Annotated in this window: 45 protein-coding genes and 1 pseudogene (2 of these 46 only partly in view); 21 read left to right on the top strand and 25 right to left on the bottom strand. The window is 60.8% G+C overall.

Annotation, left to right across the window (positions count from 1 at the left end):
- Positions 1-396: the 3' end of an IS66 family transposase gene (locus PLD_RS22925; protein ID WP_159896812.1), read on the top strand. The gene continues 1,137 nt to the left of window position 1, outside the view; 396 of the gene's 1,533 nt are visible here — the last part of the coding sequence; its start codon lies off the left edge, out of view; it ends in the stop codon at positions 394-396.
- A 15-nt stretch (positions 397-411) separates the two neighbouring features.
- Positions 412-675 carry a SymE family type I addiction module toxin gene (locus tag PLD_RS31280; RefSeq protein ID WP_371929080.1) on the top strand — a complete coding sequence of 88 codons (264 nt, stop codon included), beginning with the start codon at positions 412-414 and terminating at the stop codon, positions 673-675.
- A gap of 27 nt (positions 676-702) precedes the next feature.
- Here the strand turns inward: PLD_RS31280 and PLD_RS22915 are convergent, their stop codons facing one another.
- The 5 genes from PLD_RS22915 to PLD_RS22895 all read right to left on the bottom strand — a co-directional run bounded on the left by PLD_RS22915 (position 703) and on the right by PLD_RS22895 (position 12,065).
- Complete coding sequence (locus PLD_RS22915) at positions 703-1,074, bottom strand: hypothetical protein (RefSeq protein ID WP_159896808.1); 372 nt, start codon at positions 1,072-1,074, stop codon at positions 703-705.
- Position 1,075: 1 nt separating this feature from the next.
- A complete protein-coding gene (locus PLD_RS22910; protein ID WP_256674726.1) occupies positions 1,076-1,429 on the bottom strand; it encodes a deaminase domain-containing protein in 354 nt (117 codons plus the stop codon).
- 181 nt (positions 1,430-1,610) lie between these two features.
- Complete coding sequence (locus tag PLD_RS22905) at positions 1,611-2,063, bottom strand: hypothetical protein (RefSeq protein ID WP_159896804.1); 453 nt, start codon at positions 2,061-2,063, stop codon at positions 1,611-1,613.
- 3 nt (positions 2,064-2,066) lie between these two features.
- The gene (locus PLD_RS22900) at positions 2,067-10,292 is read right to left on the bottom strand and encodes a DUF637 domain-containing protein (RefSeq protein WP_256674724.1); all 8,226 of its coding nucleotides are present in this window, start codon (positions 10,290-10,292) and stop codon (positions 2,067-2,069) included.
- Positions 10,293-10,319: 27 nt separating this feature from the next.
- Positions 10,320-12,065, bottom strand: a complete 1,746-nt coding sequence (locus PLD_RS22895; protein ID WP_159896802.1) for a ShlB/FhaC/HecB family hemolysin secretion/activation protein — start codon at positions 12,063-12,065, stop codon at positions 10,320-10,322.
- Positions 12,066-12,385: 320 nt separating this feature from the next.
- Between PLD_RS22895 and PLD_RS22890 the strand changes: the two are divergent.
- Both PLD_RS22890 and PLD_RS22885 read left to right on the top strand, forming a co-directional pair.
- Positions 12,386-12,684 (top strand): annotated as a pseudogene (locus PLD_RS22890) (type II toxin-antitoxin system RelE/ParE family toxin).
- Positions 12,681-12,989, top strand: coding sequence for an addiction module antidote protein (locus PLD_RS22885; protein ID WP_103741196.1), 309 nt, complete (start codon positions 12,681-12,683; stop codon positions 12,987-12,989). Before PLD_RS22890 ends, PLD_RS22885 begins: the two are co-directional and overlap by 4 nt.
- An 86-nt stretch (positions 12,990-13,075) precedes the next feature.
- Here the strand turns inward: PLD_RS22885 and PLD_RS22880 are convergent, their stop codons facing one another.
- Positions 13,076-14,416 carry a DEAD/DEAH box helicase gene (locus PLD_RS22880; RefSeq protein ID WP_159896800.1) on the bottom strand — a complete coding sequence of 447 codons (1,341 nt, stop codon included), beginning with the start codon at positions 14,414-14,416 and terminating at the stop codon, positions 13,076-13,078.
- Between the two features lie 193 nt (positions 14,417-14,609).
- Here PLD_RS22880 and PLD_RS22875 point away from each other — a divergent pair, with 193 nt between their 5' ends.
- On the top strand, positions 14,610-15,908 hold the full coding sequence (locus PLD_RS22875; protein ID WP_159896797.1) for a mechanosensitive ion channel family protein: 1,299 nt from the start codon (positions 14,610-14,612) through the stop codon (positions 15,906-15,908).
- Positions 15,909-16,099: 191 nt separating this feature from the next.
- Here PLD_RS22875 and PLD_RS22870 read toward each other — a convergent pair whose 3' ends face one another.
- The 3 genes from PLD_RS22870 to PLD_RS22860 form a co-directional block, all read right to left on the bottom strand.
- Positions 16,100-16,963 carry a carboxylate/amino acid/amine transporter gene (locus PLD_RS22870; RefSeq protein ID WP_159896795.1) on the bottom strand — a complete coding sequence of 288 codons (864 nt, stop codon included), beginning with the start codon at positions 16,961-16,963 and terminating at the stop codon, positions 16,100-16,102.
- A 271-nt stretch (positions 16,964-17,234) separates the two neighbouring features.
- Positions 17,235-17,834, bottom strand: a complete 600-nt coding sequence (locus tag PLD_RS22865; protein WP_159896793.1) for an FMN-dependent NADH-azoreductase — start codon at positions 17,832-17,834, stop codon at positions 17,235-17,237.
- A gap of 159 nt (positions 17,835-17,993) precedes the next feature.
- A complete protein-coding gene (locus tag PLD_RS22860) occupies positions 17,994-18,308 on the bottom strand; it encodes a 3-phosphoglycerate kinase (protein ID WP_159896791.1) in 315 nt (104 codons plus the stop codon).
- Positions 18,309-18,357: 49 nt separating this feature from the next.
- Here PLD_RS22860 and PLD_RS22855 point away from each other — a divergent pair, with 49 nt between their 5' ends.
- The 5 genes from PLD_RS22855 (at position 18,358) to aqpZ (ending at position 23,908) form a co-directional block, all read left to right on the top strand.
- Entirely contained in the window at positions 18,358-19,281 is a 924-nt protein-coding gene (locus PLD_RS22855) for a LysR family transcriptional regulator (RefSeq protein ID WP_159896789.1), read from the top strand.
- A gap of 30 nt (positions 19,282-19,311) precedes the next feature.
- On the top strand, positions 19,312-20,115 hold the full coding sequence (locus tag PLD_RS22850) for an alpha/beta fold hydrolase (RefSeq protein ID WP_159896787.1): 804 nt from the start codon (positions 19,312-19,314) through the stop codon (positions 20,113-20,115).
- 3 nt (positions 20,116-20,118) lie between these two features.
- Complete coding sequence (locus PLD_RS22845) at positions 20,119-20,682, top strand: peptidylprolyl isomerase (protein ID WP_159896785.1); 564 nt, start codon at positions 20,119-20,121, stop codon at positions 20,680-20,682.
- A gap of 91 nt (positions 20,683-20,773) precedes the next feature.
- On the top strand, positions 20,774-22,606 hold the full coding sequence (locus PLD_RS22840; RefSeq protein ID WP_159896783.1) for an ABC transporter ATP-binding protein: 1,833 nt from the start codon (positions 20,774-20,776) through the stop codon (positions 22,604-22,606).
- Between the two features lie 603 nt (positions 22,607-23,209).
- Positions 23,210-23,908, top strand: a complete 699-nt coding sequence (aqpZ, locus tag PLD_RS22835) for an aquaporin Z (RefSeq protein WP_159896781.1) — start codon at positions 23,210-23,212, stop codon at positions 23,906-23,908.
- A gap of 16 nt (positions 23,909-23,924) precedes the next feature.
- Here aqpZ and PLD_RS22830 read toward each other — a convergent pair whose 3' ends face one another.
- Positions 23,925-25,049 carry a GNAT family N-acetyltransferase gene (locus PLD_RS22830; protein ID WP_159896779.1) on the bottom strand — a complete coding sequence of 375 codons (1,125 nt, stop codon included), beginning with the start codon at positions 25,047-25,049 and terminating at the stop codon, positions 23,925-23,927.
- 84 nt (positions 25,050-25,133) lie between these two features.
- Positions 25,134-26,039 (bottom strand): LysR family transcriptional regulator, encoded by a 906-nt coding sequence (locus PLD_RS22825; RefSeq protein ID WP_159896777.1) that lies wholly within the window; start codon positions 26,037-26,039, stop codon positions 25,134-25,136.
- Between the two features lie 83 nt (positions 26,040-26,122).
- Here PLD_RS22825 and PLD_RS22820 point away from each other — a divergent pair, with 83 nt between their 5' ends.
- From PLD_RS22820 to PLD_RS22810, 3 genes are all read left to right on the top strand, one after another.
- A complete protein-coding gene (locus PLD_RS22820; RefSeq protein WP_159896775.1) occupies positions 26,123-27,490 on the top strand; it encodes an MFS transporter in 1,368 nt (455 codons plus the stop codon).
- Positions 27,471-27,872: a hypothetical protein gene (locus tag PLD_RS22815; protein WP_159896773.1), complete on the top strand. Its 402-nt coding sequence runs from the start codon at positions 27,471-27,473 to the stop codon at positions 27,870-27,872. The genes PLD_RS22820 and PLD_RS22815 overlap by 20 nt, the downstream gene beginning before the upstream one ends.
- Before the next feature lie 360 nt (positions 27,873-28,232).
- Positions 28,233-29,555: a putative porin gene (locus tag PLD_RS22810; protein ID WP_159896771.1), complete on the top strand. Its 1,323-nt coding sequence runs from the start codon at positions 28,233-28,235 to the stop codon at positions 29,553-29,555.
- A 130-nt stretch (positions 29,556-29,685) separates the two neighbouring features.
- Here PLD_RS22810 and PLD_RS22805 read toward each other — a convergent pair whose 3' ends face one another.
- The 5 genes from PLD_RS22805 to aceK all read right to left on the bottom strand — a co-directional run bounded on the left by PLD_RS22805 (position 29,686) and on the right by aceK (position 37,795).
- Complete coding sequence (locus tag PLD_RS22805) at positions 29,686-29,922, bottom strand: anti-sigma factor (RefSeq protein WP_159896769.1); 237 nt, start codon at positions 29,920-29,922, stop codon at positions 29,686-29,688.
- Positions 29,916-30,530 carry an RNA polymerase sigma factor gene (locus tag PLD_RS22800; protein ID WP_159896767.1) on the bottom strand — a complete coding sequence of 205 codons (615 nt, stop codon included), beginning with the start codon at positions 30,528-30,530 and terminating at the stop codon, positions 29,916-29,918. Before PLD_RS22800 ends, PLD_RS22805 begins: the two co-directional genes overlap by 7 nt.
- Positions 30,531-30,610: 80 nt before the next feature.
- Positions 30,611-31,732 carry a beta-ketoacyl-ACP synthase III gene (locus PLD_RS22795; RefSeq protein WP_159896765.1) on the bottom strand — a complete coding sequence of 374 codons (1,122 nt, stop codon included), beginning with the start codon at positions 31,730-31,732 and terminating at the stop codon, positions 30,611-30,613.
- 297 nt (positions 31,733-32,029) lie between these two features.
- Positions 32,030-35,941: an ATP-dependent RNA helicase HrpA gene (gene hrpA, locus PLD_RS22790; protein ID WP_159896763.1), complete on the bottom strand. Its 3,912-nt coding sequence runs from the start codon at positions 35,939-35,941 to the stop codon at positions 32,030-32,032.
- A gap of 132 nt (positions 35,942-36,073) precedes the next feature.
- Positions 36,074-37,795, bottom strand: coding sequence for a bifunctional isocitrate dehydrogenase kinase/phosphatase (gene aceK / locus PLD_RS22785; RefSeq protein ID WP_159896761.1), 1,722 nt, complete (start codon positions 37,793-37,795; stop codon positions 36,074-36,076).
- Positions 37,796-38,209: 414 nt separating this feature from the next.
- On the opposite strand from aceK, the gene PLD_RS22780 reads away from it, so the two are divergent.
- Both PLD_RS22780 and PLD_RS22775 read left to right on the top strand, forming a co-directional pair.
- On the top strand, positions 38,210-39,835 hold the full coding sequence (locus PLD_RS22780; RefSeq protein WP_159896759.1) for a methyl-accepting chemotaxis protein: 1,626 nt from the start codon (positions 38,210-38,212) through the stop codon (positions 39,833-39,835).
- 71 nt (positions 39,836-39,906) lie between these two features.
- Positions 39,907-40,803 (top strand): DMT family transporter, encoded by an 897-nt coding sequence (locus PLD_RS22775; protein WP_159896757.1) that lies wholly within the window; start codon positions 39,907-39,909, stop codon positions 40,801-40,803.
- Positions 40,804-40,954: 151 nt separating this feature from the next.
- On the opposite strand, the gene PLD_RS22770 is transcribed toward PLD_RS22775, so the two are convergent.
- From PLD_RS22770 to PLD_RS22750, 5 genes are all read right to left on the bottom strand, one after another.
- Entirely contained in the window at positions 40,955-42,535 is a 1,581-nt protein-coding gene (locus PLD_RS22770) for an aldehyde dehydrogenase (NADP(+)) (RefSeq protein WP_159896755.1), read from the bottom strand.
- Positions 42,536-42,576: 41 nt separating this feature from the next.
- Positions 42,577-43,572 carry an AraD1 family protein gene (gene araD1, locus PLD_RS22765; RefSeq protein ID WP_159896753.1) on the bottom strand — a complete coding sequence of 332 codons (996 nt, stop codon included), beginning with the start codon at positions 43,570-43,572 and terminating at the stop codon, positions 42,577-42,579.
- Positions 43,573-43,624: 52 nt separating this feature from the next.
- Positions 43,625-44,800 carry an L-rhamnonate dehydratase gene (locus PLD_RS22760; RefSeq protein WP_159896751.1) on the bottom strand — a complete coding sequence of 392 codons (1,176 nt, stop codon included), beginning with the start codon at positions 44,798-44,800 and terminating at the stop codon, positions 43,625-43,627.
- A gap of 30 nt (positions 44,801-44,830) precedes the next feature.
- Positions 44,831-46,156, bottom strand: coding sequence for an MFS transporter (locus tag PLD_RS22755; protein ID WP_159896749.1), 1,326 nt, complete (start codon positions 46,154-46,156; stop codon positions 44,831-44,833).
- A 325-nt stretch (positions 46,157-46,481) separates the two neighbouring features.
- A complete protein-coding gene (locus PLD_RS22750) occupies positions 46,482-47,486 on the bottom strand; it encodes a 4-hydroxythreonine-4-phosphate dehydrogenase PdxA (RefSeq protein ID WP_159896747.1) in 1,005 nt (334 codons plus the stop codon).
- A gap of 386 nt (positions 47,487-47,872) precedes the next feature.
- Between PLD_RS22750 and PLD_RS22745 the strand changes: the two genes are divergently transcribed.
- From PLD_RS22745 to PLD_RS22730, 4 genes are all read left to right on the top strand, one after another.
- Positions 47,873-48,877 carry a tripartite tricarboxylate transporter substrate binding protein gene (locus PLD_RS22745; protein WP_159896745.1) on the top strand — a complete coding sequence of 335 codons (1,005 nt, stop codon included), beginning with the start codon at positions 47,873-47,875 and terminating at the stop codon, positions 48,875-48,877.
- 76 nt (positions 48,878-48,953) lie between these two features.
- The gene (locus tag PLD_RS22740; RefSeq protein ID WP_159896743.1) at positions 48,954-49,487 is read left to right on the top strand and encodes a tripartite tricarboxylate transporter TctB family protein; all 534 of its coding nucleotides are present in this window, start codon (positions 48,954-48,956) and stop codon (positions 49,485-49,487) included.
- Complete coding sequence (locus tag PLD_RS22735; RefSeq protein ID WP_159896741.1) at positions 49,484-51,013, top strand: tripartite tricarboxylate transporter permease; 1,530 nt, start codon at positions 49,484-49,486, stop codon at positions 51,011-51,013. Before PLD_RS22740 ends, PLD_RS22735 begins: the two co-directional genes overlap by 4 nt.
- An 81-nt stretch (positions 51,014-51,094) precedes the next feature.
- Complete coding sequence (locus PLD_RS22730; protein ID WP_159896739.1) at positions 51,095-52,039, top strand: LysR family transcriptional regulator; 945 nt, start codon at positions 51,095-51,097, stop codon at positions 52,037-52,039.
- 15 nt (positions 52,040-52,054) lie between these two features.
- Here PLD_RS22730 and PLD_RS22725 read toward each other — a convergent pair whose 3' ends face one another.
- The 4 genes from PLD_RS22725 to cysK all read right to left on the bottom strand — a co-directional run bounded on the left by PLD_RS22725 (position 52,055) and on the right by cysK (position 56,089).
- Positions 52,055-52,432: a type 1 fimbrial protein gene (locus PLD_RS22725; RefSeq protein ID WP_159896737.1), complete on the bottom strand. Its 378-nt coding sequence runs from the start codon at positions 52,430-52,432 to the stop codon at positions 52,055-52,057.
- Between the two features lie 311 nt (positions 52,433-52,743).
- Positions 52,744-53,607: a DMT family transporter gene (locus PLD_RS22720; protein ID WP_159896735.1), complete on the bottom strand. Its 864-nt coding sequence runs from the start codon at positions 53,605-53,607 to the stop codon at positions 52,744-52,746.
- A 349-nt stretch (positions 53,608-53,956) separates the two neighbouring features.
- Entirely contained in the window at positions 53,957-54,895 is a 939-nt protein-coding gene (locus PLD_RS22715; RefSeq protein WP_159896733.1) for an aspartyl/asparaginyl beta-hydroxylase domain-containing protein, read from the bottom strand.
- Positions 54,896-55,114: 219 nt separating this feature from the next.
- Positions 55,115-56,089 carry a cysteine synthase A gene (gene cysK, locus PLD_RS22710; RefSeq protein ID WP_159896731.1) on the bottom strand — a complete coding sequence of 325 codons (975 nt, stop codon included), beginning with the start codon at positions 56,087-56,089 and terminating at the stop codon, positions 55,115-55,117.
- Positions 56,090-56,348: 259 nt separating this feature from the next.
- On the opposite strand from cysK, the gene PLD_RS22705 reads away from it, so the two are divergent.
- Both PLD_RS22705 and PLD_RS22700 read left to right on the top strand, forming a co-directional pair.
- Positions 56,349-57,194: a MoxR family ATPase gene (locus tag PLD_RS22705; RefSeq protein ID WP_159896729.1), complete on the top strand. Its 846-nt coding sequence runs from the start codon at positions 56,349-56,351 to the stop codon at positions 57,192-57,194.
- Positions 57,195-57,358: 164 nt separating this feature from the next.
- Positions 57,359-57,671, top strand: partial view of a VWA domain-containing protein gene (locus PLD_RS22700; protein ID WP_159896727.1) — the beginning only. The gene runs 866 nt beyond the window's last position; 313 of the gene's 1,179 nt are visible here — the first part of the coding sequence; it begins with the start codon at positions 57,359-57,361; the stop codon falls past the right edge of the window.

Genomic DNA, 57,671 nt, shown 5'->3' with positions numbered 1-57,671 from the left:
CTGCCGATCTTGGGGCAGCTGAAAGTCTGGTTGGATAAAACCCAATCCCAGGTGACGCCGCAAAGTGCATTAGGCAAGGCGGTGCATTATCTGGCGAATAACTGGAGCCGACTGGAGCGTTATGTCGAAGCGGGTTATTTGCCCATCGACAACAACACGGCCGAAAGAGCGATCAAGCCGTTTGTCATCGGGCGCAAGGCCTGGTTGTTCAGCGATACCGTCAATGGCGCCAGTGCTAGCGCGAAGATCTACAGCCTGGTCGAGACCGCCAAGGTCAACGGCCAAGAGCCTTATACGTGGCTACGCGACGTACTAGAGCGGCTGCCGCATGCCTCGTCAGTAAAGGACTACGAGGCGCTACTGCCGTGGAACTGCTCGCCCGAAATGCCACAGTAAACCGTTGACCCACTGTTGGGCAGGTGGGGTTTATGGATCGCATACCGTGGAACTGCTCGCCGCAGATGCCACGGTAGACCGTTGCTCCACCACTGGGTAGGTGGGGTTTATGGATCGCATACCTTCTATCCGCCACTGGGCGATGCCGAGAATCCGCAACACCGTCTTGTCCCCTGGCTTCGACTCCGTGGGCACTGGTTGCAACAGGCGGGGCTTGAGGTCAATCAGAAGATTAGAATCGAGGTCAGTAAGAATCGGTTAGTGATTACGGCGGAGTGAAAAATCCCCCGGCCACGCCGGGGGATTTCAAATAATACTTAAAACCTCAAGATCATGCTTAAACTCTTCCAGTTCATCTGAAGGGACATTTTCAAGCATCTTAGCTAAATCATTTTCCGAAAGCAGATTAAATATACGCTTCTTATGATATTCAACTTGACTCGGATACCAACACGACAAAACCAAACTAACAACTTCCAGCATTAGATACTCAAGCGGCGAATCAAAACTACCATCTCCGCCCGAATATCCGTCATAAATATCTGACGAAATTTGTTCTAAACTCCATCCACTCCCATCTCGCCCCGCGATCAAAGGACCATGATCTCTGCATCCATCCCAATAGTTTTCTAAAATCCAACTTTTTATTTCAGAATAAGAAACTCGACACTTTTCCATATCACTGTTTTACCTTAAGCGGACGCATAACCACACCATTGTTATCTAGAACATCAATTCGAATATTTGGATATTTAACCTTAAACTGCTCAACCACACCTAAGCAACTACTACATGCAGGGCGCTCTGTAAATATAGTGACCGTACCTTTCGCATTGAAATTGTTACCAAGCTTTTGGGCAAGTCCATCCAGAATTTTTGCTTCTGAATCCCCGGCTCTCGGTATTAATACTCCAGATTTATTAGGGACACTTTGAGTTTGGAACAAACCACTTCCTTCGCCGACAATTCCTTGTGCCTGTTGTGCTGGAGTAGGGTTATTAATTCTACTGTGCGCGGCCATCTGAGAAGGCAAACCGTCAATCTTATATCAGCAACAGCCATATTCCCCTCACCTTTAGCTTAGAAGGCAGTGTTGTTCGAATATCAGCGATTTTTTGAGCCAGCGGAGCGGTATCAATTACCTTGCCAGTTCCTTTTGCAGCTACCCCCCTCACCACCAACAACGTTCTATAAATCGCTCTTAAAAACCATACTCAAACCTTAGAAACAGCCAGCATATAAGCATCTTGAGCCGAGTACTCTACATCTAAATCCACAGCCATTAACGCTTCAATAAATTCATCCGGCGGCTTATATCCATGTACTTCTATATAGTGAACTATCATCGTAGGGGAGGCAAAATACCCATCAGCACAAGCATACGGCACCCAAATCTCAGAGCTACCAATGTATATTTTCTTACTACCTACAGAGACCTCAATATTTCGCTCGCCGCATAAATTACACGGATGAATACCTCGTATCTTATTTACATGAGCATCAAATACAGCAGAGCCAGCTATCAGCTGATGCAGCTTATCAACAACAGCCTTTGGAACATCACCTCGTTCAAAATAGTGCCTTGAATCTATCCAACCGACATTCTTTACACTAGGTAGCCCACCACTTAAATAGTAAGAATAATCACTCAAATCCTTAAAATACATAAATCACCTCACGAATTCTGTACATGCAGCCCATTGTACACACCCTGCGTAGGACTTTAGCAATTCAGAAAGCGATGTGCGCTGTTCCACCGTTGATGAGTTTTTCAAAATCACCAGATTTGTAGGCGCACTAAGAGAGTAATTAAGAACTTTAGCACCGGGCAACCAAGTTGCCATGCCTTCAATATCGTTAGCAATACGAGGATTTTTTAACCCTGCTGCGAATAATCCCTCCCAATCACCACGCTCGATAAATTGCCCAGTTGCGTCTGTGATACGAATGCCCTCTCGGGGCAAAGTTATAGCTGTTCCTTCAGGAACAATAGTTTCCCCGACTCCATATCTGTACTGACCATGACCAGCATATGCGGTACCAGTTCCTCCCTCAAGAACCCCACCAGCATAGTCGTGTCCCGCAGCGCTCCCGAGAGACCTCTCCTTCCCAAGTAGGTTACCCGTGACTTTCAGGCCTGCCGCTTCCCCTCCAACAATTACACTTCGACCAAATAATGCACCCAATAGCTTCCCTAACCAAGTAGCCGGTACGGGAGCTAAACTTCCCATAGTAGTTACATCGCTAATAGCCTTTCGATTTAATGCATCATTCCAGCGAATAGTCTCTAGATCAGACGTGTCAGCATTGCCGCCTAGGGATACGCATGAAGCATCTCCACATGAAAAAAAACGGGGACTAAAAGCTTCGTCTCCCACCATAACAGGTAAACGATAGCCACCATCACCATCTAATACATGCCCAGAAAGCCGATCACGCCTCTCATCACTAATACTAGGAGATTTGCTCCAGTCTGTATTTGGACTCGAAGGAAAATTCGCCCAACTGTATGCGTTTGTTTGCTCATTTATATAAGCAACGATATTCAGATCAAGTTTGGCAAAATCTTGAAAATACTGACCATTCCCCAATGGCAACCACTTACCCGACTCATCATACCGTCCCTCCTTAGTCGCAACAGTATCGGTTCCAGGGCCGATATCAGTACCATTTACACTAGACAGGCGCAGTTGATCTTCAATCTGTTCAGCTGAGTACTTACCGCCACTCCGAGCCGCCAAACGCTTCGCTAACTTTTTTTCATCTGGATGTAGTTGGCGGTTATATGCGGTGGCATTTTTAGCTATCCACCCTCCTTTTTCTATAGATTTTGCATCTGCGTCCTTCTGGCTAGCAGCAGCCAAAACTCCTACGATTTGCGAGCTCATACCCAATAGTACTTTGTCATCTTGGACAAGAAGATTGAGATGTTCGATCAGGGCTTCATTGGCCCCAGCTGCCAATGCCCCGGTCTTGAAGTCACCACCAGTCGCTTGCGAGAGCAGTCCTCCCACCATCGCGTGAATAGCGATTTTCGGCAGGGTGCCATCCTTGATCCCCCATTTTTTGGTGTAATCCCCAACAGCGTTAAAACTCGCAGCCGCCAAAGTGTTGAACAAGGCACTTTTCAGAGCATCACTTGCACTGCCGCCCTGCCCCAACGCTTTGCTCAACAGCATGGAGGTACCGCTCTGCAGTGTTTGGCTCGCAGCAAATTGCCCAACACCTGTCCAAGTGCTGAGGTTCGGCCCAATAACCTGATTCGTTACTGGGTTGGTGTAAGTACCTGTCCACTCATTGAAATAACCAGACGTCAGCCCCGCAGTAACTCCGGAGACCACATACCCTTTCATTGCATTCGAAGAGGTCACATCCTTAAATACCGCCCCAAGATTTCCACCATTGTTGATAAAGCTAACGGTTGCATTAGTCGCAGCGCCTGTAGCGATAGCTCCCGCACCCGACACCAGCATTCCAGCGGTTCCCGAACTCATGGTCCCCGCAGCAACCGCTCCACCGGTGGCCGTCCCCATAGCTCCCATGGCCATAGGCCCAACCACCGCCGCCATCACAATCGCAATAATGATCTGCGAAGCCGGCCCCAACCCGGAGTTGCTGTACTTGTAGGAGTCGTGGATCTCCTTCACCAGCCGCCAATCAACATCGCCGCGTTTCTCGGCCTCCTTGAGCCATGCCAGTTGCGGGTCGGCCTTGACCATCGCGTCGATGCTCTGGCTGACGGTTTGCTGGTTGACCTGCCTCACATCGATCTTCAGGCCATCAACGGCCTTGATCACGATATTGCCGGCCGCCACCATCTGGGTCTGGCGCAGGGTTTCGTCGGTATTGCCCTTGCCTTTGGAGGACACCCAGAAAGAGTTGTTATTGGTCTTCTCGTGGCTTTCCTGGTGCAGGTCCTTCACCCCTTCGAAGGTGATGGCGCCACCGCTATCCAGAGTGATGTCCTTGCCGCTCTCCAGCTTGGCAACCTGATACCTCTGGTCACCGTCGCTCTTGAGGGTCAGGTCGCCTCCGGTCTTGATCTCGCTCCCCACATTTGTCACATGGGTCACTTCATCGCGGCGGGTCTGCAACTTGCCGAAACTGCCTTTCTTTTTCTTGTCGTAGAGCGAATAGTCGCTGTCCTGTGCCGCGAGCAGATCCAGTTGCCCACCCGCTACCAGATAAGCCTCATCTCCAGCATTGATCCGGCTGGATATCAGCGTCATGTCCTTACCGGCACTGAACACCACATCACCGGCCGCCGTCACGTTACTGGCGATCTGCTTGACGTGATCCTCTTGCACCGTGAGTTTCTTGGACTTGGAGTAGGCATGGCGTTCGTCAGCCGCAGAACTCAAGGTCAGGTTCTCGGCGGCCTTCATGCTGATATCCCGCTCAGTATTGATGTCACCCGCAACCACCGTGACATCGCGGCCAGCCTGAACCGAAACGTCCCTCCCGGCACTGACGCTTGCACTGTACTGAGTAGTGTTGCTGCTGTTGCGGTTGATGCCGCGATCCAGACTATTGGTGGCCTGCGCGGAAACGATATTCACGTCCCGACTGGCGTTCAGTATCACGTCACGCCCACTTTGCAGTGCGCCGCCGATGTTGTTGATGTCACGGCCCGCCGAAATTGTCAGGTCGTTGGCCGCCTCGACGCGAGCCGAGCTGTCGACGTAGTCGTTGCGGACCAGGTCTTTCCCATAGGCAATCTGTGATGAAGTGACCGTGCGCTCGTTCGTTACATCGCCTGTTTGCGCCGTTAACGTCACGTCCTTACCAGCAATTACGCCGCCCGACTTGTTGGTGAGGTTCTTGCTGGCCAACAGATCAAGTCGCCCCCCTGCCTGCACCAGCCCACTACTGACCATGTCCTGGCCCGCGATGGCGGACAGATTGCTGGTGGCCTTCAACGTACCGGCGTTAGTCAGATTCTTGCCGGCAATCATCGTCATATCAGTGCCTTGAATCAGCGCACCATTAGGTGCCAGCCGATTATTGGCATGCGCCATATACAACACCGGCACCAGTACCTTTTCGCCATTCACTTCATGCTCTTCAAGCCACACGATGTCATGAGTCAATGCCGCGACCTGTTGCGATGTCAGAGTCACACCCACGGCGAGATTGAGTTCATTCTTGCTGGCGATGGCGTTGTTCATCAGGTACTTGAACTGATCCTCATTGGAGGTCTGTCCTTCGATGAAGGCTCGACCGGTGCGAGCGACCACGGCTTGCTGTACCAGGCGTTGTTCGTAGAGCCCATCACCGAGGCGCTTGGCGCTGGTATCAGGGTCGTAGCCAAGGCGTGTGAGCAAGTAGTCCGAACTCATGAATTGCTTGAGGTCGGTGAGTGCGGGGTTGGTTTCGATCAGGTACTTGGGCGGCTTGACCGCCGTCACGCTGTTGGGGATGCCTTGCACGCCCGCAATGTGGCTGACGGCCGCACCCGAGGTGTCCTGGGCGTTGAGTCGGAACAAGCCATTTTGGCCCACCGGCAGGCTGAAGCCCGGCAACGCGGTTGGATCTACTTGCAGTTGGGCCAGGTCGGGCGGCAGCTGGCGGTTGAGCAACAGGGTTGAGGGTTCGATGACGCTGAACACGCTGGTATTGGCTGAACGCTCGCTGACGGCGGTGGTGGTTTTCTGAACCACGATCGAGCTGATGTCATTGGAGGCGCTAAGCTTTTGCGTACCCCCTGCCTGGATGATGGCTGGGGCTGCCGCCTTACCGTCAGCCTGAACGACTACAGGATCGTTGATGCCGTAGAACAGGGTCGGGTTGAACTTTGCAACCAACTCACCAAAAGCTACCGGGTCGAACGGACCAGAGCTGGGATGCTGCTGGTTATACCGGTGCACATCACTCATCAATTGGTAGAAGCTCTGCCCCGAGATCCAGTTACCGGCCCCCACCTCACGACCGGATGTGCCCGACACGGAAAGAGCTGCCTGGTTAGTGATGTTAGTGCTGCTGATAGCCAGATCGTTTGCCGCCGACAGCAGGCTGTATTGGTTGAGGACGCTTTCACTGTTAACCGTGAGGTTGTGCCCGGCCATGAAGGTGGCCATCGGTGAGTCTTCGCTCACAGTGCTTTCAACGGTTTTGTAGATGAACACCGGGCCACGCACACGCGGACTTCTAGGGCCATCGCAATGCTGCACGCAGGACATGGTCATGTAGCCGCCGGTGACCCGTTGCTCCATGCTGAATTTGTCGCGCTGGTTAGCGAAGTTTGCGGCATCGACGTTGATATCACCGCCGGCTTCGATGCTGCCGGAACGGTTCTCCAGGCGTTGGGCTGAGCTGCCCGGCGCCCTACCAGTGACGAGGAGATTGCCGATGCTGTAGATGTCGGCGTAGCGGTTTGTGATGCTGCCCGCTTGAAGGCTCATATTCCGACCGCTGAATATGAAGCCTCGGCTGCCGTCTTCCACTTGATCGTTGAGGATTGTCTCAGCGTTGATGACGAGGTCTTGCGCGGCGGCCAGGGCCCCGTAGTTGGCGAGGCTCGTGGTGGTGACAGCCATATCGCTGCCAGAGGTCAGGCGGCCGAAGTTGTTCAACTGGCCGATGACGTTGATATCGGTTTTACCGCCGCCCTTGATGCTGGCGGTGGCGCCAAGGTCCAGCTGAGCGGCCGCCATTTTAAGCTCGGCCAGGCTGCTTATCCGACCGCTGCCAGAGTAGGCGCCCGTCAACGTCAAGCCCAGCGTTCCGTCGCTGCCGATCACACCATCATTGACCCAGGTGTCGCCTGTGCCGATAAACGCCGTCGACGCCAACAATTGCCCGGTGGCGGTTTGTGTGAAGTTCGTAACATTGACGTTGAGCGTGCCGGCCTGAATAACCCCGCTGTTGGTCCAGCTGTCGGCATCCAGGGTTAGGTCACCGCCCGTGGTGAAGCTGCCACCGGCGTTCATTACATCAGTGCTGGCCACACCAAAATTGCCTTTGCCGGCATGCACGATATTGCCGCCAGCGTTCAGCAAACTGCCGGTCGAGAGGCTGATATCGTTGTTTGCCGTTTCCAGCATGCCGCTCTGGTTATTCAACCGCCCACCAATCTGGAAGCGAGTGATGCCGCTGTTGCCGAGTGCGCGCAATTTGCCGGTCTGGTTGTCAATGCTGGCGGCAGTGATGGTGAGGGTACTGTTGCTTTCGATAATGCCGAGTCGGTTGTTCAACTCACCGTCGAGGGTCAGGTCGATGTTCTGGCCGGTGATCTGGCCATCGTTATCGCCGCTGTTGTCGAAGTTGTGGCCTGTAACGCTCACGCCTTGCTTGGCGTAGAGCCCGCCGTTACGGTTATCGAAGTCAGCGGTTCGGGTGTCGATCAGCGCGTCGCCGTCTTGTGCAGCGATGCGGCCGCCGTAGTTGCTAATGCCCGCCAGGGCACGTACATCCAGAGACCGGGCCTGGATCGTGCCGCCTTTGTTGTCGAGGTCATAACCGTTTTTGAGCACGCCAGTAATGCGCGCAGTAAAGGCGTTTTGCAGGCTGGACAATGTGCCGCCACGGTTGTCGACGTGATCGGCCGTGACGCTCAGCTCGCCGTCTTGAGCGATGATCTTGCCGTCGTGGTTGTCGACATCGCCGCTGGTTTTTAGCTCGAGTGCGGTTTGGCTTTGTAGAGTGCCTTTGCTGTTTTCTACGCGCGAGCCGTGCAGGTTGAGGCTGGCGTTCTTGCTGTAGATCAGGCCGTCATTATCGTTTTGCACCACACCGCTGGCGGTCAGCAGCAATCGACCATTGGCGGCAACAGTGCCGCCATTGCGGTTATCCAGGCCGCCGGTGAGCAGGGTCATCATGCTCTGGCTGGCCAATTGGCCGCCCTGGTTATTGACCTGATCGGCGCCTTTCAGCAGCAGGTCCCCAACGCTGGCGAATGTGCCGTTGGTGTTGGTCAGAGTAGCCAGCAAATCGAGGGTAGCTGCGTCGTTGGTGGCGATGCTGCCGTCGGTGTTGTCCAGATCGGTACCGGTGACGGTCAGGCCAAGTTGGGAGTTGATGGTGCCGCTGACGTTGCGCAGGGTCGTGGCGGTGATAACCAGCGACTCTGCGCTGTCGATCTGGCCCTTGTCGCTGTTATCCAGCACGCCGCTGACGGTGAGTGTCTGCCCTGCTCCGCTGGACAGGCTGCCCTGGCGGTTATCGATATTGGCAGCGCTGACCGTCAGCGCCGTCTTACTGACCAGCGCACCACCCTTGCTGTTGTTCAGGTCGCCACTGAGCTGGACGCTGACTTCGCCGTTGAGGCTGGAGAGCTTGCCGTGACTACTGTTGTCGAGCTTGCCACCTTTGACTTCAAGGCCCTGCAATCCAGAGATCAGGCCCAGTCGGTTCAGTACCTGATCAGCTTTGATGGTGAGTGTTTGTTCGCCGATCAAGCTGCCGTTATCGCTGTTGTTGAGGGTGCCGCCAGTCAGCCGGATACCGGTCTTGCTGGCGATTTCACCGCCACGGTTGTCCAGGTCTGAGCCGACAATGCGCAGGTTGCCTTGGCTATAAACTTTGCCTTGTGTATTGAGAAGATTATCTACGCTGATGCGGGCCGTATCGGCGCTGAGGACCTTGCCGCCATTGCGGTTATCCAGCGTTCCCGCAGTAATTTTCGCAGCACGTTGTGCACTGAGCGTACCGCCACTGTTATCCAGGGTTTGATCTACCAAAACACGCACATCGCGGCTAGCAACCACACTGCCGTTGTTACGCATGTTTTGGGCGCGGATCTTGATATCGCCCGTGGTATTGCGGGTGTTGTCGTCGTTGACACCTGCTTCGACGATGGCGTTATTGCTCAACTGCCCCTGGGTGCCCACTTGGATCTGATCACGAGCCGCGATGTTTTGCTGAATGTTCAGCGTATCGCGGGTCTGCACGTTGACGTTGCTGCCGTAGACCGTGCCTTGCAGGTCGGCGCTGGTGGCCTTGACGTTCACTGCACCGTTGGCGGCGATTTGGGCAACGTTCAGTTTGCCGTTGACGTCGATCTGGATATCGTCAGCGCTGGCAGCCATGTTGCCGTCGAGCTTGACCCCGACCCCAGCCTCAGTACCCACCAGCTTGATCGCCCCGGCGTACATGCCGCCCAGCGCGCTGCTGTCGATGGCCAGTTGCGGTGCATCCGCCGGGTTGGCGGTGCGTGCCGTGGCGTTCAAGGTCTTGGCGTCGACATCGTTGGCCCCGGCGATCACCGCCAGGTGCTTGGCCTGGATCTCGGCGTTGATCTTGGCGCTGCGGGTGATGATTTCGAACTGGTCGATATTGCTCGCGTTGAGCCCCGCACCTTCGATGGCGACGCTGCCCTGGTCCACCTGGTAACGCTGGAGCTGGCCGTTCTCGATCACCGGTTTGCCGGTGGTCAGGGTGGCTTTCGGGGTGTTGATGAAGCCGCAGCCGTTGCAGGTCACGCCATAGGGGTTGGCGACGATGACATGGGCCGATTGCCCGGCCACTTCGGTGTAACCCTTGAGCTGGCTGGGGCTGCCGCCGTTGACCTCGTTGAGGATCACATTGGCCGCGCGACCACCCAGGTTGGAGTTGCCGAGGATGATACCGCCCAGTTGGGTTGGCTGGGTGCGGTTGGTGGCGTTGTTGAGGATCACGCCCTGCTGGCCGACGTTATAGTCGCTGAACTTGTTATGGGACAGCCCGCTGCCATTGGGGGCTGCGATGTTGACGATGGGCACGCCATTGCCGGCCTGACCCAGTGTGGTGCCGCTGCCGTTGACCACGATGCCGTCGGCCATCGCCACCACCGGCTGCCAGAACATCATGTTGGCCAGGATGAACGCCAGTCCACGTTTCGGCAGGCCCCAGAAGGAGTCGCGCGATTGCAGGGCAGCCGAAGGTTGACGAACCAGAAAGGCAAACTGACGAGCGTCCATGTCATGTATCTCGGGTAAAGAGCGGAATTAAAGGAACAGGTCCAAACGGAAATAGATCGGGGCTTCGCGTTCACTCAGGGCTTCGGGCCGTTCGAGGGAATGAGCAAAGGTCACGCTGGCGGCAAGGTGCTTGCCGCGGGCAAAGAACTCGATGGAGTCGCTGGAGACCCGGCCATGCTGCTCGGCGTTGTAGCGGTCGTTGCGAATCGCGCCGAGGTCATAGCCCAGCCCCGTGCCGTACTCGGCGAAGGCCGGGCGCAGCCAGTTCCAGGTCACCGGGCGACTCCAGCGCAGGTCGTTGCGCCAGTAGTAGCCGCTGTCGCCATTGAGGCTCTGGTCCTTGTAGCCACGGATCGAGGACTGGCTGCCCAGGCTCATGCGTTGCGAGCTGAACAGCACATCCTCGCTGCGCTGGCCGGTGACCAGGCTGCTGAACACCAGGGCCTCGTCCCACAGTTTGAACGGCTGCAGGTAGCTGACGGTGGCGGTGTACTTGCGGTAGCGGGCGTTGGCCTGGCGCTTGCCCGTTGTGTCGTCGCGTTCCTTCTGGCGCTGGGCGTCGAAGGCGCCGATGCCGTCCTGCAGGCCCAGGTCGAGGTTGACGAAGGCGCCGCCGATGCGCCGGCCGTGGTTGATGCCGAACTGCGCTTCGCTGAGGCGATTGCTGCTGTTACTGAGCTTGCTGTCTTCGATGTAGTTGTTGGTGCGCAGGTAAGTCAGGCCGCTGTTGAGCGAGGTCTTGCTCACGGCGTCGCGGTGGATCACTCGCTCCAGGCGCAGTTGGTGGTTCTGGCTGTCGCCGGTCTGCTTGAAGTTGAAACCCACCGCCTGGGCCAGGGAGCGGTATTCGCTCTGGCTGTAGCTGTAGCTGAGGTTCCACCAGCCAAACGGCAGGTTGTAGTAGAGCATGGCGTTGCGCGAGGTTTTCTGGTGGTCGCTGACGGCGTCGTGGCCGCCGCGCAACACCAACTGATCCGCCAGGCCCAGGGGGCTGTCCCATTCGAAAGAGCTGCCCCACTGCTGCTCGCCGGTGCTCTTCTGGCCCTCGTTGCTGCGTGACAGGCCGACGCGCCAGGGCTTCTGCGCATTGTTCTTGACCAGGACTTCGCTGCCGCCCACGGCCTGCCCCGGGGCCAGCTCCATCTGCGCCTGATTCGACGGCAGGCGGTTGAGCTGGTCGACCATCTGCTCGATCTGCCGCAGGTTGAGCAGCTCACCGCTGCTGCCGGGAAAGGCCATGTTCAGTTCGCGGGCGCTGAGCTTGCTGCCCTCGGCGGCCTTGAGTCCTTCGAGCTTGCCCTCCACCACCAGCACTTGCAGGTGGCCGCTGGACAGGTCCTGTTGCGGCAGGTAGGCGCGGCTGGTGACCAGGCCCTTCTCGATGTAGCGGTTGGTGATGACCTTGAGCAGCTCGTTGAGCTGGGCCACCCCCAGGCACTGGCCGATGTAGGGCTTGAGCAGGCGCTCGCGTTCGCTGGCGGACAGCGACTCGGCACCTTTGAGCTGGATATCCTGAATCGGGAAGCAGCGGCTATCGCTGGGCGCGCTGGGCGGCACTGGCGCGGTGCTCTTGCCGGGCAGGTCCTTGAGTTCTTCGAGACGCCGCTGCTGTTCTTCCAGCAGGCGGTTCTGCCGGTCGCGAATCAGGTCCTGGTCGCCGGGGTTGAAGGTCGGTGCGGGCAAGGGGGCGGCAACAGCCATGTGCACGGTGCCGGCCAGCAGCAGGCAGGACAGGGCACAGCACAGCCTCATCCCGAGGGTGGGGATAGACATATTCGGTCCTTCGAAAGGGCAGCAAGGGTCAACACAGGGCGAGTGATGTTAATTCGCCACTATCTTGGCGTCAAATAAGCGCTGAACGCCCCGACAAACTGCGTATTCCCGCATAATCCGGGCACTGGAGCGGGTGCCGATACTAGATAGACCCCGGTAAGCGACACATCAGACGCTTCTGAATCTTCAGGAAAGTTTTCTTGGCGGCGGGCTGTTGATCGACCAGCAACCCAAGGAACTGGCCCACACCGAGAAAAAGCCCGAGTCGAGTCCGCGCTACCCCTCTTGCCAAAACGTATCCAAATGGATACGTTTGCTGCATGAAATATCTCATCCAGCAAACCCAGTCCTTTGCCAGATGGCACTCATCGCTGAAGGACTTGTGCGCAAAAATCTCCATTGCCCGCCGCATCGATCGCCCGCAACAGGCAATCTGGGGGATGTGAAATCCGTGGGAGAAGGTATTTCGGAACTGCGCGTGGACGTGGGTCCCGGGTATCGGCTGTACTTCACCCTGCGTGGCGGCGCGATCATTGTGTTGCTGGCAGGCGGGGACAAATCCTCTCAAGACGCGGACATTCGCCGGGCAAAGATATTGGCAAAGGACCTTTCAACATGACCCAGATATTGACCCACTTCGACATGGCCGAGTTGCTGGACAGCGACCAGGCCATCGCAGAATACCTGTCACAAGTGCTGGCCGACGGTGATACCGAGGAGTTTCTTCGAGCCATCGGCTACGTAGCCAAAGCTCGGGGCATGTCCCAGATTGCCCGGGATGCCGGGATGGGCCGGGAAAGCCTGTACAAGGCTTTTGCCCCGGGCTCAAAACCGCGATTCGACACCGTCTTGAAGGTCATTCATGCCTTGGGGATCGATCTGCAGGCCCAGCCAGGGCATGTGGAGAAACCCAAGGCCAGTTGAGCCATCGAGGCCCGGAGTAGCTCTGAAAGCCAGCCCAAAAAAACCCGGACCAAGTCCGGGTTTTTCGTTTACCGCTGGCGGCGGTTTTATTCAGCAGCCGGCGCCTGTGGCTTGCGGCGCTTGAGCGGCGCCAGACCGTCCTGGCTGACCAGGCTGTCGCTTTTCGGCCGGTTGGCGGTCTTGCGCTTGGTCGGGGCCTTGGCCACGGACTTTTTCTTGTCGCCCTTGGCGTCGGTCTTTTTCTTCTTCACGCCAACGGCCTTGCCGGACGCCTTGACCTTTTTCGGGCCGCTGTAGGTGCCTTTGACTTCCTTGATGGTGCGGCGCTCGAAGCTCTGCTTGAGGTAGCGCTCGATGCTCGACATCAGGTTCCAGTCGCCGTGGCAGATCAACGAGATGGCCAGGCCATCGTTGCCAGCACGGCCAGTACGACCGATGCGGTGCACGTATTCGTCACCGCTGCGCGGCATGTCGAAGTTGATCACCAGGTCCAGGCCGTCGACGTCCAGGCCACGGGCGGCGACGTCGGTGGCCACGAGGATCTTGACCCCGCCCTGCTTCAGGCGGTCGATGGCCAGCTTGCGGTCCTTCTGGTCCTTCTCGCCGTGCAGGACGAAAGCCTTGTAATCCTGCGCCACCAGGCGGCCGTAGATGCGGTCGGCCATGGCCCGGGTGTTGGTGAAGACGATGGCCTTCTGGTAGGTCTCGTTGGCCAGCAGCCAGTTGACGATCTGTTCTTTGTGCTGGTTGTGGTCGGCGGTGATGATCTGCTGACGGGTGGTTTCGTTCAGCTGGCTGACACTGTTGAGTTGCAGGTGCTCAGGGTTGTTGAGGACCTTGGCAACCATTTCGCGTAGGCCGGAGCCGCCGGTGGTGGCGGAGAACAGCATGGTCTGCTGGCGGTTCGGGCATTCGTCCACCAGGCGCTGCACGTCTTCGGCAAAGCCCATGTCGAGCATGCGGTCGGCTTCGTCGAGCACCAGCACTTCGACTTCTTTGAGGTCCAGGTTGCCGGCGTTGAGCTGCTCCAGCATGCGCCCCGGGGTGCCGATGAGGATGTCCGGCACTTTGCGCAACATGGCAGCCTGAACCTTGAAGTCTTCACCGCCGGTGATCAGGCCGGACTTGATGAAGGTGAACTGGGAGAACCGCTCGACTTCTTTCAAGGTCTGCTGGGCCAGTTCCCGGGTTGGCAGCAGGATCAGGGTCTTGATGCTGACGCGGATCTTCGCCGGGCCGATCAGGCGATGGAGGATTGGCAGGACAAAGGCCGCGGTCTTACCGCTACCGGTCTGTGCCGTCACCCGCAGGTCACGCCCTTGCAGCGCGAGCGGAATAGCCGCTGCTTGCACCGGCGTCGGCTCGACAAATTTAAGCTCGGCCACGGCTTTGAGCAGGCGTTCGTGCAGGGCGAATTGGGAAAACACGGGTGCTACCTCGAAGATATGCAAAAAAACAGCTGCATAGGGTAACGGTTTCGAGCGCGAAGGCCGAGTTTCTTTGTGCAAACGGCGGTAAAGAGTTGTTTTTTTGTTAACCGATTTGTCCTTAAGCGTAACTTTCCCAGGGTTAAATGCTCTAATCGCTCTCTTGTACCTTATAGAAGAATCGTTTTAGCCCATGGATTTCAAACAGCTCTGGCTCAATACCCAGGATCTCTGGGGAGCCCTCGATCAACACCCGATGCTGCATACCGGCATTGCTCTGGCCTTATTACTGGTGATCGCCCTGGTGCTCGGGCGAGTGGCTCGCTACCTGATCCTGCACGGCGTCAGGCTACTGGGGCGCCAGCCGGCCCTGCATTGGCTCAATGACCTGCGCCACAACAAAGTGTTTCACCGCCTGGCGCAGATGACCCCGTCCCTGGTGATTCAGTTCGGCCTGCATCTGGTGCCCGAACTGAGCAAGACCGGCATGCTGTTCCTCAGCAACCTGGCCATGGCCTTCACCATCCTGTTCCAGCTCCTGGCCCTGAGCGCCCTGCTCAATGCCCTGCTGGACATCTACGCGCGCACCGAACACGCCCGTACCCGCTCGATCAAGGGCTACGTGCAACTGGCGAAAATGGTGCTGTACATATTTGGCGCGATCATCATCGTCGCCACTCTGATCGACCGCTCGCCGCTGTTGCTGCTGTCCGGTCTGGGTGCCATGTCGGCGGTGATCCTGTTGGTCTACAAGGATACCCTGCTGTCTTTCGTCGCCAGCGTGCAGTTGACCAGCAACGACATGCTGCGGGTCGGCGACTGGATCGAAATGCCTCAGGTCGGCGCCGACGGCGATGTAGTGGACATCACCCTGCACACGGTCAAGGTGCAAAACTTCGACAAGACCATTGTTTCCATTCCGACCTGGCGCTTGATGTCCGAATCGTTCAAGAACTGGCGCGGCATGCAGCAATCCGGCGGCCGGCGGATCAAGCGCAGCCTGTACATCGATGCCAGTGGCGTGCGTTTTTTGCATGACGCCGAGGAAGCGCGGCTGAGCAAGGTGCGCTTGCTCACCGACTACATCGGACGCAAGCAGACCGAGCTGAAAAGCTGGAACGAAGCTCAAGGCAATGTCGCCGAGCTGTCGGCCAATCGCCGGCGCATGACCAACCTGGGCACTTTCCGCGCCTATGCCCTGGCGTACCTGAAGAGCCATCCGGAGATCCAGCCGAACATGACCTGCATGGTGCGCCAGATGCAGACCACGGCCCAGGGCATTCCCCTGGAGATCTACTGCTTCACCCGCACCACCGACTGGCTCGATTACGAGCGGATCCAGGGGGATATCTTCGATTACCTGCTGGCGGTGATGCCGGAGTTCGGTCTGAACCTGTATCAGCAACCCTGCGGCACCGACCTGCGGGCCGGCTTGCTGCCCGCGGTGCTGGGCGCCAGCCATATTCCCCAGCCGGAGACACACGCACTTTAAGCGGTAGCCGCTGCCACAGGTTCGGGCCGCGTTCGGACGATCGGCCCCACAAGGGCCGTAAAACCTGTGTCCGCGGCTCGTCTGGTAAACACGGCGGCCGCCTAGCGAGTCCTGCGGACTTGGTCGCAGCCTTCGGCAGCGGCTACAACGAACCCAGCAGCGCCGCCAGCATCCGCCCCTGGATCGCTGCCTCAGCGAGTCGCCAGCACCGTAGAGCTGCGGCGGCTGATCCATACCGCCCCCAGAATCACCAACCCGCCCAGCAACAAGCGCCCCAGGTCTTCATGCTGGTTCCAGATCAGCAGGTTGACCAGCAGCCCCAGCGGCACATGCAAGTTGTTCATCACCGCCAGCGTGGCACCGTTCACCAGGCACGCGCCCTTGTTCCACCAGTACATCCCCAATGCCGTGGACACCAGCCCGAGAAACAGCAGCACCGCCCACTGCAGCGGCGCATCCGGAAGAAAGTGAGCCTTGCCGAACAGCAGGAACGCCGGCAGGACCACCAGCAGCGCCCCCAGGTAGAAGTAGCCGAAACGCCGGTAATGGGGATCGTCGCTGGGATGGCGCGCCACCAGCCGCTTGTACAGCACTTGCCCGGCGGCATAGGTGAAGTTGGCCAGTTGCAGCAGCAAAAAGCCCATGAAGAAGTCCGGGTTGACGCTGTCGTAGCGAATCACTACCGCGCCCGCCACCGCCACCAGCGCCGCCAGCAACCCCCAGGGATTGAAGCGCCGGTTCAGGGCGTCTTCGATCAGGGTCACGTGCAAGGGTGTGAGGATGGTGAACAACAGCACCTCCGGTACCGTCAGCACCCGGAAGCTCAGGTACAGGCACACGTAGGTGATGCCGAACTGCAGCGCGCCGATCAGCAGCATGCCGCGCATGAAGGCAGGCTCCACCCTACGCCAGCGGGTCAACGGAATGAACACCAGCCCCGCCAGCAGTACTCGCACCAGCACCGCGAAGTAACTGTCAACATGCCCGGCCAGGTATTCACCGATCAGGCTGAAGGAAAACGCCTGGATCAGGGTGACAAAAAGTAGATAGCCCATATGCGCCTCGTCTTGAATGGCGGCGACGATAAAGGTTTTGCGCCCGCAGATGAAATCACCGGACAAAAAAAAGCCCGATCTCGCTAGGCGTGCAATCGGGCGGCGGCACTGAAGGAGCAACCAGTGCAAAGGGAGGTTCGATGCGCGAACCAGCTTGAAGGGGATCCGCAAGGGCTACTTGAACATCAGGGGATTATCTGCGGATTAACGACGCTGATAGGCGCGTCGCGGATCAGCGCCAGCGCCGCGGCATCAGGTCGCGAGCCGAGGCTCAGGCGACCTGGGCCAGCTTGGCGTTGGCCTGGTTCAGGCCCTTCTCGTGGAAGTCGCCGCCCAGGTTCAGGCCTTCGGCGTGGATGAACTCAACGTCGTGGATACCGATGAAGCCCATGACCTGGCGCAGGTAGGGTTCCTGGTGATCGGCGCTGCTGCCGGCGTAGATGCCACCGCGAGCAGTGAGCACGTAGGCGCGCTTGCCGGTGAGCAGGCCTTGTGGACCGGTGTCGGTGTACTTGAAGGTCACCCCGGCACGCAGTACATGGTCTAGCCAGGCCTTGAGGGTGCTGGGAATGGCGAAGTTGTACATGGGCGCAGCCAGCACCAGAACGTCGGCGGCCAGCAACTCTTCGGTCAACTCATTGGAACGCTCAAGGGACTGCTGCTCGGCGGCACTGCGTTGCTCGGCGGGTTTCATCCAGCCCCCCAGCAGGTTGGCGTCCAGGTGCGGCACCGGGTGGCGGGCCAGGTCGCGGACCATGATCGAGTCGCCAGGGTGGGCGACCTGCCATTGCTGGATGAAACTCTGGGTCAGTTGCCGGGATACGGAATCTTGCTGGCGGGCGCTGCTTTCAATGATCAGGACGCGGGACATGGCTGAAGCCTCCATCGGGGTATGCGTAAGTCGATGGAGCGCAGATTAAACAGAGTGATATCGATGAAAAAGCGCAAATAACTGCTATAACCAATCAATAAATTCGTTTATAAGCGGAGCCGGCAATAGCACGATACGCCGTGCCACCCCCGGTTTCGCTCATTTGGCCTGGCAGCTCAGGTCCAGGCGTAACTTGATGATCTTGCGATTGAACTTGACAGTGACGTTCTTGCTCTTGCCAGCGACGACCTCCACTTTGCGGGTGCGCGGCGCCTCGGGGCCGTTGCGAAACACCACCGAGCACACGGCATCGGTGCTGCCGAAGTTGTTCAGTTCAATGGAGCCGATGTCCACATCGGTGTCGTACGCGGTGTAATCGATGCTCAACCCGTTCAACTGCTTCTGCACATCAATGGGATAGGCCCAGGCGCTCAAGGGCAACATAGCCAGCAACACACAACAGAATTTTCTCATTCGGCAGTCTCCAATAAGGAGCGCCAGCTTAGGACAAGAGGAGCCCCTCATGAAAGCGCCCCGCGTGACCCTGGATCAATGGCGCACTCTGCAGGCCGTGGTCGATCACGGCGGCTTCGCTCAAGCGGCGGAAGCCCTGCACCGCTCGCAATCCTCGGTCAGCTACACCGTGGCGCGCATGCAGGACCAGCTCGGCGTGCCGCTGCTGCGCATCGATGGCCGCAAGGCGGTGCTCACCGAGGCCGGCGGCGTGCTGCTGCGTCGCTCCCGGCAACTGGTCAAGCAGGCCAGCCAACTGGAAGACCTGGCCCACCACATGGAGCAAGGCTGGGAAGCCGAAGTGCGACTGGTGGTGGACGCCGCCTACCCCAACGCGCGCCTGGTGCGCGCCCTGACCGCCTTCATGCCGCAAAGCCGCGGCTGCCGCGTGCGCTTGCGCGAAGAAGTACTGTCCGGGGTCGAGGAGGTGCTGCTCGAAGGGGTGGCCGACCTGGCCATCAGCGGCTTCAACATTCCCGGCTACCTGGGCACCGAGATGAGTTCGGTGGAGTTCGTCGCCGTGGCCCACCCGGAACACCCCCTGCACCGCCTGCAACGGGAATTGCACTTCCAGGACCTGGAAAGCCAGTTGCAGGTGGTGATCCGCGACTCCGGCCGCCAGCAGCCGCGGGATGTGGGCTGGCTCGGCGCCGAACAACGCTGGACCGTGGGCAGCCTGGCCACCGCCGCGACCTTCGTCAGCAACGGCCTGGGCTTTGCCTGGCTGCCCCGGCACCTGATCGAACGGGAGCTGCGCGAAGGCCTGCTCAAGGTCCTGCCTCTGGACCAGGGCGGCAGTCGCCATCCGACCTTCTTCCTCTATTCCAACAAGGACAAACCCCTGGGCCCGGCCACGCAGATCCTCGTGGAACTGCTGCGCACCTTCGACACCGCGCCCCTGGACGCGCCCTTTGCCGCCCCCGAGCAAGCCTGACGCCCCCACCACCAGAACAGGAGTTCTGCCATGGCCTATTTCGAGCATGAAGGTTGTACCCTGCACTACGAGGAATACGGCCGGGGCGAGCCCCTGCTACTGGTTCACGGCCTGGGCTCCAGCGCTCAGGACTGGGAAAAGCAGATCCCCGAGCTGTCGCCCCGCTACCGGCTGATCATCCCGGACATCCGCGGCCACGGGCGCTCCGACAAACCTCGGGAGCGCTACAGCATCCCGGGCTTCAGCGCCGACATCGTGGCGTTGATCGAGCATCTGAACCTGGGGCCCACGCACTATGTCGGGCTGTCCATGGGCGGCATGATCGGCTTCCAGCTGGGCGTGGATCAGCCGCAGTTGCTCAAGAGCCTGTGCATCGTCAACAGCGCTCCCGAGGTCAAGGTGCGCAGTGCCAATGACTACTGGCAGTGGTTCAAGCGCTGGAGCCTGGCCCGGGTATTGAGCCCGGCCACCATCGGCCAGGCCCTGGGGCCGCGCCTGTTTCCCAAGCCGGAGCAGGGTGAACTGCGGCAAAAGATGGCCGAGCGCTGGGCAAAAAACGACAAACGTGCTTATCTCGCCAGCTTCGACGCCATTGTCGGCTGGGGGGTGCAGGAACGTCTGGGCCGTATCACCTGTCCAACCCTGATCGTCAGCGCCGACCGCGACTACACCCCGGTGGCGGTCAAAGAGGCTTATGTCAAACTGCTGCCGGATGCGCGGCTGGTGGTGATCGAGGATTCCCGTCACGCCACCCCGCTGGACCAGCCGCAGCGCTTCAACCAAACCCTGTTGGACTTCATAACCACAGTCGACACCACCACCCAGGATCACTGAACCATGCTGAAAAAAATTGCCCTCGTCGCCGGCTCCGTACTGTTCGCGGCCAACCTGATGGCCGCGCAACCGGCCAAGGCGCCCCACGTTCTGCTGGACACCAGTTTCGGCAAGATCGAAGTCGAACTGGACCCGGTCAAGGCACCGATCTCCAGCAAGAACTTCCTCGACTACGTCGACAGCGGCTTCTACACCAACACCATCTTCCACCGGGTGATCCCGGGGTTCATGGTCCAGGGCGGTGGCTTCACTCCGCAGATGGTACAAAAAAGCACCCGCGACCCGATCAAGAACGAAGCCAGCAACGGCCTGCATAACGTACGCGGCACCCTGTCCATGGCCCGCACGTCGAACCCCAACTCGGCCACCAGCCAGTTCTTCATCAACGTTGCCGACAACGCCTTCCTCGACCCGGGCCGCGACGCCGGCTACGCGGTGTTCGCCAAGGTGGTGAGCGGCATGGACGTGGTGGACCAGATCGTCAATTCCCAGACCACCACCAAGCAAGGCATGCAAAACGTGCCTGTGGACCCGGTGCTGATCAAGTCGGCCAAGCGCATCGACTGAATCCGCCAGCCTGTCCCGACGGCGGCGCCCCACCCGGCGCCCCGTCCGCTTTCTGAACAGGAGAGCCCGTGCCCCGGGCTTCAAGACCCCCATGCTCTTTCGTCGTTTTGAACAACTGATCGATATCTTTCGCGACGCCCCCAGCGCCACCCCGCCCAACCGGGTCCTGCCGTTCTACTTCCACTACATCAAGCAAGTCTGGCCCAGCTTTGTCGCCCTGCTGGTGGTGGGCCTGTTCGTGGCCCTGATCGAGGTCTCGCTGTTCAGCTACCTGAGCACCATCATCGACCTGGCCCAGGGCACGCCCAGCGTCCAGGTATTCACCGACCACGGCCTGGAGCTGGCCTGGATGGCGGTGGTGGCCTTGCTGTTCCGGCCGCTGATGGTGGGCCTGCACGACCTCTTGATGCACCAGACCATCAACCCCGGCATGACCAGCCTGATCCGCTGGCAGAACCACAGCTACGTGCTGCGCCAGAGCCTGAACTTCTTCCAGAACGACTTCGCCGGGCGCATCGCCCAGCGCATCATGCAGACCGGCTATTCGCTGCAGGACTCCTCAGTGCAGGTGATCGACGCCCTGTGGCACGTGACCATCTACGCCATAGGTTCCCTGGTGCTGTTCGCCGACGCCGACTGGCGCCTGATGATTCCGCTATTGCTGTGGATCGCCGGCTTCATTGGGGCCATGCACTATTTCGTGCCACGCATCCAGAAGCGCTCGGTGGACGCCTCCGACGCCCGCTCCAAACTCATGGGGCGGATCGTCGACGGCTACACCAACATCACCACCCTCAAGCTCTTCGCCCACACCCATTTCGAACAGAGCTACGCCCGCGAAGCCATTGCCGAGCAGACCGAGAAAAGCCAGCTGGCCGGGCGCGTGGTCACCGCCATGGACGTGACCATCACCAGCCTCAACGGCCTGCTGATCGTCAGCACCACGGGGCTGGCCCTGTGGCTGTGGAGCCAGTCGCTGATCAGCGCCGGGGCCATCGCCCTGGCCACCGGCCTGGTGATCCGCATCGTCAACATGTCCGGCTGGATCATGTGGGTGATCAACGGCATCTTCGAGAACATCGGCATGGTCGAGGACGGCCTCAAGACCATCGCCCAGCCGCTGCAACTCACCGACCGCGAACAGGCGCCGAAGTTGGCGGTGGCCAAGGGCGGCGTGCGCTTCGAGCATGTGGAGTTCCATTACGGCAAGGCCAACAAGGTCATCAGCGACCTCAACCTGGACATCCGTCCCGGGGAGAAGATCGGCCTGATCGGCCCGTCCGGGGCCGGCAAGTCAACCCTGGTCAACTTGTTGCTGCGCCTGTACGACCTGCAGGACGGGCAGATCCTCATCGACGGCCAGAACATCGCCGAGGTGACCCAGGAAAGCCTGCGCGAGCGCATCGGCATGATCACCCAGGACACCTCGCTGCTGCACCGCTCGATCCGTGACAACCTGCTTTACGGCCGCCCCGATGCCACCGACGAGGAGCTCTGGGAAGCGGTGCGCAAGGCCCGGGCCGACGAGTTCATCCCGCAGCTTTCCGACGCTCAGGGCCGCACCGGCTTCGATGCCCACGTTGGCGAACGCGGGGTCAAACTGTCCGGCGGCCAGCGCCAGCGCATCGCCATTGCCCGGGTCCTGCTCAAGGACGCACCGATCCTGATCATGGACGAAGCCACCTCGGCCCTGGACTCGGAGGTCGAAGCAGCGATCCAGGAAAGCCTGGAAACCCTGATGCAGGGCAAGACCGTGATCGCCATCGCCCACCGCCTCTCCACCATCGCCCGCATGGACCGCCTGGTGGTCCTGGAACAGGGGTGCATCGCCGAAACCGGCACCCACGCCGAACTGCTGGCCCACGGTGGTCTGTACGCACGCTTGTGGCAGCACCAGACCGGAGGGTTTGTGGGCATCGACTGACATGCCGCTGCCGCAGGCTGCGATCAAGTCCGCAGGACGCGCAAGGCGCCCAGCGTGATTTACCTGGCGCACCGCAGACCCCGGTTCTGCGGCCCCTGCGGTGCCGATTGTAGCCTTCAGCAGCGGCAAAAAGCCCGGCGCGCGCCCTGTAGCGGACGGGCTCGCGAGGCTACGCCAAGGTCTATGGGACCTTTAGCAACCCCCATGGCCCACCTCCTTCGCAGCCCCTCGCAGCCTGCGGCAGCGGCACAAATCCCGGATCGACCTTGGCCTGAAGCCGCTGCTGAGCTTGCGAAGCTGCGCAAGGGCCCGCGGGACCTTGCTTGGCGATCAACCGTCGCCCCCTGAAACCCTCAGGATTTTTGTGCCCCTTGGGGCCGGTCGCAGCCTGCGGCAGCGGCGAAGGTGTGATGCGCCACAGAAAGTGGCTGCACTGAGCGTCAGAGCCACGGTTTCAGGGGGCTGGCGTTTTTCATGGACGAGTGGAATTGCGCCGAAAGCCTGCTGTACTGACCCTAGGTTCCGGAGCGGAACCTGTAGTTAACCTGCGGGATGCATAACAGCTGTATCGCGTTGATAGGTTGACCTATCAAGGACTTGCTCATGTCTTTGTTCAAACGCTCGGTCACTGAGTTGCTCGGTACGTTCTGGCTGGTCTTGGGCGGTTGCGGCAGTGCCGTACTCGCGGCGGCCTTCCCCAATGTTGGTATCGGCCTGCTAGGCGTTGCTCTGGCGTTCGGCCTAACGGTGCTGACCATGGCCTTTGCCATCGGCCATATCTCCGGTTGCCACTTGAACCCCGCCGTGTCCGTGGGGCTGGTGGTGGGTGGGCGCTTTCCGGCCAGGGAACTGCCGGCCTACATCGTCGCTCAGGTCATCGGCGGGGTGATCGCGGCAGCGCTGCTGTACTTCATCGCCAGCGGTAAGCCGGGCTTCGAGCTGGCCTCGGGGCTGGCCGCCAACGGCTACGGCGAACACTCCCCCGGCGGCTACTCCATGGCGGCAGGCTTGGTCTGCGAACTGGTGATGACCGGGATGTTCGTGGTGATCATCCTCGGCGCCACCGACAAACGCGCCCCGGCGGGGCTGGCGCCGATCGCCATCGGTCTGGCCCTGACCCTGATCCACCTGATCTCGATCCCGGTGACCAACACCTCGGTTAACCCGGCTCGCAGCACGGGGCCGGCACTGATCGTCGGCGGCTGGGCACTGCAACAGCTCTGGATGTTCTGGCTGGCGCCGATCCTCGGCGCGGTGATCGGCGGCGTGGTCTATCGCTGGCTGGGCAAGGAAGACGACTGACGCAAGGTGGCGAGGGTCACGCCTGCCGATAAGGCAAAGCGCCCCTCGCCTCCTCGGCATAGGCGCGTATTCCGCTGCGCTCCTGTTGCAGGAAATCCTTTACCGCGGCATTCAGCCCTGGGTGGCGCAGGTAGTGCCAGGAACGGGTGATCACCGGCTCGAAGCCGCGAATCAGCTTGTGTTCGCCCTGGGCCCCAGCGTCAAAGCGCTGCAGCCCGTAGGCAATGGCGTATTCCATGCCCTGATAGAAACAGGTCTCAAAATGCAGGCGGTCGAACTCCGCCAGGCAGCCCCAGTAGCGCCCGTAAAAACTGTCGCCACCCACCAGACTAAAAGCCATGGCCACCGAGCGTGTGCCCTGCTTGGCCAGGACCACGCGAATCGCCTCAGGCATGCGCTCGGCCAGTAGGCTGAAAAACGCCCGGGTCAGGTACGGCGACTGCCGCCGTACCGCATAGGTGTTGGTGTAGCAGGCATAGACGAAATCCCATTGCGCCTCGTCCAGCTCATGGCCTTCGAACCACTGGAAATCAAAGCCCTGCCCCGCGACCTGCTCGCGTTCCTTGCGCATCTGCTTGCGCTTGCGCGAACTCAGAGCATCGAGAAAGTCCTGAAAGTCCCGATAACCGCGATTCTGCCAATGGAACTGACAGCCCAGGCGCTGCAACCAGCCCGGTTGCTGTTCCAGGGCCTGATCGCTGAAGGCGTCGGTGAAGTTGATATGGGCACTGGAAAGCCCTTCGAGCTCCAGGTGGCCGGGCAGGCTTTTCAACAGCTCGAAGGCATCCGCCTGGGTCGCCGCCAGCACCCGCGCGCCACTGACTGGGCTGAACGGCACCGCGGTCAGCAGCTTGGGGTAATAGTCGATCCCGGCCCGCGCGCAGGCATCGGCCCAGCCGTGATCGAACACGTATTCACCGTAGGAATGCCATTTGCGATAGCTGGGCAGCGCCGCCAGCAGGCGGCCGTCCTCCACATGCAGCAGGTGCTCGGCCTGCCAGCCCGAGCGCGGGCCGAGGCTGGCGCTGTCTTCCAGGGCACTGAGAAAGGCGTGACGGACAAAGGGTTGCCCGTCCTTGAGCAGGCCATCCCATTGCACAGGATCGACGGCAGACAGACTGTTCAAGGATTGCAGCGGCATGGGGGTCCCCGGAATTCAGATCGAACGACCCGGCGAGTATCCTCCATCCCCGGACTCACCGAAACCGCCAGCATCCTGCCCCCCTCAATGCCCCAGGTGTTCGGCGAGAAAATCGATGAACACCCGGGATTTGCGCGGCAGGTGGGCGCTGTTGGGAAACAGCACATGCACCGGCTGCGTGGCCAGGCCGTACTTCGGCAGCACCCGCACCAGGCGGCCGCTGCCCAGGTCGTCGAGGATCATCCACTCCGGCAGCACCGCCAGCCCCAGGCCGGCCAGGGCCAGGGCGCGAATCGCCGTCGCCGAGTTGGATTCGTGCCCGGGGTTGACCCGCACCTCCACCTCGCCCCGACGCGGATGATTGAAGGTCCAACTGGGCGGTCCCGCCAGATTGCTGTTGCCGATCCACGGCAATGCGCTCAGGTCCTCGATCTGCTGCAACTCCCGGCCCTCGAGCAGCGCTGGACTGGCCACCAGGGCAATGGCGTAATCCGCCAGCTTGCGCCCCTTGAACCCCGAGTCCGGCAGGTGGCCGAGGCGAATCACCAGATCGAGCTTTTCCGCCACCAGGTCATTGAGCGACGAGTTGAAGTGATAACTCAGGCGCACCTCGGGGTAGCGCGCGGTGAACAACGGCAGGATCGGCAGCACGAAGGTCTCTGCGTACTCCGCCGTGGAGCTGATGCGCAACTTGCCGCTGACCCGGTTGCGTCCGTGCAGCACGTTGTCAAAGGCAGTATCGATATTGGCGACAATCCCCTTGAATTCGTCATACAGGTCCTGGCCGCTTTCCGTCAGGGCGATATGCCGCGTGGTGCGGATCAGCAAGGTGCTGGCCAGGGCCTGCTCCAGCGCCTTGATATGCAGGCTGGCCATGGCCTTGCTAATGCCCAGGTACTGCGCAGCGCGGGTGTAGGAGCCAAAGTCCACCACCGCGAGAAAGGTCTGCACCCGGTGCAGTTGGCCGTGAAAGGTCTCGCTCACTGTCAAATCCTGTTAAACAATGCGTCAAGTATAGGCACCTCGACAGTCTCCGCCCAGCCTCCCTAAGCTGCGGGCAAAACGGAGGCGGCATGACCTACAGATACAAGGTGGCGGTGGTATTTCTTCTCGGGTTCTTTATCGACTGCGTGAATATCTTCATGTCGGCGGTGGCCCTGCCGAGCATCGCCGCGCACTGGCAGGTCTCCAGCGCCAGCGTGGCCTGGGTCGCCAACGCCTACATTCTCGGCCTGACCCTGGTGATTCCCATCAGCACCTGGCTGGCAGGACGCTTCGGCAGCCGGGAGATCCTCAGCGCCTCGATGCTGCTGTTCAGTGGCGCGGCCCTGCTCTGCGGGCTGGCCGACGACTTCCTCTGGCTGGTGTTCTGGCGACTGCTGCAGGGCATGGCCGGCGGCCTGCTGATCCCCCTGGGCCAGGCGCTGACCTTCAACCTGTTCCAGGGCCCGCAACGGGCACGAATCTCGACCCTGATCATGGCCGTCGCGCTGTTGGCCCCAGCACTGTCGCCCACACTGGGCGGAGCGATTGTCGACCACAGTTCCTGGCGTTGGGTGTTCTTCGCCAGCGTGCCGCTGTCGTTGTTGGCGGCGTTGTTGTCGTGGTGCTGGATCGGCCGTGAGCGCGGGGCGCAGCCGCCCCCGCCGGATCTGCGCGGCCTGCTGCTGGTGAGCGTCAGCCTGGGCGGTCTGCTGCTAGGCATGTCGTTGTATGGCAGCGGCTATCCGGCCTACCCGGCACTGCTCTGCCTGACCATGGGCCTGCTGTTCGCCGTACTGTACCGGCGACATGGCCAGCGATGCGCACAGCCCATCCTCGACCTGCGACTGCTGAGACATCCGCGCCTGAGCCTGTCCGTGGCGATTTACTACGCGATTCCCGGGATCTTCACCGGGGTCAACCTGCTGAGCCTGTTCTTCCTTCAAGACAACCTGCACCTGAGTGCGCAACACAGCGGCCTGTTCATGCTGCTGTATGCCGCCGGCGCCCTGCTGGCGATGCTGACCTGCGGGCGTTTCTACAACCGTGTCGGCGCCCGACGCCTATTCGCCATTGCCCTGATGCTGCACAGCACCGGCATCGCGACCCTGTGCGCCGTCGAGTCGACATCCGACCTGTCGTGGATGCTGCTGGCTTATCTACTGATGGGCCTGGGCGGCGGCGCTGGCGCCAACACCGCCCAGACCACTGCGCTGCTGGACTTCAGCGGCAGCGACACGCACAAGGCCAGCGTGATCTGGAACATCAACCGGCAGGTGGCCTTCAGCGTTGGCGCGGCCTCGCTGCTGATGCTTTACAACCTGCTGCTCAGCGACCTGGACGCCCTCGCGGCCTATCACCTGAGCCTGCTCCTGGCAGCGCTCGCCGGCCTACTGCCGCTGCTGGCCCTGAACACCCTCCCCACACAAAAGGTCTCCCATGCCCAACTCGATCATTAAACAGGCGCAGTACAGCGTGCACTGGATTCATCAACTGATTCACCGCGTGTTCACCGATCAACAAGGGGATGGCGCGGCCTGCATCGAGCAATTGCTGCCAGTGTTCGCCGAGGACTTCCAGATGGTGACCACCAGCGGCGCGCTGGTGGGCCGGGAACAGGTGGAGCTGCTGTTTCGCGGCGCGCTGGGCACCCGCGCCGGGCTGGAAATCAGCATCAGCGACCTGCACTGCCTGTGGCAGGAGGGCCAGAGCGCGGCGATCCGCTACAAGGAAACCCATCACCTGAATCAGAGCCAGACCTCGCGCCTGTCACTGGCGCTCATCCGGGTCCGGGACGACTCGGTGCAGTGGCTGTACCTGCAGGAGACCACCTGCCCCTGACGCCTGACCGCCCTGAGCCCTGAGACCTGAGCGCTGAAGCTCTGAGACCCAGTTCAAACCAAGCACCCCGCCCCCCCCACCGCTCCGATCTTCTGCCACGACACCGCGTTTCTGAACACCAGGTGATCGCCGCCGCACACCACCGACAACACCCCAGACAGAGGCTCGGACAAGGGCTCAGGCCCGGTCTCGCACCGTCATCTGCACGCCATTACTTCGCCATCGTTCTGTCATAAACCATCGTGATACTGGCGCCTGTTTTTAGAACGCCGGGTTCTACCCGATCACTGTTTTCCGACCCTCGCGGGTCGGTTGTGCCCAGGATGTTTAAGCCATCCGCTCTTATTTCCGGAGATTGCTATGCGCCTTGCTTCCACGAAAACTGCGGCAGCCCTGTGTGGCGGCCTGTTACTGGCCATGAGTGTTCCCGCCAGTGCCGCGGTCGACGCCAAACTGCTGGACATGCTCAAGGCCAACGGCTCGATTTCCCAGACGCAGTACGTTGAGCTGCAAGCCGAACTGGCCAAGGATCAAAAGGCTCAGCAAATAGCCCAGCAAGCGCAGCAAGAGACCAACGAACAAGTCGCAGCGGCCACCAAGAAGGCCAACGAAATGAGCGCCTTCAACCAGAAACTGGCCTGGGCCGCCAAGACGCAGTTCAAAGGTGACGTCCGCGTGCGCCAGGAAACCATCAAGATCGATGGCGAACCCAACAACGGTGGTCGGGACAAGAATCGTCAGCGCATCCGCGCCCGCCTGGGCGCCTATAGCGAAATCAACCCACAGGTAGACACCGGTATTCGTATCGCCACCGGCGGCGGCGACGATGCCCGCTCCACCAACCAGGACCAGAACGACTACTTCGACAAGAAGCAGATCTGGTTGGACTTGGGCTACATCGACTATCACCCGGACGCGGTGAAGAACCTGCACGTGATCGGCGGCAAGATGCTGCAACCCTGGGTCAGCATGGGCGACGTGATCTGGGACGGTGACATCAACCCTGAAGGTCTGGCGGTCACCTACAAATACCCGCTGGGCAGCAGCGCCGAACTGTTCGGTAGCCTGGGTAACTACTCCCTCAAGGACAACGTCGACGGCGAAGGCGTGCAGTTCCGCCATGACCTGCGCCTGACTTCCGGCCAGTTGGGTAGCCGCTTCGCCCTCAGCGACAACCTGAAACTGACCGTCGGCGGCAGCGTGTATGCCTACCAGAACGACAAGGACAGCCGTTGCACCGGTTCGTCCACGCCCTGTGCCCTGGCAGTCAACGGCAACTCGGCCGACAACCAGTTCCGCCTGTACGAAGGTTTCAGCCAGATCGACATCGGCGGCCTGCCGATGCCGCTGTCGTTCTACGGTCAGTACGTGAAGAACAACGATGCGGTGAACGATCAGGACACCGCCTGGCTGCTGGGGGCCAAGTCGAAAGTCTTCGGTTTCAACCTCGACTACAACTATCGTGACGTGCAGCGCAATGCCGTGGTCGGTGCCTTCACCGACTCCGACTTCGCCAACGGCACCACCGGCGCGCGCGGTCACAAGTTCAAGGTCGGCTACGACATCGACAAGAACTTCGCCCTCGGCGCGACCTACTTCCTGACCAAGGCTGATTTCTCCAGCCGCACTCAGCGCGACGCCAACACCAATACCTTGCAGTTGGACGCAGAAGCGAAGTTCTAAGCGACCAGGCAATCCACCTCAAACGATGCGCGTGAAAGCTGCGGGCATCGTTTGCAGGGCTCAACAGTCTGGCGTGGGGCGACGATCCCCATCATCCGTTCGTTGCACTCACGCTGGCCTGTTTCCCCCCTCAAGGACGGTCCTTGCGCAGTTGCGTCGCCAGGCGCTCGGCCAAGGCGTCCACTCCCTCGACAGGTTTTTCCGGCATCAGCCGCACGGTGGCCTGCAACAGACGCATCTGACGAATGAAACGCCGGCAATTGGGGCAGAACAGCAAGTGATGACGCATCATCAAACGCTCGCGAACGCTCAATTGACCATCGAGATAATCGCTGGATCGTGCCACCTGTTCCTTACAAGTCAGCATTGGCCGGTTTCCTCAAAATGCTCCACGGTAGCGAAGACCTTCAAACGTGCCCGGTGCAATAGCACCCGAACATTGGAGAGCGTAAGGCTCAAAAGATTACAGATCTCTTCCAGCTCCAGGCCCTGGCGTTCGCGCAGCAGCAAAACGCTGCTTTGCAACTCCGAAAGGCTGAGCAGGGTGTGTTCCAGGCAGTCGCGCAGTTCCGCTTCGGTCAACAGGGCTTCGGGGGTGTCTTCGTGCCAGGCGAATGGCGCCACCAGCCAATGGCCGTCGCTGGAAGAAAATCGCTCATCGCCCACGGTGCCGTGGGGGGCCGGCAGATCATCGAGCAACACCTCCCGACGATTCTGCTTATAACGGCCCTTGGCCGCGTTGGCCGTGATGGTCAACAGCCAGGTCTTGAGGCTGGAACGCCCCTGAAACCCTGACAGGTTGCGTACCACCGAGAGCCAGGCGTCCTGCACTACTTCGTCGGCGTGCCGGTTGCCGACAATCGCATACGCCACCGCGCGCATGGCACTCTGGTAGGTACTGACCAGTTCCTTGAAAGCTTTTTGTTCGCCCGCCAACAGGCGCTCTAGCAGTTGCGTGTCATCAGCAGCAGCCATTCGTGCCTCGTTCAATCATGCAGGTGTGAGGGGGTGTGACGCCTGAATGCAGCCCTGCGCCACACCCCGATCAGCCTAGATCAACGTTTGCGTAGCAGGACGCTACCGATGGAATAACCCGCACCAAAGGAACTGAGCACTGCCAGATCGCCGCCGGCCAGATCGTCCTGGTACTTGTGGAAGGCAATCACCGAGCCTGCCGAACTGGTGTTGGCGTAAGTGTCGAGAATCACCGGCGCCTCTTCTACCGTGGCTTCGCGGCCCAGCAGTTTCTTGACGATCAGGTGGTTCATGCTGAGGTTGGCCTGGTGCAGCCAGAAGCGCTTCACGTCGCCGACATTGAGCTGGTTTTCTTCCAGGTGCGCCGCGATCAGCTCGGCCACCATCGGGCACACATCACGGAATACCTTGCGGCCTTCCTGGACGAACAGCTTGTCCCGCGCACCGATGCCCTCTTGCGCCGCGCGGTTGAGGAAGCCGAAGTTGTTGCGGATGTTGTTGGAGAACTGGGTCAGCAGCTTGGTGCTGACGATCTCGAACTGGTGCTTGGAGGTGGCCAGGTCGGCCCGTTCGATGATCACTGCGGTGGCGGCGTCGCCGAAGATGAAGTGGCTGTCGCGGTCACGGAAGTTCAGGTGCCCGGTGCAGACTTCCGGGTTGACCATCAGGATCGCCCGGGCCTGGCCCAGTTGCACGCTGTTGCAAGCAGCCTGGATGCCGAAGGTTGCCGAAGAGCAGGCCACGTTCATGTCGAAACCAAAGCCCTGGATGCCCAGGGCGGCCTGGACTTCGATGGCGATGGCCGGGTAGGCGCGCTGCAGGTTGGAGCAGGCGACGATCACCCCGTCGATGTCGGCGGCGGTCTTGCCGGCCCGTTGCAGGGCCTGTTCAGCCGCGGCCACGGCCATCTGGCAGAGCACCGACCACTCGTCGTTGGAGCGCTCCGCGAGGTTCGGAACCATGCGCTGCGGATCAAGAATGCCGTCTTTGTCCATGACGAAGCGGCTCTTGATCCCGGAGGCTTTTTCGATGAAGGCGGCGTTGGATTCGGTCAGGGCCTGCACTTCGCCCCGTTCGATGGCAGCGGCGTTGTCGCTGTTGAACTGCTGGACGTAGGTGTTGAAAGACTCCACCAGCTCTTCGTTGGAAATACTGTTGGCCGGGGTAAACAGGCCGGTGCCGCTGATGACGACGTTATGCACGGTCGTTCCTCTAGTGTGATGAGGCAGAAGGTATTGGCACTGTCGTACCAAACCGTAAAGGAACGCCCCCCGCTGAGGGAGCCATTCCTGGCATCGCTTTATTCCGATTCGCCCGGGCAGCCTGTCGTACAGGCACCCGAGGCCGGCATTTATGACGGCGGAGTTTGCCATAACCACAGGTATTTCGCCGCAATTGCCGCGCCCAGTAGGTGCCGGCTTGCCGACGAACCGGGTTGAGCCTTGCATCGCCCTTGATCGCACCTTCGCTGGCAAACCAGCGCCTAAGGAGGTGTTGGGTCAGGCCTCCACCTGACTCCACTGCTTGTTCAGACGCTTGTCGGATATCGGCACCTTGGTCCCCAGTTGCTGGGCAAACAGGGACACCCGGTACTCCTCCAGCCACCAGCGATACAGCTCCAGTTGCCGGTCGCGCTTGCCTTCCTGGGCATGCTTTTGCGCACGACTCTGGTACTGATTCCACAGCCCGGCCAGCTCGGAGCTACAGACCCGGTCCTTCTGCACCTGGCTGCCGAGTTTCTCGAAACGCAGCTCCACCGCCTTGAGGTAGCGCGGCAGTTCCTTGAGCCACAGGGCCGGGGTTTCCCGGACAAAGCCCGGGTACACCAGATTCGCCAACTGCGACTTGATGTCATTGAGAGCCACCGCCTGGGCCAGGTCGATCTTGCCCTTGAAGCGTTTTTGCAGGCCGTGCCAGAGCTTGAGGATCTCCAGGGTCAGGCGCGCCAGACGCTCGGCATGTTCGGTCCAGGCGCCGCGCTTGCGCTCGGCCAGGGAGGCCAGCCCCGCGCCATCCCGGGGCAAGCTGGCTTCGCCTTCCAGGATGCAGCTGTCGAGGCTGGCCAGCAGAATGTCTTCCACCAGCGCATCGACCCGGCCCAATTCACGGTACAGCAGGCCCAGCTCGGTCAGCCCCGGCAACTTGCCCCGCAGGAACTTGGCCGGTTCGGCCAGTTGCTGCAACAGCAGGCGCTGCAGGGCCCGGCGGTGCTGGAACTCGGCTTCGGCGGCGGTGGAGAAACGCCCTTCCTTGACCGTCCCGGCCTCCTCTACCAACGCCGGATACACCGTCATCGACAGCCCGGCGATCTTCTGCTGGGTCTTTTGCGCGACGGCGGCAAACACCTTGGCTTCCACCGGCTGCTGGCTCTTGGCGGTTTGCGGCACTGCCAAGGCAGCCTGGCTGGCTTCGGCGAACCGCGCGGTCAGTTCGGCCAGGTCACGGCCTTCGCCGAGGAACTTGCCCTGGGCGTCGACGATTTCCAGGTTCATCCGCAGGTGGCTTTCCACCTGTTGTTCGGCTTCGCTCCAGGCCTCATCGCTGACCCGCGCGCCAGTCATGCGCAGCAGCTCGCGGCCCAGGGCCTGGGGCAACGAACCTTCGGCAAATTCCAGGCGCTGCAAGGCCGCCTTGACGAAGTCCGGCACCGGGACGAAGTTCTTGCGCAGGGCCTTGGGCAGGTTGCGCACCAGGGCAATGCACTTGGCCTCGATCAGCCCCGGCACCAGCCATTCCAGTCGCTCGGCGGGCAGCGCCGGCAGCAGCGGCGCCGGCACCCGCAGGGTCACGCCGTCGCGGGGATGGTTGGGTTCGAAGTGATAACTCAGGGCCAGTTCCAGGTCGCCGATGTGCAGGGTGTCCGGGTACTGCTTGGCGGTGACTTCGCTGGCCTCGCGGGCCAGCACATCTTCCTCGCGCATGATCAGCAACTGCGGGTTCTTCTGGCTGTGCACCCGGTACCAACTGTCGAAGGTCGCGGTCTGATGGATCTCCGCCGGCAGGCGCTCATCGTAGAAGGCGAACAGGGTTTCCTCGTCTGCCAGGATGTCGCGGCGCCGGGCCTTGGCCTCCAGGGCGTCGAGCTGCTCCAGCAGTTGGGTATTGGCTGTCAGACACTTGGTCTTGGACTGGATCTCGCCGCGCACCAGGGCCTCGCGGATAAACAGCTCGCGGGACACCACCGGGTCCACCGGGCCGTAATGCACCGGCCGGCGGCCGACCACGATCAGCCCGAACAGGGTGATCTGCTCGTAGGCCACCACCTGGCCGCGCTTCTTCTCCCAATGGGGCTCGAAGTGGTTTTTCTTCACCAGGTGGCCGGCCAGGGGCTCGATCCAGTCCGGCTCGATCTTGGCCACCATGCGCGCATAGAGCTTGGTGGTTTCCACCAACTCGGCGGTCATCAGCCATTGCGGGCGTTTCTTGCCCAAGCCCGAGGACGGGTGAATCCAGAAGCGCCGCTGACGGGCACCGAGGTAGTCGCCGTCCTCGGTCTTCTGGCCGATCTGGCTCAAGAGGCCAACCAAGACCGCCTTGTGCAGTTTCGGGTAATCCGCCGGTTCCTTGTTCAGGCTCAGTTGCAGGTCGCGACAGATCAGGCTCAGTTGCCGGTGCGAATCGCGCCATTCCCGCAGGCGCAGGTAATTCAGGAAGTTCTTGCGGCACCAATTGCGCAGTGGGCTGGCGGTCAGGGCCTGGCGCTGTTCTTCGAAGCCGCGCCACAGATTGACCAGCCCGGCGAAGTCCGAGTCCACGTCTTTCCACTGCGCGTGGGCCTGATCAGCGGCCTGCTGGCGCTCCGGTGGGCGTTCGCGGGGGTCCTGGATCGACATGGCACTGGCGACGATCAGCACTTCCTGCAGGCTGCCGAGCCTGGCCGCTTCCAGCAGCATGCGGCCCATGCGCGGGTCCACCGGCAGGCGCGCCAACTGTCGGCCCAGGGGCGTCAGCTGGCTGTTGCGGTCCACCGCCGAGAGTTCTTGCAGCAGGTTGAAACCGTCGCTGATGGCCTTGCCATCCGGCGGCTCGATAAAGGGGAACGCGGTGATTTCGCCCAGGCGCAGATGGAGCATCTGCAGGATCACCGCCGCCAGGTTGGTGCGCAGGATCTCCGGGTCGGTGAACTCTGGCCGGCCGAGGAAATCCTCCTCGCTGTACAGGCGCACACAGATCCCTGGTTCGACCCGGCCGCAGCGGCCCTTGCGCTGGTTGGCGCTGGCCTGGGAAATCGCCTCGATGGGCAGGCGTTGGACCTTGGCCCGGTAGCTGTAGCGGCTGATGCGCGCGGTGCCGCTGTCGATCACGTAGCGGATGCCCGGCACGGTCAGCGAGGTTTCCGCGACGTTGGTTGCCAGCACCACGCGCCGCCCCGGGTGGGACTGGAAGATCCGCTGCTGCTCCGCCGGCGACAGGCGCGCATACAGCGGCAGGATCTCGGTGTGCTTGAGCTGGGCCTTGCGCAGCATGTCCGCGGCGTCGCGGATCTCCCGCTCGCCGGGCAGGAACACCAGCACGTCTCCGGGGCTGCGGCGTTCGCTGCGCTCGTAGGCGGCGATTTCATCCAGGGTGGCGAGGATCGCCTGATCCACCGTGAGGTCGTCCTCGACCCGGTTGCCCTCCTCGTCCTGTTCCAGGGTCAAGGGCCGATACCAGGTTTCCACCGGGAAGGTGCGCCCGGAGACTTCGACGATCGGCGCGTTATCGAAGTGCTTGGAGAAGCGCTCCAGGTCGATGGTCGCCGAGGTGATGATGACCTTCAGGTCCGGACGCCGTGGCAACAGGGTCTTGAGGTAGCCAAGGAGGAAGTCGATGTTCAGGCTGCGCTCGTGGGCCTCGTCGACGATGATCGTGTCGTAGCGTTCGAGAAAACGATCGTTCTGGGTTTCCGCCAGCAGGATACCGTCGGTCATCAGCTTGATCAGAGTGCTGGCGTCGCTCTGGTCCTCGAAACGCACCTGGTAGCCCACCAGCGACCCCAGGGGCGTGGCCAGTTCTTCGGCCACTCGGCTGGCGACGCTGCGGGCGGCGATCCGCCGGGGCTGGGTATGGCCGATCAGGCCGTGCTGGCCACGACCGATTTCCAGGCAGATCTTCGGCAACTGGGTGGTTTTGCCCGAGCCGGTCTCACCGGCAATGATCAGCACCTGATGCTTGAGCAGCGCGTCCTTGATTTCGTCGCGCTTGGCGGCGATCGGCAGGCTGTCGTCATAGCGGATCAGCGGCACGCTCGCGCGCCGCGCCGTCACCAGGTTGCACGACGCCTGCATCCGCTCCAGCCACTGGGCGAGCTTGGCCTCGTCGGGCTTCTTGCGCAGTTCAAGCAACTGCCGGCGCAACCGGTGGCGGTCGGCGAGCATGGCTTGATCGAGATTTTTCAACAGTTGGTCGATTGCAGGCGATTCAGAAGTCATCAGGTACGCAAAATGTCGTCTATTTAGGCAGGCCGCGATTGTCGCAGAAAAGTCCAGGCAATACGTAGGAGCCGGCGTGCCGGTGAAGGGGCCCGTGAGGACGCCTTCGCCGGCACGCCGGCTCCTGCACTTTTATTCGTCTTCCAGGCCTTTGCGCCGGTAAGGGAAGACATCGATGATTTTGCCGGCGCGAATCGCCTCTTGCAGGCCCTTCCAGTAGTCGGCGTTGTACAGTTCGCCGTGCAACTGGTCGAACAGCTTGCGCTGGCCGGCATCGGCGAACAGGAACGGCGGGAACTCCTCGGGGAACACATCCTGAGGCCCGATGGAGTACCAGGGTTCGGACGCCATTTCATCTTCCGGGGTGCGCGGCGCCGGAATGTGGCGGAAGTTGGCTTCGGTGAGAAAGCAGATCTCGTCGTAGTCGTAGAACACCACTCGACCGTGGCGGGTGACGCCGAAGTTTTTCAGCAGCATGTCACCGGGGAAGATGTTGGCCGCCGCCAACTGCTTGATCGCCAGGCCGTAATCCTCCAGGGCCTCGCGCACCTGATCCGGATTGGCGTGCTCCAGGTAAAGATTGAGCGGGGTCATGCGACGCTCGGTCCAGCAGTGGCGAATCAGCACGGTGTCGCCATCCACTGCCACGGTGGACGGCGCCACTTCCAGCAGTTCTTCAAGGCACGCCGGGTCGAACTTGCTCAGGGGAAAGCGGAAATCGGCGAACTCCTGGGTGTCGGCCATGCGCCCGACCCGATCGACGCTTTTCACCAGCCGGTACTTCTCGATCACCGTGGCCCTGTCGACGTTCTTCGACGGCGAGAAACGGTCCTTGATGATCTTGAACACGGTGTTGAAGCCCGGCAAGGTGAACACGCTCATGACCATGCCGCGCACCCCCGGGGCCATGATGAAACGGTCGTCGGTACTGGCCAGGTGGTTGATCAGGGCGCGGTAGAACTCCGACTTGCCGTGCTTGTAGAAGCCGATGGAGGTGTACAGCTCGGCAATGTGCTTGCCCGGCAGGATGCGCTTGAGAAAGCCGATGAATTCCGCCGGCACCGGCACATCCACCATGAAGTACGAGCGAGTGAAGGAGAAGATGATCGAGACATCGGCCTCGTCGGTAATCAGGGCGTCGATCTGGATGCCCCGGCCTTCGCGGTGCAGCAGCGGGATCACCAGCGGCCACTGCTCTTCATGGGTGAAGATGCGCCCCACCAGGTAGGCGCCCTTGTTGCGATACAGCACCGAAGAGAACAGCTCCAGGGTCAGTTCCGGGTCCTTGCACACCCAGTCCGGCAGGTTCTCCCGGAGCTGCGCCTCAAGGCGCCGCAAGTCGCCCGGCAGGTCGGCGTAACCCGCGCTGAAACGGTAGTCGGCAAACACTTGTTCAAGCATCGCCGACAGGTTGCCCTGGGGCTTGTAAGTGCGGGTCTGCGCGGCCCGGGCCCGGCGCAGGCTGGGCCGGGTGGTGTGGATGAACATGCAGCCATCGCTGATCAGGTCATGACTGAACAACCCACAGAAGATCGAGTTGTACCAAGTCTCGGACAGTTCATCGTCAAAACGCAGGTCGATCAGACTGATGTAGGCGCTCTTCACCAGAGGCCAATGACTGACGTCCATCAGCGCCCCGTCATTGAAGGTCTGATGCAGCCGGGCCACGGTTTCGCCGACCTTGTCCTCATACAGATTGATCCGCGCCGCCGAAGCGGCCTGTGCCTCCTGCCACTGCGCCTGCTCGAAGCGTTGCCGGGCACCATCGGTGATCTGGCGAAAGTGCTCGCGATAGTCGTCGAAGCCATCAAGGATCATTCGAGCGATATCGGCGGCGGGCCATGACTGCGGCATAAGAAGACCTCTGCGGGAATTTTGCGGTGCCTGAGCTTAGCCAGTGAAACCGCCTGAGGAGAAGCGCATTTTTGCTCCCGGCCACTGGCGATCCGCAATCGTTACGGGCCGCCAGTCATTTTTTTTAACCGACCGCTCGGTCAATAAAAACCCTCGACAGTCACCCTTGGGCGAACTTAATCGATTCACCTGTAGGCCGCCAGCAGCACGGCGTGAGCCCCACCAGACCGTTGCGCCTGAGCCCCCCCCGCACCTTTTTTATCCATCGACACGCCATCGGTTTTAAGAAGAAGGCTCTATTCAAGGCCTTTCGGAGTAGTGGCACTTTGACATATAAGGCGCTCTCCCTCTTCTATAAAAACAAACCTATCCAGCGAGGGCTTCAGACTTTTTACCGCCGTCAAGGAGCACATGATGTCCATCAGAAACATTCGAATCGGTTTGCGAGCCAGCTTGAGTTTTGCACTGTTGGCCTGCCTGCTGGTGATAGTCGGGCTGTTCTGCCTGAGCCAGATGGCAAGCCTGCGCGAGAGTGCAAAAGTCATCGAAGCGTCGTGGATGCCCACCATTGAGAGCATCCACGACAGCGCCGCCAATATCGCCACCATCCGCATGGAAGCTTTACGCCTGCTAGCCGACGACCGACCTGCGAGTCAAGAAAAAAGCAAACGCATCATCAGCGAACAACGCCAGGAACTGGCGCAACGCCTGGAGCAACACAAGACCCTGCTCAGTGATGCACAGGAAGCGGCCATGCTTGCGCAACTCAAAAGTGCGGTCGCGCGGTATGAAACGATTCTCGAGCAGATCATCAAGCAGATTGAAGCCGGCATGACCGAGCAGGCCGATGCCAGTCTCAATGAGCAACTGGCGCCCCAGGGCAAGGTACTGGACCAGGCCTTGGAGGACCTCATTACGTTCAACCAGAACGGCGCCGACAACGCCGCGAACGAGGCCGCCGCGCTCTACGATCGCTCGCTGTGGATCGTCGGTTCGATCATTGCCCTCGCCCTGATCAGCACCCTGGCACTGGCCTGGATGCTCACCCGCAGCATCACCGCGCCGTTAGCCCAGGCCCTGGCGGTGGCGCGAACCATCGCAGCTGGCGACCTGACCCAGAACATCAACAGCCACGGCAAGGACGAACCGGCGCAACTGCTGAGCGCGCTGAGCGAAATGCAGGGCAACCTGCGCTCGACCATTCGTGGTATCGCCGATTCTTCCCGGCAACTGGCCTCGGCCGCCGAGGAAATGAGTTCCGTGATGGAACAAAGCACCCGGGGCTTGCAACTGCAGAACGATGAAATCGAGCAGGCTGCCACCGCGGTGACGCAAATGAGCGCGGCGGTGGACGAAGTGGCCAGCAACGCGGTGTCCAGCGCCGAAGCCTCCGAAGCCTCGGACCAGGACAGCCAGCATGGTCATCAACAAGTCAGCGAAACCATCGAGTCGATCCAGAACCTGGTCAACGAAGTGCTCGGCGCCTCGCAGCACGCCCAAGGGCTGGCCACCCAGGCCCAGGACATCAGCAAAGTCCTGGAGGTGATCCGCGGGATCGCCGGGCAGACCAACCTGCTGGCATTGAACGCCGCCATCGAAGCCGCCCGGGCCGGTGAAGCCGGACGCGGGTTTGCCGTGGTCGCCGACGAGGTGCGCTCGCTGGCCCAGCGTACCCAGGATTCCACGGCAGAGATCGAGCACATGATCAGCAGCATTCAGCACGGCACCGACTCCACCGTCAGCGCCCTGCAAAGCAGTGCCGATCAGGCCGGGCACACCCTGCAACGGGCCAGTAACGCCGGCACCGCCCTGGAGAAAATCACCGGCGCGATTTCCCTGATCAGCCAACGCAACCTGGTAATCGCCAGTGCCGCCGAGCAACAGGCTCTGGTGGCACGGGACGTAGACCGCAGCCTGGTGAACATTCGCGACCTGTCGACCCAGACCGCCGCAGGCGCAACCCAGACCTCGGCCGCCAGCCAGGAACTGTCACGACTGGCGATTGATCTCAATGGCCTGATCACGCGCTTTGTCCTGTAAATCACGCAATAAGGTTTGCCAGGTCGTCCACCTCTGGGCAACATTCCCGCCCTTCGAGAAAGGAATTTGCCGTGAGACTTGTCGACCTCCTGCGTCTGTTGTCCCTGGCGGCCATCTGGGGCGCGAGTTTTTTGTTCATGCGCATCATCGCCCCGGTACTGGGCACGGTGCCCACGGCTTTTTTTCGGGTGTCGATCGCCGCCGCCGGCTTGCTGGTGATGCTGCTGGTAATGCGGGTGAGCTGGGACTTTCGCGGCAAGCTCAAGACCGTGCTACTGCTTGGGATGATCAACTCCGGAGTGCCGGCCACGATGTACTCGGTGGCGGCCCAGGTGCTGCCCGCCGGGTATTCGGCGATCTTCAACGCCACCACGCCGTTGATGGGGGTGTTGATCGGCGGACTGTTTTTTCATGAACGCTTGTCCCTGAGCAAGATCGCCGGGGTCTGCCTGGGCTTGTTCGGGGTCGGCATCCTGACCCGTGCAGGCCCCGTGGCGTTCGACCAGGACCTGCTGCTGGGTGCCCTGTCTTGCCTGATGGCCACCACCTGCTACGGCTTTGCCGGGTTCCTCGCCCGGCGCTGGCTGGATCAGGCGGGCGGACTGGACAGCCGCCTTTCGGCCCTGGGCAGCATGCTCGGCGCCACCCTGCTGCTATTGCCGCTGTTCGCCTATGACGCCCTCAGCCAACCGCCGGCCAGTTGGGGCGGTTGGAGCGTGTGGCTGTCGCTGCTGGGCTTGGGCCTGGGCTGCACGGCCTTTGCCTATGTGCTGTATTTCCGCTTGCTCAGCGCCATCGGCCCGGTGCGTTCGATGACCGTGACCTTCATGATTCCACCGTTCGGTGTGTTGTGGGGCGCCTTGCTGCTGGATGAGCCGCTGTCCATGGCGCACCTGTATGGCGGCGCGCTGATCGGCGGCGCCTTGTGGCTGGTGCTGCGCCCGACGGTCAAGGCCAACGATCGCTGACCCCGTGGCTCTCGTGGCCACAGCTACGAGTCCAAGCCAAATCGGGGTCGTGTAGCCGCTGCTGGTTGCGAATGGGTTCGCCAGCAGACCTCCAAGCAAGGCCTGCAGGCCTTTTCGCAGCCTCGCCACAGCTTGCCAGCGGCTACCGGATTCAAAGCACGGCACGACTCGGTTCACCGTCCACCAGGCGCACAATCCCCAACGGATTGGCATCGCGCAGGGCTTCTGGCAGCAGCGCGTCCGGGTAGTTCTGGAAACACACCGGCCGCAGGAAGCGCTCGATGGCCAGAGTTCCCACCGAGGTGCCCCGGGCATCGGAAGTCGCGGGATAGGGCCCGCCATGCACCATGGCATCGCAAACTTCGACCCCGGTCGGGTAACCGTTGAGCAACAGGCGGCCAACCTTTTCCTGTAAGGCCAGCGTCAACCAGCGATGCTCCAGCAGCTCCTGTTGCTCACCGATCAGGGTCGCGGTCAACTGACCGCGCAAGCCCTGCAGCGCTGCCGCCAGTTCGGCTTGATCCGCTACTTCGATGACGATGCTGGCCGGACCGAAAACTTCTTCCTGGAGCAACTCATCTCCTTCCAGCAGTAGGCGGACATCGGCCTGGAACAACTGGGGTTGGGCCTGACCTGCCAGCTGCGGCTGACCGGTCAGATGTCGCACGCCAGGATGCCGGTGCAGAGCATCCAAACCCTGGCAATAGCTGGCCAGGGTGCCGTGATTGAGCATGGTCTGCGGCCCCTGCCTGCTCATCTGTGCACCAAGTTGCTGAACAAAAGCGCTGAACTGCGGCGAACGCAGGCCGATGATCAAGCCTGGATTGGTGCAGAATTGACCCGCGCCCAAGGTCACCGACCCCGCCAATTCGGCGGCGATTTGCTCGCCCCGGGTAGCGAGTGCCCCAGGCAGCAGGATCACCGGGTTGATGCTCGACATCTCAGCGAACACCGGGATCGGTTGCGCCCGGCTCGCGGCCATCTGGCACAGGGCATTGCCACCCTTGAGCGAACCGGTAAAGCCCACCGCACGGATCGCCGGATGCCTGACCAGCCACTCCCCCACTCCGCCGCCATAGATCATGTTGAACACCCCGGCCGGCATGTCGCTACGCTGCGCCGCGCTGATGATGGCCTGCGCCACCCACTCGGCGGTCGCCATGTGCCCGCTATGAGCCTTGAACACCACCGGGCAGCCGGCGGCCAGGGCCGCTGCGGTATCGCCGCCAGCGGTGGAGAACGCCAGGGGAAAATTGCTGGCGCCAAACACCGCCACCGGGCCCACGCCGATGCGGTACTGGCGCAGATCAGGACGCGGCAGAGGCTGGCGCTGGGGCAAGGCACGGTCGATACGCGCCCCCAGGAAATCACCTCGACGCAGGACCTTGGCAAACAGCCGCAACTGGCCGCTGGTGCGACTGCGTTCACCCTGGATCCGTGCCGTGGGCAAGGCGGTTTCCCGACACACGGTGGCGATGAAATCATCACCCAGTGCGTCCAGTTCATCAGCGATGGCATCGAGAAACTGGGCACGCCGCTCGGCGCCCAGTTCGCGAAACAGCGGATAAGCCGACGCCGCTGCCTGGGCCGCGGCGTGTACTTCGGCCTCGGTGGCCTGGAAGAAATGTCCAGGCAGGGCCTGGCCCGTGCTGGCATCCAGGCTCTGCAGTTGCACGCTGCCCTGGGCGCTGCGAGCACCGCCGATGTAGTTGTGTCCTGACAAACGATTCATGGGGTTTTCCTTGACCGGCGCCGGGGCCGGTGGCTGAAGGTTCAAAGGGGGCGAACCTGACCGATGGCCAAGGGCTGGGCACTCTCGCCGATGCCGTTTTCCAGTGGCGCGCCGAAGGTTTCAAGGCTGATCTGGAAACGATCGCCGGGACGGGGCCGCACGCCGTCGGCAAAGGACAGCGTGGCGGTACCAAAGTAGTGCACGTGAACGTCACCGGGGCGCAGGAACTGGGTGTACTTGAAGTGGTGATATTCGAGGTTGGCGAGGCTGTGGCACATGTTGCCTTCACCCGTGAGAAACGCCTTCTCCCAGAGCACCTGACCGCCACGCACGATGCGGCTGCTGCCCTGCAGATGGCTAGGCAGCTCTCCGACCCGCAACTCTGGACCGTAAGCACAGTGACGCAGTTTGGAATGGGCCAGATACAAGTAGTTGCGCCGTTCCATCAGATGATCGGAAAACTCATTGCCCAAGGCGTAACCCACGCGGTAAGGCAGGCCATCATCGCCAATCACATAAAGGCCAGTGAGCTCCGGCTCCTCACCGGCATCCTCGGCAAAGACCGGCAACGGAAAGTCCGCGCCAGGGCGTACAACGATGCTGCCGTCGCCCTTGTAGAACCACTCCGGCTGGACACCCGCCTGCCCGGCTTCGGGCTTGCCGCCCGCCAACCCCCATTTGAAGATGCGCAGGGTGTCGGTCATGCCGGTATCTGCCCCAGCGTCCTGTTGGTGCATCTGGTCCCGGGTCGACGCACTGCCCAGATGGGTCAGTCCGGTACCACTGATCAGGCAATGAGCCGGGTCTTCATGGTCCAGCGGCGGCAGGACCCGGCCCAACTGCAACAACTGCCCGTAGTCCGGGCCCGGATCGCTGCCTCGCTGATGGGCTTCCTGTTGCAGGCTGCGCTGGTTGCGGATTGCCGCCAGGGCCAGTTCGCGAGTGCTGACGGTGTTGCGTAGCACCCGCAACTGTTGGTCTTCGATCACACCGACCTGACGCTGGCCGGCGCTGTTTTCAAACTGAATCAGGCGCATGTTCGTTCTCCCACAGCTCGCCACGGCGCCGCCCATAAGCGGCGCCCCAGGCTTATTCGATGATGTTGAATTCACTCAGATGATCTTCGGAGATTTCCAGGCCCAGGCCCGGCGTGCGGTCGTCGAGTTGGATATAGCCCTTGACCGGCTGCGGCTCGCCCTTGAACACGTAGTAAAAGAGTTCGTTGCCCACCTCGACGTCGAACACCGGAAAAAACTCAGCCATCGGCGAGGCTGTGGTGGACAGGGTCAAATGGTAGTTGTGCAGCTGCCCGGCATGAGGGATCACCGGCACCGACCAGGCTTCGGCCATGGCGTTGATCTTACGTGCGGCAGTGATGCCGCCGACGCGGTTGGTGTCGTACTGGATCACGTCCACCGCACGGCGCTCCAGCAAGTCCTTGAAACCGTAAGAGGTGAACTCGTGCTCACCGCCGGAGATCGGCATGATGCCCATCTTTTTCAGCTCGACGTAGCCTTCAAGGTCGTCGGCGATCACCGGCTCCTCCAGCCAACGCGGCTCGAACTCTGCCAATCTGGGCAACATGCGCCGGGCGTACTCTAGGGTCCACCCCATGTAGCACTCGAGCATGATGTCCACGTCGGGGCCGGTCAGCTCACGCAGGGCGCGCACCTGCTCGATATTACGGCGCATGCCCGCCGGTCCGTCCTTGGGGCCGTAGCCGAAGCGCATCTTCAGCGCGGTGAATCCTTGGCTGAGATAGCCCTGGGCCTCTTCGAGGAACAGCTCGAGGTTGTCATTGGCGTAGAGCTTGGAAGCGTAGGTCCAGATCTGGTCCTTGGTGCGTCCGCCCAGCAGCTTGAACACCGGCTTGTTCACCGCCTTGCCCATAATGTCCCAAAGGGCGATGTCGATCGCCGAAATCGCCGCCATGCCGATGCCCTTGCGCCCCCAGGCGTGGCTCTGGCGGTACATCTTCTGCCAGATGTATTCGTTGTCGAAGGGGTCCTCGCCGATGGCGATCGGCGCCAGGTAAGTGTCGATGATTTCCTTGGCCACCCGTGGCGCCAGGGCACAATTGCCAATACCCAGCAGACCGTTGTCGGTTTCCACTTCCACCACCAGCCAGCCGTGGAAGCGGAACGAGCCCATGGCATCGCCTCGCTCGAAAAGGATGTCCGAGGCATTGGTGCAGAAGTGCGCCTGGGGCGGCACCACGCTGCCTTTCCATTCGAAGACGCGGGTACGGATCGCTTTGATTTTCATATGGGGATTCCTTGCAGGCGTGGGGAGTGATCAATCGAGCTGAGCCGATGTGAGCTGTTGGGGAGCGCTCGGGGTCTGCCGGGTACTGAGCCGTGCGAGCAGGATGGCGCCGAGGATGCCCAACAGGGCCAGGGCGAGCATGCCGGCGCGGGTATCGGCAAATTGAGCTTCCATCAGAGTCTTGAGATTCGGTGCAACAAAACCGCCGAGGTTGCCAATCGAGTTGATCAGGGCGATGCCACCGGCCGCCGCCGCACCGCTGAGGTAGCCAGTGGGCAGGGTCCAGAACAAAGGCTGTACGGCTACGAAACCGGCAGCGGCAAGACAGAACGCCAGGATCACCGGGAGTATGCTGCCGCCCAACGCCGAGGCGGCAATGCCCAAGGCCGCCAGGGTCAGCATCACCACCGCCAACCGCTGGTGCTGGCCGCTACGGTCGGCGTAGCGGGTCACCAGACGCGTCACCAGCAAGGCACAGACCCATGGGATCGCGGTGATCAGGCCGACGCTCAGCCCAATGTGGCCATCGAGCAGTCCAGAGATCCGTGTCGGCAGGTAGAACACCACGCCGTAGACACTCATCTGGATAGTGAAATAGGCCAGGCAGAACTGCAGCACCCGACCGTTGCGCAAGGCACTGAGGAAGCCGTGGGGGCTACCGTGCTGCTTCTGCGCATCCTCTTCGGCCAGGGCGATGTGCAGCGCCTGCTGCTGATCGCGGCTCAACCAACGGGCATCGCCGGGCCGGTCCACCAGATAGAAGTAGGCCGCGATGCCCACCAGCGATGCCATCAGTCCCTCGACCACAAACAGCCATTGCCAGTTGGTCAGGCCAAACACCCCGTGGAACTCCAGCAACCAGCCCGACAACGGACCGCCCAGTACCAGCGCCAGGGGCAAGCCGAAGTAGAACAACCCCAGGGCCTGACCACGGCTCTGGGCCGGAAACCAGTAGGTGAGGTAGAGGATGATTCCCGGGAAGAAACCGGCCTCGGCCACTCCCAGCAGAAAGCGCAGCACGTAGAAGGTCTGGGCGTTGTGGGCAAACATCATCGCCGCCGAAACCAGGCCCCAGGTGACCATGATCCGGCACAGCCAGACCCGCGCGCCAAGCCGGTGCAGCATGTAGTTGCTGGGCACTTCAAAGAACGCGTAGCCAATGAAGAAGATGCTGGCGCCAAAGGCGAAGGCCGCATCCCCAAGACCAGTGTCGGCTTGCAACGCCGCCTTGGCGAAGCCGACGTTGGAGCGGTCGATAAAGGCCAGGATGTACATCAGGATCAGGAAGGGCAGCAGACGCAGCCGGCTTTTGGAGATGGCGCGAGCGAGCGCCAGCGCGGAATCTGGACAGGTCATGTGGTTGTTCCTTGAGTGCCGGTCATGCCTTGCACAAGGGACAAGGCGGGCTTCTTGTCATTGTTCGATCGCTTGAGGGCATGGCGAACCGCCGCTCAACAGATGAAGCGACTGTAGCCAGCACCCGTCCCGGCGGCTAATCACTTATGGGCATCCACCGATAACCGCAGGTGATCGAAAAACGTGATTTGTTGCCACATAGGGTTATCAGCCATGCAGCAGGGGCTGGCGGACTGGCCGCTAAAAGCGATCTCAAAAAAGCCGAACACAGAAGGGCATTCCCACGCCTGCGCATGGGAATGCGGGGAGGAAGGCAACCCTGTGCTCAGCGACGACGGGCACCCATGCGACAGGCAATTTCAAAGGCCTGACGGATAGCACCGACATTGGCCTTGCCCTGCCCGGCAATGTCGAAGGCGGTGCCGTGAGCCGGGGTGGTGATCGGAATCGGCAAACCGCCCTGGACCGTGACCCCACGGGAAAAGCCCATGAGCTTGATCGCGATCTGCCCCTGGTCGTGGTACATGGTCACCACCGCGTCAAAGGCACTGGCGTCTCCCTGGACCTTGAGAAAGATGGTGTCGCCTGGATAAGGCCCGTCGGCGGCGATGCCCAGGGCCTGGGCGGTCTTCACCGCCGGGCCGATGATGTCCAGTTCCTCGCGGCCGAAGGAGCCATTGTCGCCATTGTGTGGATTGAGCCCACAGACGCCGATCCGCGGTCGCTCAAGTCCATTGCGCTTGAGGGCCTGATCAATCAGTTGAATGGCTTCCAACACCCGCTCCTGGCTGAGCATGCCTGGCACTGCGGACAAGGCCACGTGGGAGGTCACCCGCGAGGTCCAGAGGTTGTCCAGAACGTTGAACTCACAGAACGGCCCATGGAAACCCAACCGTTCAGCGAACCAATGCAACTCGTCGCTGTGGGCCATCCCGGCCATGTGCAGCGAGGTCTTGTTCAAGGGGCCAAACAGCACGGCATCGGTCACGCCGCTCTGGGTCAGGCATAAGGCCGCCTCCAGTGTATCGAGGCAGTAACGCCCGCCCACGAAGCTAGGCTCGCTGCGCGCAAAAGGCCCTTGCGCCGCCCCACGAAAGTCATGCAGCAACGGCCTGTCATCGCTGAACGTCAGGGGTTCTAGGGCATTCACGCAGCGATAGGGAAACGCCATGCCGGCGATGTCCATGCCGCGACGCATCTCGCCCTCGTCGGCTATCAGAACCACATGGGCCTGGGCTCGCACCTGGGGCTGGCTCAGCAGTCGGGCGATGAGTTCCGGACCGATGCCCGCCGGGTCACCCAGGACCATGGCGATCGTGCTTTTGCTCATGTTTCATTCCTCACAGATAAAGGCGCGTTGCGCTCCACCACGCTTGACTGGGACGCTGTCGCCTGGGGGCACTATCGAGTGCCTTGGCGATAACCGTCTAATCAAAACTTGAGATACCCCGATAGCTGGAGGATATGCCTACAAGGGTTTCAGAGAACTCCGAAACACCACCGCGGTTTTCACCCAGCGCCTCAATAAGGCTCTATTCCGATGGTTTCAGCGCTTCACTCAGGCCCCGGACACGCCAATCTATAACTCCAGGCTATCGGTATATGTATTGTTTTGAGTAGACGTTGCGCCGCCAGCTTCCCACACTCGGTACCAGGCTTAAGGCCCCCGGCCACGGACAAGCCATCCATAACAACTACAAGAACCAGAGGCTCTCCATGCGCTCAACTTTCGTTCGTCGCACCTCATCCCTATTGCTCGCAGCCAGCCTGTTTTGCGCCCTGCCCGTACAGGCCAATACCTGGCAACCGGAAAAAAACCTCGAAATGGTCATCGCCGGCGGCCCCGGTGGCGGCACCGACCAACTCGGCCGGCTGATCCAGTCGATCCTCACTACCCACAAGCTGCTGGACGTCAATACCGTGGTCCTGAACAAGGGCGGCGGCAACGGCGCCGAGGCCTTCCTCGATCTGAAGATGAACAAGGGCAATCCCCACAAACTGGTGATCGGCACCAACAACATCTACTTGCTGCCGCTGGTGGCCAAGCTCGGCTACCAATGGCAGGAACTGACGCCGGTGGCGGCCCTGGCCGAAGACGATTTCATTCTCTGGACCTACCAGGACGCGCCCTGGAAAGACGCCAGGGGCTTCTATGAAGCGGTCAAGGCCAACCCGAATCTGCGCATGGGCGGCAGCCAGTCCAAGGACGTCGACCAGACCCTGACCCTGCTACTCAACCGCACCACCGGCAGCATGCTGACCTACATCCCGTTCAAGAGCGGCAGTGAAGCCGCCACCCAGTTGGCGGGCAAGCACATCGCCGGCAACCTCAACAACCCGGCAGAAAGCATCAGCCAATGGCGCGGCAATCAGGTCCGACCACTGTGCGTCTTCAGCCGCGCCCCCATGCAATACACGGAAAAAGTAGCTGGCGAGCGCTCCTGGGCCGACATCCCGACCTGCCAATCCCAGGGCCTTGGAGTGGATCAGTACCGCTTCCCGCGCACTGTATTCATGCCCGGCGAGGTGACAGCCGAGCAGCGGGCGTTCTACGTCGAGCTGATGCACCAGGTCACTCAGACCCCAGAGTTCAAGGCCTACGTCAGCCAAAACGCGCTGGTGCCGACCTTCCTTGAGGGCGACGCACTGACCGCCTACATCGAGCAGGACACCACCCGCGTCACCCCAGTATTCAAGGACGCCGGTTGGCTGCGTCACTGATTCCCGGCGCTCGGCCCGGCGTCGCAAGCATGGCGACGCCGGTGCCAGCGCGCGCCGTTCTTCAGAGGAACCCCCCATGTCCCATTCCGCAGATTCATCGACATTGCTGAGCACCCGTTGGGTCGAGCTCGGCCTAGCCTTGTTCACCGCCCTGACCGGCGCCCTGGTGATGCTCGGCAGCCTCGAACAAGGTATCGGCTGGGGTGACGCCGGCCCCGAGCCGGGTTATTTCCCTTTCTATATTGGCCTGCTGCTTAGCATTGCCAGCGCCGCCAATATGCTGCTCACCGGGCTGCGCTGGCGGGCCTTGAACCTGGCCTTCGTCAGCCGTACGGCATTTCTCCAGGTGCTCTCGGTATTCATTCCCATCGCCCTGTTCGTCGCGGCCATGTCCTTTATCGGCATCTACCTGGCCTCGGCGCTGTTCATCGCCTGGTTCATGTGGCGTGACCCGCTGCGGGCCAGGCCGTATGGCAAATGGATGATCGGCAGTGTGTCCCTCGGCGCAGTACTGGCCAGCTACGTGATCTTCGCCCTGTGGTTCAAAGTGCCGCTGGACGCCGGCCCCCTGGGTGACTGGCTAGCACTGGCCGGGGGCAGCCTGAAATGAGCGAGTTCGATTCCCTGCTGCAAGGCATGAACCTGATCCTCACCCCCGGGCATATTGGCTTAATGGTGGTGGGCGTGCTATTGGGCATCCTGGTGGGCGTGTTACCGGGCCTCGGCGCGCCCAACGGTGTAGCGCTGCTGCTGCCTCTGACCTTCAGCATGAGCCCGGTGTCGGCAATCATCCTGCTTTCGTGCATGTACTGGGGGGCGTTGTTCGGTGGGTCGATCACCTCGATTCTGTTCAACATTCCCGGCGAACCGTCATCGGTGGCCACCACCTTCGACGGCTACCCCATGGCCCGCGAGGGACGCGCCGCCGAGGCCCTGACTGCCGCCTTCAGCTCGGCGCTGATCGGAGCCCTGTGCGGGGTGCTGCTGCTGACCTTCCTGTCCACCCGGATCGCCGAATTCGCCATGTCGTTCAGCTCGCCAGAGTTCTTCGCGGTTTACCTGCTAGCGTTTTGTACGTTTATCGGCATGAGCAAGAACCCACCGCTGAAAACCCTGGTGGCGATGATGCTCGGCTTTGCCATGGCCGCGGTAGGCATGGACACGGTGTCGGGCAATCTACGCTTAACCTTCGACCAACCAATACTGATGACCGGCATCAGCTTCGAAGTGGCGGTGATCGGCTTGTTCGGCATCGGTGAAATCCTCTGCACCGTGGAAGAAGGCCTGGTGTTCCGTGGCGAGCATGCGCGGATCACGCCCATGGTCATTCTGCGCACCTGGGCACGTTTGCCGCGTTACTGGCTGACCCTGATGCGTAGCACCCTAGTGGGCTGCTGGATGGGCATCACCCCCGGTGGTCCCACTGCTGCCTCGTTCATGAGTTACAGCCTGGCGCGGCGCTTCTCGAAGAACCGCGATAACTTCGGCAAGGGCGAGATCGAAGGGGTGATCGCCCCGGAAACCGCCGATCACGCCGCCGGTACCAGTGCCCTGCTGCCGATGCTGACGCTGGGTATTCCCGGCTCCGCCACCGCTGCGGTAATGCTCGGCGGCCTGATGATCTGGGGCTTGCACCCAGGGCCGACGCTGTTTGTCGAGCAGCATGATTTTGTCTGGGGGCTGATCGCCAGCATGTACCTGGGCAACGTGGTCAGCCTGATCGTGGTCCTGGCCACCGTGCCGCTGTTCGCCTCGATCCTGCGGATTCCATTCTCGATCATCGCGCCGATCATCATCATGGTCTGCGCGATTGGCGCCTACTCGGTGCACAACGCCTTTTTCGATGTGGTGCTGATGCTGGGCTTCGGCGCCCTGGGCTATCTGTTCAAGAAGCTCGGTTACCCCATCGCGCCGTTGGTGCTGGCGGCGGTGCTGGGGGACAAGGCCGAGGACGCATTCCGCCAGTCGATGTTGTTCTCCGATGGCCAACTGGCGATCTTCTGGTCCAACCCGTTGGTTGGCAGTCTGACCAGCGCAGCCCTGGTGATGCTGTTCTGGCCACTGCTGTCCACCGTCTTGCAGAAACTGCTGAAGGGCCGCGCCAAAAAGCTGAGTGAACACCCTTCGCGCCACTGACCCTCCGCCCCTTGATATAGCCCCTGGCAACGCCTGACATTTATTGTCAGGCTTGCGGCTATTTTGATTACGAGCCGGCCCATGTCCAAGATTCCTGATGGCAATGTGATCCACAGTCGCCTGCGCCTGCGCCAACTGCGGCTGATGCTGGCCTTACAAGAGTTTGGCTCGCTGCGCCGCGCCGCCGACAACATCGGCATGACCCAGCCGGCTGCTACCAAAATGCTCCATGAAGCTGAAGACCTGCTGGGGGTTGAACTGTTCGAGCGCCTGCCTCGGGGCATGCGTCCCACGCCCTTTGGCGAGACGGTGATCTACTATGCCCAAATGGTGTTCGCTGAACTGAGCGGCATGCGCGAAGAGTTGGTGGCACTGGAATCGGGCAACCTGGGGCGGGTCGCGGTAGGCGCAATTCCGGCGTTGGCCTCGGGGCTGCTGACGCGGACCATCGCCACCCTCAAGCAAAGCCATCCACGGTTATCCATGAGCATTCAGGTCGACACCAGCGACGTGTTGGTACAGGCGCTGCTGCAAGATCAACTGGACATCGTGCTAGGGCGGATTCCCGCCGGCGCGCGGGCCGAAGAATTGCTCTTCGACAGCCTCGGCGAAGAGGCCTTGTGCGTCATAGCCGGTGCGCAGAATCCACTGGCTCAGGCCACTGGCTTGAGCTGGGCCCAACTGCAAAATGAAACCTGGGTCCTGCAACAACATCCCAGCCCGATGCGTTCGATCATCAATCAGGTGTTCCACAACGCCCGGGTCGACATCCCCAGTAGCATCGTCGAAACCACCTCGATCATGACCCTGCTGTCACTGGTGCAGCAGACCGACATGATCGGCGTCACACCGGTCTCGGTGGTGGAGGACTACCCTGGACGCGATCTATTGGCGGTACTGCCGATCCAGTTCGAAGCGCGTTTACCGCCCTTCGGCCTGATCACTCGGCGCTCCCGGGTTCAGTCGTCGGCGATGCAGGCGTTCATAAGCTCAGTGCGCAAACAGCATGAATTGACCGACGGCTAAACGCAGGCGATGGGGCTATGGAATATTCAGAGTAATCAGGTAGGTGCCAGAGATGACGGCCTTACCGGCATAGTCGACAAATGCATACTGCTGGTCGTAGTAGCGGCCCTTGGTACCGCTGTCACTGAGCAGCTTGACCTTGACAGAGGAACGACCCAGGCCGCTGACACCGACCACTGGATCAACGCGTTGCACATCGATCGCTACGCCACGGGAGCCTTGAGGGCATTGGCGCAAACTCAACCTGGAACTGGCGGCGCTGGAAGTGCAGTTGGATTCAACAATGCTGCCGGTAAATCGAATGACTCCTTGTGCCACGGGAGTAGCGGCAAAACAGCTACTCGATAGTCCTAGAAACAAGCCGAAAGCGGTTGAAGCGAGGGCGATGTTCATACTGACTCTCCTGTCTATAGGAACTGTGTCGTCAGTCTAGGCACCGGCTTAAAGCTTTAAGGATCGCCTGATGGACTATTTTGGAATACAAACAAAAAGGCTCATTCAGTTAGCGCTCAAAAGCACCTTAATGGAGTCGGTCGCATCGCTCCCCCTCAACTCAAGGGCTTGAAAAAATCCTTTTTTGCAGAAGCTAGACACCTCCCTGACGATGATATCATATAGCCACTATCCTTACTTATAGTCGATCATTCACAATGTGAATACACCCTGTAAACGACCGGGCATTGCACCCGGCCGTGGCGCTTGTTTCAGGTATTTTTCCGGAAAACAAAGGCCAATCCGACGATGATCAGGCCCATTCCCAGCAAGCTCAGCGGCGCCAGACGGTTGCCAAAAAAGACGTAGTCCATCAGCGCGGTGACCGCCGGTACCAGATAGAACAGACTGGTGACATTCACCAGGTTGCCTTGAGCGATCAGGCGATACAGCAACAGCGTGGCCAGTACCGACACCACCAACCCCATCCACAGCAGCGGAATCACAAAACCGGCGCTGTACTCGAAGCCAAACGGCTGGAACGGCACAAACAGCGCGCACAGCAGCAACCCTGCCAAGTACTGCACCGGCAACGTGCCCAAGGGATTGTCGGTGATGCGTTTCTGCATGATCGAGCCGGCGGTCATGCTGACCAGGGCCAGCAGGCCGCAGAGCATGCCGGAGATGGACATCCCCGCCAAACCGATGCCCTGGTACACCACCATGATCAGCCCGGCGAGCCCCAGGCCGAGGCCAAACAATCGGCTCAAGGAGCGCTGGCGCTCCATCAGCACCACCGTCAGGATCGGCTGCACCCCCATGATGGTGGCCATCACGCCAGGCGTGACCTTCAGGTCCAAGGCCAGGATGTAGAAGATCTGGTAGGCCCCCAGCAGCACCAGGCCCGTGGCCACGGCAAAGCCCATGGCCCGACGCCCCCGGGGCAGCCTGAGTTTGAGCAAGGGAGCCAGCAACACCAGGCCCACCAGTGCGACGACAAAACGCAACAACAAAAAGGCAAAGGGTGAGGCATGGGCCAGCCCCCATTTGGAGAAAATCGCGCCACTGCTCCAAAGCAGGACGAACAGACTCGTGGAAGCCGCCGCCAGTGCGGACTTTTTAGAAATGAGCAACATGAAAACCACCTGTCATCAGGCAAAAAAACAATTCAGCCAAAGCTGAAATTCAGTCGTTTCTTTCGGGCGGGCGCAGGGAACAGCAGGGGTTGCTGATCAGCCCGAGCAGCCAACGCCCGGCGGTGATACGACCGCGCACACCGGCGTGCTACTGACAGGAGGGGGGTAATGACCGATCTGCACAGACTGCTGATTCCCGCACGGCACAACGCCAGCGTTGACCGCTGAAACCACTGCCGCGTTGGTAAGGGAAAAGGCCATGTGCTGATCTTTTATGAAGGAAAAAACCATGAGTCGGCTGACTCACCGGGCGCCGAATATAACCAGCGCCCACTATTGATTGCAAGATTTATCCGAACAACCACTTCCACAGAACGACCAGCACCAGCACCGCCAGGACTGGACGCAAAATGCGATAGAGCTTGGGGTTGCGGCGCTTCCACTGCTTGACCACACCGCTGAAGCTGTCGCTGAAGCGCTTGCTCCAGGCGTAGGCCTGGTTGATCCCGCCGACGCGTTCGTCATCAAGGTTCTGCGGCGCAGTGGCGCGGCCCAGTTGGGCGCTGACCCAGCGGTTGATGCGGGTCATCAGCGGGTTGCTCAGCGGACGTTCGATGTCGCAGAACAGAATCACCCGGGTGGTTTCGGTTTCGTTCTTCACCCAGTGCACATAGGTTTCGTCGAACATCACGTCTTCACCGTCGCGCCAGGCGTACTCCTGGCCATCGACAAAGATTCGGCAGGCATCGGAGTTGGGCGTCGACAGGCCCAGGTGATAACGCAGGGAACCGGCAAAGGGGTCGCGGTGCGGGTTCAAGTGGCTACCGCCGGGCAACAGGGCAAACATCGCGCCCTTGACGTTGGGAATGGCGCTGACCAGTTCAACGGTCTTCGGGCACAGGGCAGCGGCCGAAGGCAGCGGCTTGTCGTACCACTTGAGGTAGAAACGCTTCCAGCCCTTCTTGAAGAACGAACCGAAACCGGCGTCGTTGTTCTTCTCGGCGGCGCGGATGTAGCCCTCATCGAACAGATGCATGGCTTCTTCGCGGATCACCTCCCAGTTGTCGCGCAACACATCCAGCTCGGGGAACTTGCTGCGATCCAGGTAAGGCTTGGAAGGCACCCCGGAAAACAGATACATCAGTGCGTTGTAAGGCGCGAACAGCGCCGAATGGTTGACGAACTGGCGCAGTACCGGCAGACGCGCCTTGCCGCGCAGGTGCACGTAAAGGATGCTGCCGACAAACAACGACAACACCGCGAACTTGGCGGCAAAGGAAAAGCTCATGCAACAACTCCTTGGAAATAGACACCTGTACGGGCCGTGCTCACCCGACCTGGCAGCCGGCAATGATAAACACTCCTGGGCCCTGGAAAAACCCGCACACCCCAACATTCAGTGTTAACGGCTGTGCAACAAAGGCGCTTAAGTAACATACGGCGCAAAACCGCCGACTGATGCAGGTCAGGCATTCGCCGCTGCCTGCCGGCCAATGCCCTGCTTCCGTTACGGCTGGTTTTCCTGCTCGGTGAACAGATCGCTGAACAGCATGCTCGACAGGTAGCGCTCGCCGGAGTCCGGCAGAATCACCACGATGGTCTTGCCCTGCATTTCCGGGGTTTGCGCCAGACGCACCGCCACCGCCATTGCCGCGCCGCAGGAAATCCCGCAGAGAATCCCCTCTTCCTGCATCAACCGCAGGGCCATGGCCTTGGATTCCTCGTCGGTCACCAGCTCGACCCGATCAACCATTTCCAGATCCAGGTTCTTGGGCACAAAGCCGGCGCCGATGCCCTGGATTTTATGAGGACTGGGCTTGATCTCTTCGCCGGCCAGTTGCTGGCTGATTACCGGCGACGACGCAGGCTCCACCGCCACCGAGAGGATCGGCTTACCCTTTGTCTTTTTGATATAGCGCGACACGCCACTGATGGTGCCGCCAGTGCCAACGCCCGCCACCAGCACATCCACGGCGCCGTCGGTGTCGCGCCAGATTTCCGGACCGGTGGTTTTTTCGTGGATCGCCGGGTTGGCCGGGTTATCGAACTGCTGCGGCATGAAGTACTTGGACGGATCGCTGGCGAGAATTTCCGCGGCCTTTTCAATCGCCCCCTTCATGCCCTTGGCCGGCTCGGTCAGCACCAGATCGGCTCCCAGGGCCTTGAGCACCTTGCGCCGCTCGATGCTCATGGAGGCCGGCATGGCCAGCATCAGTTTGTAGCCACGAGCGGCGGCGACGAAGGCCAGGCCGATCCCGGTGTTACCCGAGGTGGGCTCGACAATGGTCATGCCCGGCTTGAGCTTGCCGCTGCTTTCGGCGTCCCAGATCATGTTGGCGCCGATCCGGCACTTAACCGAGTAGCCCGGGTTGCGTCCTTCGATCTTGGCCAGGATGGTCACCCCTCGCGGGGCGATGCGGTTGATCTGCACCAAGGGCGTGTTACCGATGGAATGGGCGTTGTCAGCAAAAATTCGGCTCATGGCTGGGTCCTTATGCAGCAGTGAAGAAGTGCCCAAGGGTATGCCTGGCGCCCTTGAGCGTCCAGTCACGCGCAATGTCCCAGCGACAGGCCGTAACGCCCCGCCGCGAGCTGACCAAGTTACCCCGCGACGCTCCATTCAGAGACTGAATAGGCCATCTACGTTCACAGTTGACCAGGCGCCGCGTTATAGTCGCGCATCGCATCTATTCAACCGACCTGCCCAGCGCAGCTCGCCGTCACCGTTCGAGGAATTGCAGATGAAGTTCGAAGGCACCCACGCCTACGTCGCCACCGATGACCTGAAGCTGGCAGTCAACGCCGCCATCACTCTGGAGCGTCCGCTGCTGGTCAAGGGCGAACCCGGTACCGGCAAGACCATGCTCGCCGAGCAACTGGCCGAATCCTTTGGCGCCAAACTGATCACCTGGCACATCAAGTCCACCACCAAGGCCCACCAGGGTCTGTACGAGTATGACGCGGTCAGCCGTCTGCGCGACTCGCAACTGGGCGTGGACAAGGTCCATGACATTCGCAACTACCTGAAGAAGGGCAAGCTCTGGGAAGCCTTCGAATCCGAGGAGCGGGTGATCCTGCTGATCGACGAGATCGACAAAGCCGACATCGAGTTCCCCAACGACCTGCTGCAAGAGCTCGACAAGATGGAGTTCTACGTCTACGAGATCGACGAGACCATCAAGGCCAAGCAACGGCCGATCATCATCATTACCTCCAACAACGAGAAGGAACTGCCGGACGCCTTCCTGCGCCGCTGCTTCTTCCACTACATCGCCTTCCCTGACCGCAGCACCCTGCAGAAGATCGTCGACGTGCACTACCCCGACATCAAGAAGGACCTGGTCAGCGAAGCCCTGGACGTGTTCTTCGACGTGCGCAAGGTACCGGGCCTGAAGAAGAAGCCCTCGACCTCGGAACTGGTGGACTGGCTCAAGCTGTTGATGGCCGACAACATCGGCGAGGCGGTGCTGCGCGAACGTGATCCGACCAAGGCCATTCCGCCGCTGGCTGGTGCCCTGGTGAAGAACGAACAGGATGTGCAGTTGCTGGAACGCCTGGCATTCATGAGCCGTCGCGGCAATCGCTAGGCTCTGCCCAAAAGCGACCTGCGCGTCGATCATGCTGCGTTAAAAACAGGTTCGGAAAGCTCATTTAGCAGGCTAGGCTCCGCGTCCTCTCCTGCTTTTGCCTTGCCTGATCGCCGCTCGGCGAGCATCTGAACAGACCCAAAGATTATTAGAGAGCGATAGCCATGCTGCTCAACCTGTTCAATGAAATGCGCGCGGCCAAGGTGCCGGTGTCGGTGCGCGAGCTGCTGGACCTGATCAACGCGCTCAAGCAGCGCGTGACCTTCGCCGACATGGACGAGTTCTACTACCTGGCTCGGGCGATCCTGGTGAAGGACGAACGGCATTTCGACAAGTTCGACCGGGCCTTCGGCGCCTACTTCAACGGCCTGGAAAAACTCGACGACCACCTGCAGGCGCTGATCCCCGAGGATTGGCTGCGCAAGGAATTCGAGCGCTCGCTGAGCGATGAAGAACGGGCGCAGATCCAGTCCCTGG

Origin of the sequence: Pseudomonas sp. LD120, assembly GCF_009861525.1 — a bacterium.
Lineage (GTDB): Bacteria > Pseudomonadota > Gammaproteobacteria > Pseudomonadales > Pseudomonadaceae > Aquipseudomonas.
The sequence above is the reverse complement of the archived record's forward strand: the minus strand, read 5'-3'. Positions and strand labels throughout refer to the sequence as shown.

What these genes read in the sequence shown, in the direction of transcription:
- PLD_RS22745 (WP_159896745.1), top strand. Translation starts at nt 47,873, where the DNA reads ATGCGCTCAACTTTCGTTCGTCGCACCTCATCCCTATTGCTCGCAGCC.
- PLD_RS22705 (WP_159896729.1), top strand. Translation starts at nt 56,349, where the DNA reads ATGAAGTTCGAAGGCACCCACGCCTACGTCGCCACCGATGACCTGAAG.
- PLD_RS22780 (WP_159896759.1), top strand. Translation starts at nt 38,210, where the DNA reads ATGTCCATCAGAAACATTCGAATCGGTTTGCGAGCCAGCTTGAGTTTT.
- PLD_RS22885 (WP_103741196.1), top strand. Translation starts at nt 12,681, where the DNA reads ATGACCCAGATATTGACCCACTTCGACATGGCCGAGTTGCTGGACAGC.
- PLD_RS22915 (WP_159896808.1), bottom strand. Translation starts at nt 1,074, where the DNA reads ATGGAAAAGTGTCGAGTTTCTTATTCTGAAATAAAAAGTTGGATTTTA.
- PLD_RS22875 (WP_159896797.1), top strand. Translation starts at nt 14,610, where the DNA reads ATGGATTTCAAACAGCTCTGGCTCAATACCCAGGATCTCTGGGGAGCC.
- PLD_RS22810 (WP_159896771.1), top strand. Translation starts at nt 28,233, where the DNA reads ATGCGCCTTGCTTCCACGAAAACTGCGGCAGCCCTGTGTGGCGGCCTG.
- PLD_RS22895 (WP_159896802.1), bottom strand. Translation starts at nt 12,065, where the DNA reads ATGTCTATCCCCACCCTCGGGATGAGGCTGTGCTGTGCCCTGTCCTGC.
- PLD_RS22720 (WP_159896735.1), bottom strand. Translation starts at nt 53,607, where the DNA reads ATGTTGCTCATTTCTAAAAAGTCCGCACTGGCGGCGGCTTCCACGAGT.
- PLD_RS22815 (WP_159896773.1), top strand. Translation starts at nt 27,471, where the DNA reads ATGCCCAACTCGATCATTAAACAGGCGCAGTACAGCGTGCACTGGATT.
- PLD_RS22760 (WP_159896751.1), bottom strand. Translation starts at nt 44,800, where the DNA reads ATGAAAATCAAAGCGATCCGTACCCGCGTCTTCGAATGGAAAGGCAGC.
- PLD_RS22900 (WP_256674724.1), bottom strand. Translation starts at nt 10,292, where the DNA reads ATGGACGCTCGTCAGTTTGCCTTTCTGGTTCGTCAACCTTCGGCTGCC.
- aqpZ (WP_159896781.1), top strand. Translation starts at nt 23,210, where the DNA reads ATGTCTTTGTTCAAACGCTCGGTCACTGAGTTGCTCGGTACGTTCTGG.
- PLD_RS22870 (WP_159896795.1), bottom strand. Translation starts at nt 16,963, where the DNA reads ATGGGCTATCTACTTTTTGTCACCCTGATCCAGGCGTTTTCCTTCAGC.
- PLD_RS22715 (WP_159896733.1), bottom strand. Translation starts at nt 54,895, where the DNA reads ATGAGCTTTTCCTTTGCCGCCAAGTTCGCGGTGTTGTCGTTGTTTGTC.
- PLD_RS22800 (WP_159896767.1), bottom strand. Translation starts at nt 30,530, where the DNA reads ATGGCTGCTGCTGATGACACGCAACTGCTAGAGCGCCTGTTGGCGGGC.
- araD1 (WP_159896753.1), bottom strand. Translation starts at nt 43,572, where the DNA reads ATGCGCCTGATTCAGTTTGAAAACAGCGCCGGCCAGCGTCAGGTCGGT.
- PLD_RS22730 (WP_159896739.1), top strand. Translation starts at nt 51,095, where the DNA reads ATGTCCAAGATTCCTGATGGCAATGTGATCCACAGTCGCCTGCGCCTG.
- PLD_RS22845 (WP_159896785.1), top strand. Translation starts at nt 20,119, where the DNA reads ATGCTGAAAAAAATTGCCCTCGTCGCCGGCTCCGTACTGTTCGCGGCC.
- PLD_RS22770 (WP_159896755.1), bottom strand. Translation starts at nt 42,535, where the DNA reads ATGAATCGTTTGTCAGGACACAACTACATCGGCGGTGCTCGCAGCGCC.
- aceK (WP_159896761.1), bottom strand. Translation starts at nt 37,795, where the DNA reads ATGCCGCAGTCATGGCCCGCCGCCGATATCGCTCGAATGATCCTTGAT.
- hrpA (WP_159896763.1), bottom strand. Translation starts at nt 35,941, where the DNA reads ATGACTTCTGAATCGCCTGCAATCGACCAACTGTTGAAAAATCTCGAT.
- PLD_RS22735 (WP_159896741.1), top strand. Translation starts at nt 49,484, where the DNA reads ATGAGCGAGTTCGATTCCCTGCTGCAAGGCATGAACCTGATCCTCACC.
- PLD_RS22820 (WP_159896775.1), top strand. Translation starts at nt 26,123, where the DNA reads ATGACCTACAGATACAAGGTGGCGGTGGTATTTCTTCTCGGGTTCTTT.
- PLD_RS22850 (WP_159896787.1), top strand. Translation starts at nt 19,312, where the DNA reads ATGGCCTATTTCGAGCATGAAGGTTGTACCCTGCACTACGAGGAATAC.
- PLD_RS22750 (WP_159896747.1), bottom strand. Translation starts at nt 47,486, where the DNA reads ATGAGCAAAAGCACGATCGCCATGGTCCTGGGTGACCCGGCGGGCATC.
- PLD_RS22840 (WP_159896783.1), top strand. Translation starts at nt 20,774, where the DNA reads ATGCTCTTTCGTCGTTTTGAACAACTGATCGATATCTTTCGCGACGCC.
- PLD_RS22830 (WP_159896779.1), bottom strand. Translation starts at nt 25,049, where the DNA reads ATGCCGCTGCAATCCTTGAACAGTCTGTCTGCCGTCGATCCTGTGCAA.
- PLD_RS22740 (WP_159896743.1), top strand. Translation starts at nt 48,954, where the DNA reads ATGTCCCATTCCGCAGATTCATCGACATTGCTGAGCACCCGTTGGGTC.
- PLD_RS22860 (WP_159896791.1), bottom strand. Translation starts at nt 18,308, where the DNA reads ATGAGAAAATTCTGTTGTGTGTTGCTGGCTATGTTGCCCTTGAGCGCC.
- PLD_RS22805 (WP_159896769.1), bottom strand. Translation starts at nt 29,922, where the DNA reads ATGCTGACTTGTAAGGAACAGGTGGCACGATCCAGCGATTATCTCGAT.
- PLD_RS22865 (WP_159896793.1), bottom strand. Translation starts at nt 17,834, where the DNA reads ATGTCCCGCGTCCTGATCATTGAAAGCAGCGCCCGCCAGCAAGATTCC.
- PLD_RS22905 (WP_159896804.1), bottom strand. Translation starts at nt 2,063, where the DNA reads ATGTATTTTAAGGATTTGAGTGATTATTCTTACTATTTAAGTGGTGGG.
- PLD_RS22755 (WP_159896749.1), bottom strand. Translation starts at nt 46,156, where the DNA reads ATGACCTGTCCAGATTCCGCGCTGGCGCTCGCTCGCGCCATCTCCAAA.
- PLD_RS22725 (WP_159896737.1), bottom strand. Translation starts at nt 52,432, where the DNA reads ATGAACATCGCCCTCGCTTCAACCGCTTTCGGCTTGTTTCTAGGACTA.
- PLD_RS22855 (WP_159896789.1), top strand. Translation starts at nt 18,358, where the DNA reads ATGAAAGCGCCCCGCGTGACCCTGGATCAATGGCGCACTCTGCAGGCC.
- cysK (WP_159896731.1), bottom strand. Translation starts at nt 56,089, where the DNA reads ATGAGCCGAATTTTTGCTGACAACGCCCATTCCATCGGTAACACGCCC.